Origin of the sequence: Chachezhania antarctica, assembly GCF_003646465.1 — a bacterium.
GTDB lineage: Bacteria > Pseudomonadota > Alphaproteobacteria > Rhodobacterales > Rhodobacteraceae > Chachezhania > Chachezhania antarctica.
The window spans coordinates 1-56542 of sequence record NZ_QZEX01000010.1 but is presented as its reverse complement, the minus strand read 5'-3'; the positions used below and the strand labels follow the sequence as shown (position 1 = coordinate 56542).

The 56542-nt window shown below is 60.2% G+C and carries 56 protein-coding genes (1 of these 56 cut by a window edge); 28 read left to right on the top strand and 28 right to left on the bottom strand.

The annotated features are described in order from the left end of the window. The 20 genes from D4754_RS18020 to D4754_RS17930 form a co-directional block, all read left to right on the top strand. Positions 1 to 31, top strand: partial view of a lytic transglycosylase domain-containing protein gene (locus D4754_RS18020; protein WP_375342699.1) — the end only. Its footprint begins 518 nt before the window's first position; only the last 31 of its 549 coding nucleotides appear in the window; its start codon lies off the left edge, out of view; it ends in the stop codon at positions 29 to 31. Further along, positions 28 to 312, top strand: coding sequence for a TrbC/VirB2 family protein (locus D4754_RS18015; protein ID WP_037239483.1), 285 nt, complete (start codon positions 28 to 30; stop codon positions 310 to 312). The genes D4754_RS18020 and D4754_RS18015 overlap by 4 nt, the downstream gene beginning before the upstream one ends. Positions 313 to 335: 23 nt before the next feature. Then, a complete protein-coding gene (locus tag D4754_RS18010) occupies positions 336 to 611 on the top strand; it encodes a VirB3 family type IV secretion system protein (RefSeq protein WP_114295076.1) in 276 nt (91 codons plus the stop codon). 55 nt (positions 612 to 666) lie between these two features. Continuing rightward, entirely contained in the window at positions 667 to 2970 is a 2304-nt protein-coding gene (locus tag D4754_RS18005; protein ID WP_163025969.1) for a VirB4 family type IV secretion/conjugal transfer ATPase, read from the top strand. A gap of 165 nt (positions 2971 to 3135) precedes the next feature. Next, complete coding sequence (locus D4754_RS18000; RefSeq protein WP_163025968.1) at positions 3136 to 4224, top strand: lytic transglycosylase domain-containing protein; 1089 nt, start codon at positions 3136 to 3138, stop codon at positions 4222 to 4224. Beyond that, the gene (locus D4754_RS17995) at positions 4214 to 5023 is read left to right on the top strand and encodes a type IV secretion system protein (RefSeq protein ID WP_114295073.1); all 810 of its coding nucleotides are present in this window, start codon (positions 4214 to 4216) and stop codon (positions 5021 to 5023) included. The genes D4754_RS18000 and D4754_RS17995 overlap by 11 nt, the downstream gene beginning before the upstream one ends. A 3-nt stretch (positions 5024 to 5026) precedes the next feature. Then, positions 5027 to 5515, top strand: coding sequence for a hypothetical protein (locus D4754_RS17990; protein ID WP_089852529.1), 489 nt, complete (start codon positions 5027 to 5029; stop codon positions 5513 to 5515). Positions 5516 to 5517: 2 nt separating this feature from the next. Continuing rightward, positions 5518 to 6519 carry a TrbL/VirB6 family protein gene (locus tag D4754_RS17985; protein ID WP_114295072.1) on the top strand — a complete coding sequence of 334 codons (1002 nt, stop codon included), beginning with the start codon at positions 5518 to 5520 and terminating at the stop codon, positions 6517 to 6519. Between the two features lie 2 nt (positions 6520 to 6521). Next, a complete protein-coding gene (locus D4754_RS17980) occupies positions 6522 to 7166 on the top strand; it encodes a VirB8 family type IV secretion system protein (protein WP_114295071.1) in 645 nt (214 codons plus the stop codon). Positions 7167 to 7226: 60 nt separating this feature from the next. Beyond that, entirely contained in the window at positions 7227 to 7901 is a 675-nt protein-coding gene (locus tag D4754_RS17975; protein WP_163025967.1) for a TrbG/VirB9 family P-type conjugative transfer protein, read from the top strand. Between the two features lie 2 nt (positions 7902 to 7903). Next, positions 7904 to 9361: a TraB/TrbI/VirB10 family type IV secretion system protein gene (locus D4754_RS17970; RefSeq protein ID WP_114295070.1), complete on the top strand. Its 1458-nt coding sequence runs from the start codon at positions 7904 to 7906 to the stop codon at positions 9359 to 9361. Continuing rightward, entirely contained in the window at positions 9361 to 10371 is a 1011-nt protein-coding gene (virB11, locus tag D4754_RS17965) for a P-type DNA transfer ATPase VirB11 (protein ID WP_114295069.1), read from the top strand. The genes D4754_RS17970 and virB11 overlap by 1 nt, the downstream gene beginning before the upstream one ends. 126 nt (positions 10372 to 10497) lie before the next feature. Further along, complete coding sequence (locus D4754_RS17960) at positions 10498 to 10740, top strand: FitA-like ribbon-helix-helix domain-containing protein (protein ID WP_114295068.1); 243 nt, start codon at positions 10498 to 10500, stop codon at positions 10738 to 10740. A gap of 9 nt (positions 10741 to 10749) precedes the next feature. Further along, positions 10750 to 11172 (top strand): type II toxin-antitoxin system VapC family toxin, encoded by a 423-nt coding sequence (locus tag D4754_RS17955; protein ID WP_114295067.1) that lies wholly within the window; start codon positions 10750 to 10752, stop codon positions 11170 to 11172. Then, a complete protein-coding gene (locus tag D4754_RS17950) occupies positions 11169 to 13919 on the top strand; it encodes a class I SAM-dependent DNA methyltransferase (RefSeq protein ID WP_114295066.1) in 2751 nt (916 codons plus the stop codon). The genes D4754_RS17955 and D4754_RS17950 overlap by 4 nt, the downstream gene beginning before the upstream one ends. Continuing rightward, on the top strand, positions 13916 to 14800 hold the full coding sequence (locus D4754_RS17945; protein WP_114295065.1) for a hypothetical protein: 885 nt from the start codon (positions 13916 to 13918) through the stop codon (positions 14798 to 14800). The genes D4754_RS17950 and D4754_RS17945 overlap by 4 nt, the downstream gene beginning before the upstream one ends. Beyond that, positions 14797 to 14946: a hypothetical protein gene (locus D4754_RS24095; protein ID WP_162792141.1), complete on the top strand. Its 150-nt coding sequence runs from the start codon at positions 14797 to 14799 to the stop codon at positions 14944 to 14946. The genes D4754_RS17945 and D4754_RS24095 overlap by 4 nt, the downstream gene beginning before the upstream one ends. Further along, on the top strand, positions 14943 to 16415 hold the full coding sequence (locus D4754_RS17940; RefSeq protein ID WP_114295064.1) for an ATP-binding protein: 1473 nt from the start codon (positions 14943 to 14945) through the stop codon (positions 16413 to 16415). The genes D4754_RS24095 and D4754_RS17940 overlap by 4 nt, the downstream gene beginning before the upstream one ends. Positions 16416 to 16590: 175 nt before the next feature. Further along, positions 16591 to 18639: a pseudomurein-binding repeat-containing protein gene (locus D4754_RS17935; RefSeq protein WP_114295063.1), complete on the top strand. Its 2049-nt coding sequence runs from the start codon at positions 16591 to 16593 to the stop codon at positions 18637 to 18639. Further along, positions 18632 to 19822 carry a GIY-YIG nuclease family protein gene (locus D4754_RS17930; RefSeq protein ID WP_114295062.1) on the top strand — a complete coding sequence of 397 codons (1191 nt, stop codon included), beginning with the start codon at positions 18632 to 18634 and terminating at the stop codon, positions 19820 to 19822. Before D4754_RS17935 ends, D4754_RS17930 begins: the two co-directional genes overlap by 8 nt. A gap of 42 nt (positions 19823 to 19864) precedes the next feature. Here D4754_RS17930 and D4754_RS17925 read toward each other — a convergent pair whose 3' ends face one another. The 3 genes from D4754_RS17925 to D4754_RS17915 are packed head-to-tail and all read right to left on the bottom strand — an operon-like array spanning position 19865 to position 24224. Beyond that, a complete protein-coding gene (locus D4754_RS17925) occupies positions 19865 to 21796 on the bottom strand; it encodes a type IV secretory system conjugative DNA transfer family protein (RefSeq protein WP_121066459.1) in 1932 nt (643 codons plus the stop codon). A 12-nt stretch (positions 21797 to 21808) separates the two neighbouring features. Next, positions 21809 to 23683 (bottom strand): relaxase/mobilization nuclease domain-containing protein, encoded by a 1875-nt coding sequence (locus D4754_RS17920; protein ID WP_163025966.1) that lies wholly within the window; start codon positions 23681 to 23683, stop codon positions 21809 to 21811. Further along, positions 23676 to 24224, bottom strand: a complete 549-nt coding sequence (locus D4754_RS17915; protein ID WP_121066454.1) for a plasmid mobilization protein — start codon at positions 24222 to 24224, stop codon at positions 23676 to 23678. The genes D4754_RS17920 and D4754_RS17915 overlap by 8 nt, the downstream gene beginning before the upstream one ends. Positions 24225 to 24901: 677 nt before the next feature. Here D4754_RS17915 and D4754_RS17910 point away from each other — a divergent pair. Together D4754_RS17910 and D4754_RS17905 are read left to right on the top strand one after the other, a co-directional pair. Next, positions 24902 to 25693, top strand: a complete 792-nt coding sequence (locus tag D4754_RS17910; protein WP_121066451.1) for a nucleotide-binding protein — start codon at positions 24902 to 24904, stop codon at positions 25691 to 25693. After that, positions 25686 to 26375, top strand: coding sequence for a hypothetical protein (locus D4754_RS17905; protein ID WP_114273191.1), 690 nt, complete (start codon positions 25686 to 25688; stop codon positions 26373 to 26375). Before D4754_RS17910 ends, D4754_RS17905 begins: the two co-directional genes overlap by 8 nt. Here the strand turns inward: D4754_RS17905 and D4754_RS24090 are convergent. After that, positions 26332 to 26811 (bottom strand): hypothetical protein, encoded by a 480-nt coding sequence (locus D4754_RS24090; RefSeq protein ID WP_162792792.1) that lies wholly within the window; start codon positions 26809 to 26811, stop codon positions 26332 to 26334. The two genes, D4754_RS17905 and D4754_RS24090, sit on opposite strands and share 44 nt — an antisense overlap. A gap of 43 nt (positions 26812 to 26854) precedes the next feature. Here D4754_RS24090 and D4754_RS17900 point away from each other — a divergent pair, with 43 nt between their 5' ends. The 3 genes from D4754_RS17900 to D4754_RS17890 all read left to right on the top strand — a co-directional run bounded on the left by D4754_RS17900 (position 26855) and on the right by D4754_RS17890 (position 29258). Next, on the top strand, positions 26855 to 27034 hold the full coding sequence (locus D4754_RS17900) for a hypothetical protein (protein WP_114273190.1): 180 nt from the start codon (positions 26855 to 26857) through the stop codon (positions 27032 to 27034). A gap of 159 nt (positions 27035 to 27193) precedes the next feature. Beyond that, positions 27194 to 27463 (top strand): hypothetical protein, encoded by a 270-nt coding sequence (locus D4754_RS17895; RefSeq protein WP_072506879.1) that lies wholly within the window; start codon positions 27194 to 27196, stop codon positions 27461 to 27463. Between the two features lie 565 nt (positions 27464 to 28028). Then, a complete protein-coding gene (locus D4754_RS17890; RefSeq protein ID WP_114273189.1) occupies positions 28029 to 29258 on the top strand; it encodes an MBL fold metallo-hydrolase in 1230 nt (409 codons plus the stop codon). A gap of 30 nt (positions 29259 to 29288) precedes the next feature. Here the strand turns inward: D4754_RS17890 and D4754_RS17885 are convergent, their stop codons facing one another. From D4754_RS17885 to D4754_RS17850, 8 genes are all read right to left on the bottom strand, one after another. Then, positions 29289 to 30464, bottom strand: coding sequence for a patatin-like phospholipase family protein (locus tag D4754_RS17885; protein ID WP_067296653.1), 1176 nt, complete (start codon positions 30462 to 30464; stop codon positions 29289 to 29291). After that, on the bottom strand, positions 30457 to 32739 hold the full coding sequence (locus tag D4754_RS17880) for a ThiF family adenylyltransferase (RefSeq protein WP_161489486.1): 2283 nt from the start codon (positions 32737 to 32739) through the stop codon (positions 30457 to 30459). The genes D4754_RS17885 and D4754_RS17880 overlap by 8 nt, the downstream gene beginning before the upstream one ends. After that, the gene (locus tag D4754_RS17875; RefSeq protein ID WP_067296640.1) at positions 32732 to 33865 is read right to left on the bottom strand and encodes a ComEC/Rec2 family competence protein; all 1134 of its coding nucleotides are present in this window, start codon (positions 33863 to 33865) and stop codon (positions 32732 to 32734) included. The genes D4754_RS17880 and D4754_RS17875 overlap by 8 nt, the downstream gene beginning before the upstream one ends. Before the next feature lie 387 nt (positions 33866 to 34252). Next, positions 34253 to 34483, bottom strand: a complete 231-nt coding sequence (locus D4754_RS17870) for a DUF6429 family protein (RefSeq protein ID WP_067296651.1) — start codon at positions 34481 to 34483, stop codon at positions 34253 to 34255. 50 nt (positions 34484 to 34533) lie between these two features. Beyond that, the gene (locus D4754_RS17865) at positions 34534 to 34791 is read right to left on the bottom strand and encodes a WGR domain-containing protein (RefSeq protein ID WP_067296648.1); all 258 of its coding nucleotides are present in this window, start codon (positions 34789 to 34791) and stop codon (positions 34534 to 34536) included. 85 nt (positions 34792 to 34876) lie between these two features. Next, the gene (locus tag D4754_RS17860; RefSeq protein WP_067296638.1) at positions 34877 to 35809 is read right to left on the bottom strand and encodes a DUF2493 domain-containing protein; all 933 of its coding nucleotides are present in this window, start codon (positions 35807 to 35809) and stop codon (positions 34877 to 34879) included. A 373-nt stretch (positions 35810 to 36182) separates the two neighbouring features. Next, positions 36183 to 37214, bottom strand: a complete 1032-nt coding sequence (locus D4754_RS17855; protein WP_067297302.1) for a DUF7146 domain-containing protein — start codon at positions 37212 to 37214, stop codon at positions 36183 to 36185. A 3-nt stretch (positions 37215 to 37217) separates the two neighbouring features. Then, a complete protein-coding gene (locus D4754_RS17850; protein ID WP_121066448.1) occupies positions 37218 to 41600 on the bottom strand; it encodes a strawberry notch family protein in 4383 nt (1460 codons plus the stop codon). A 176-nt stretch (positions 41601 to 41776) separates the two neighbouring features. On the opposite strand from D4754_RS17850, the gene D4754_RS17845 reads away from it, so the two are divergent. Then, positions 41777 to 42070 carry a hypothetical protein gene (locus D4754_RS17845; protein WP_067297285.1) on the top strand — a complete coding sequence of 98 codons (294 nt, stop codon included), beginning with the start codon at positions 41777 to 41779 and terminating at the stop codon, positions 42068 to 42070. 522 nt (positions 42071 to 42592) lie between these two features. Here the strand turns inward: D4754_RS17845 and D4754_RS17840 are convergent. From D4754_RS17840 to D4754_RS17790, 11 genes are all read right to left on the bottom strand, one after another. After that, positions 42593 to 43294: an RES family NAD+ phosphorylase gene (locus D4754_RS17840; protein WP_067297288.1), complete on the bottom strand. Its 702-nt coding sequence runs from the start codon at positions 43292 to 43294 to the stop codon at positions 42593 to 42595. After that, positions 43291 to 43692 carry an MbcA/ParS/Xre antitoxin family protein gene (locus tag D4754_RS17835; protein ID WP_067297291.1) on the bottom strand — a complete coding sequence of 134 codons (402 nt, stop codon included), beginning with the start codon at positions 43690 to 43692 and terminating at the stop codon, positions 43291 to 43293. The genes D4754_RS17840 and D4754_RS17835 overlap by 4 nt, the downstream gene beginning before the upstream one ends. 58 nt (positions 43693 to 43750) lie before the next feature. Further along, entirely contained in the window at positions 43751 to 44395 is a 645-nt protein-coding gene (locus D4754_RS17830) for an antitoxin of toxin-antitoxin stability system (RefSeq protein ID WP_121066445.1), read from the bottom strand. Beyond that, positions 44388 to 44807 (bottom strand): hypothetical protein, encoded by a 420-nt coding sequence (locus D4754_RS17825; protein ID WP_067297244.1) that lies wholly within the window; start codon positions 44805 to 44807, stop codon positions 44388 to 44390. The genes D4754_RS17830 and D4754_RS17825 overlap by 8 nt, the downstream gene beginning before the upstream one ends. 75 nt (positions 44808 to 44882) lie before the next feature. Next, positions 44883 to 45080, bottom strand: coding sequence for a hypothetical protein (locus D4754_RS17820; RefSeq protein WP_047998245.1), 198 nt, complete (start codon positions 45078 to 45080; stop codon positions 44883 to 44885). 1 nt (position 45081) lies between these two features. Further along, entirely contained in the window at positions 45082 to 45459 is a 378-nt protein-coding gene (locus tag D4754_RS17815) for a DUF6915 family protein (protein ID WP_114276348.1), read from the bottom strand. 10 nt (positions 45460 to 45469) lie between these two features. Next, the gene (locus tag D4754_RS17810) at positions 45470 to 45961 is read right to left on the bottom strand and encodes a DUF6878 family protein (protein WP_067297141.1); all 492 of its coding nucleotides are present in this window, start codon (positions 45959 to 45961) and stop codon (positions 45470 to 45472) included. A 103-nt stretch (positions 45962 to 46064) separates the two neighbouring features. After that, a complete protein-coding gene (locus tag D4754_RS17805) occupies positions 46065 to 46583 on the bottom strand; it encodes a DNA repair protein RadC (protein WP_114276373.1) in 519 nt (172 codons plus the stop codon). 109 nt (positions 46584 to 46692) lie between these two features. Further along, positions 46693 to 47133 carry a JAB domain-containing protein gene (locus D4754_RS17800; RefSeq protein ID WP_114276349.1) on the bottom strand — a complete coding sequence of 147 codons (441 nt, stop codon included), beginning with the start codon at positions 47131 to 47133 and terminating at the stop codon, positions 46693 to 46695. A 127-nt stretch (positions 47134 to 47260) separates the two neighbouring features. Then, on the bottom strand, positions 47261 to 48460 hold the full coding sequence (locus D4754_RS17795) for a DUF932 domain-containing protein (RefSeq protein ID WP_121066443.1): 1200 nt from the start codon (positions 48458 to 48460) through the stop codon (positions 47261 to 47263). A gap of 137 nt (positions 48461 to 48597) precedes the next feature. Then, positions 48598 to 49503 (bottom strand): hypothetical protein, encoded by a 906-nt coding sequence (locus D4754_RS17790; protein ID WP_114276002.1) that lies wholly within the window; start codon positions 49501 to 49503, stop codon positions 48598 to 48600. A 39-nt stretch (positions 49504 to 49542) separates the two neighbouring features. On the opposite strand from D4754_RS17790, the gene D4754_RS17785 reads away from it, so the two are divergent. Beyond that, entirely contained in the window at positions 49543 to 50139 is a 597-nt protein-coding gene (locus D4754_RS17785; protein WP_037954955.1) for a hypothetical protein, read from the top strand. Positions 50140 to 50193: 54 nt separating this feature from the next. Here D4754_RS17785 and D4754_RS17780 read toward each other — a convergent pair whose 3' ends face one another. After that, positions 50194 to 50598: a single-stranded DNA-binding protein gene (locus D4754_RS17780; protein WP_009827211.1), complete on the bottom strand. Its 405-nt coding sequence runs from the start codon at positions 50596 to 50598 to the stop codon at positions 50194 to 50196. Between the two features lie 419 nt (positions 50599 to 51017). Between D4754_RS17780 and D4754_RS17775 the strand changes: the two genes are divergently transcribed. Continuing rightward, entirely contained in the window at positions 51018 to 51305 is a 288-nt protein-coding gene (locus D4754_RS17775) for an H-NS histone family protein (protein ID WP_009827212.1), read from the top strand. Between the two features lie 9 nt (positions 51306 to 51314). On the opposite strand, the gene D4754_RS17770 is transcribed toward D4754_RS17775, so the two are convergent. The 4 genes from D4754_RS17770 to D4754_RS17760 all read right to left on the bottom strand — a co-directional run bounded on the left by D4754_RS17770 (position 51315) and on the right by D4754_RS17760 (position 56297). Next, the gene (locus tag D4754_RS17770) at positions 51315 to 52760 is read right to left on the bottom strand and encodes a hypothetical protein (protein ID WP_114276004.1); all 1446 of its coding nucleotides are present in this window, start codon (positions 52758 to 52760) and stop codon (positions 51315 to 51317) included. 238 nt (positions 52761 to 52998) lie between these two features. Beyond that, positions 52999 to 53163, bottom strand: coding sequence for a hypothetical protein (locus D4754_RS24085; protein ID WP_007803240.1), 165 nt, complete (start codon positions 53161 to 53163; stop codon positions 52999 to 53001). 383 nt (positions 53164 to 53546) lie between these two features. Next, positions 53547 to 54020, bottom strand: a complete 474-nt coding sequence (locus D4754_RS17765; protein WP_114276003.1) for a hypothetical protein — start codon at positions 54018 to 54020, stop codon at positions 53547 to 53549. A gap of 99 nt (positions 54021 to 54119) precedes the next feature. After that, entirely contained in the window at positions 54120 to 56297 is a 2178-nt protein-coding gene (locus D4754_RS17760) for a ParB/RepB/Spo0J family partition protein (protein WP_121066440.1), read from the bottom strand. Between the last annotated feature and the right edge of the window lie 245 nt (positions 56298 to 56542).

Here is a 56542-nt window from a genome sequence, read left to right as displayed (position 1 = left end):
CTATGCCCAATCCATCGGAGACCAGATATGAAACGCATCGACTATACCCGGGCGGCATTGGCCGCGTTGCTGATAGTGGCCGCAGCCCCGGCGCTTGCACAGGACCTCAGCCCGGTCTCTGACATGATCGACAACATCATCGACGCGGTGACGGGTCCGATCGGTCGTGGCCTCGGCGTGCTCGCTCTCGTGGGATCGGGTGTCATGATGTTTTTCGGGCGTCTCAACTGGCCGATCTTCGTCGCCGTGTTTGTCGGCGTGGTGCTGATCTTTTCGGCCGAGACCATCATCGATGGCTTTGCGGCTCCTTGATCTGACAGGCCGCAGAGACCTCCATGCGCGACACACCACTCTTTCTGGGGATGACCAAGCCGCCACGGATATTCGGTCTCCCGATCGGATATTTTGTGGCGCTGGTCTTCGCATCCGTGATCCCTTTCATTCTGGTTGACGACATGCGGTTCCTGCTGGTGTTCCTCGCGGGCTACCCACCGCTTTGGGTGGTCGCAGACCGCAATCCACATCTGTTCCAGATTTTGAACGTGGTGATGTCGCGCACACCGCGAACGAGTGTGCGATCCCGCGATGGGGGCGATTTCTATGTCGCGTGAGTTTCGGGGGTTGATTGCAAGCAACGCTGTTCGGGATGCACTTGGGGACAAGGTCTTGAAAGCCGAGCGTCTTGGGCGGCACCTACCTTACATTGCTGCGGTGCGAGACAATGTCATCCTGACGCGGCAGGGTGATCTGATGGCGTCGGTCACGCTTGGCGGGATCGACAGCTTCACCAGCGATGACACCCGGATCGATGAGATCAGTGAAGGCTTTGCCCGGATCGTCAGTCAGTTGGGCGAGCGTTTCGGTTTCCACATCAACAAGGTATCACGCCCGGATGTCGCGGACCTTGCTGCGCCTGACGGTATGCCTTTTGCAAATGCGGTAGACGCGGCGTGGCAGAGAAGCCTGCGCGCACGTGACCTGAAAGCCCGCACCTTGATGCTGACAGTATTGATGCGTCCGTCGATGCCGCAGGCATTCTCGAAGGTTCTGGGTGCCCTAGGCGGGGGCCGCGATTTCCAGAAAGACATCGATACGCGAATTGTTGCCCTGGAAGAGGCCATGACGCTGCTCATGGCGATGTATTCCGACGCAGGCGCAGCGCGCCTGACAGTCTCGAGCGGGGACTGGCTTGCAGTGTTGGCCGCGGTACACGGACAGAGCTACGGCAAGATCATCGCGGCCCCCGGGCAACTGTTGGCTGACACGATGAGCAATTTCGACGTCAGCTTTCAAGGCAAAACCATGCGGCTGGAAAGCGGCGACAGCGCACGATACGGCGCGATTTTCGGGATAAAATCCTATCCCAGTCGCACCTGGCCAACCATGCTTGACGCGTTGGAACTGCCCTATGACATCACGATCACCAACTCTTTCACGCCGCGGCGCGCCAATGAGATGGTTGAGCGCATTCAACGCACCTTTCGCCAGCGGGGTGCCTCCGAGGATGCTGGTGTCAGCCTGACAGAGCAATTGATCGAAGCCGCCGACGCCGTGGCATCCGGCCGGTCGACCTTTGGGACACACCATGCATCCGTGCAGGTCTTCTGTGACAGCGCCGAGGAACTGGAACAGGCAGCTTCCGAGATCTGGCGGGCGGGGCAAGAGACCGGTGCCGTTCTGGTAAGGGAATCCTGGGCCGCAAAGGCGCTCTATTTCGCACAAGCGCCCGGAAACTGGGCCTACCGGATCCGTGACGGGATCGTTTCGTCGCACAATTTCGCGGAACTGGCCGCGTTTCACAAGACAAGGCCGGGACGCGGACCCGAGGCCAGCCCATGGGGCAAGACGATCACGGCCTTCCCGACCGTGACCTCCAGCCTCTACCGGTTCAACTTTCACGAAGCGGGGCGCCGGACCGATGAGCCAAGCGTCGGGCACACGCTTGTTCTGGGCCGCACCGGGTCCGGCAAGACACTGGGCACGGCTTTTCTCATGGCGCAGGCCCGCAGAGTGGGTGCGCGGGTCATCGTTTTCGACAAGGATCAGGGGTTGGAGATGGCGATCCGCGCTTTGGGTGGCAGCTACAGCGAAATCAAGGTGGGCCAGCCCACCGGCTTTAACCCAATGACCACGGAGACCGATGCGCGGGGGGCCGCCTGGCTGACAGATTGGCTCGGCGACATTCTGGCCCGCCACCGTCCATTTGAGACGGTCCAGACCGCAGCACTGAACGAGGCGGTTCGTCAGATCGCCGCTGCGGAGCCGGGCCTTAGAACCTTTGACGGTTTGGCAAGCCTCGTGGCTTCTACCGATGATGACGGCGACCTGGTGTCCCGCGTGCGGGAATGGACAGAAGCCGGCCGGTACGGTTGGCTTTTCTCAAGGCCCAGTGCCCAGTCGATTGCCATTGGCGAGGATGTCCTTGGTCTCGACATGACCGAACTTCTGGACCAGGACGCAGAACGCTCCGCCCTCCTCGCCTATCTCTTCCGCCGTATCGAGCGCGTGATCGAGGATCGCAGACCAACGATTATTGTGATCGACGAGGCGTGGAAGATGTTGGCTGACGATATCTTCGTCAAGCGCCTCCATGACTGGCTGGTTACCATGCGCAAGCGCAACTGCGTGGTGATGATGTTGACCCAGACACCGGGTCATCTGGACCAAAGTTCGGTCGGCCAGATCATCGCGGAAAGTGTGGCAACCCAGATCCTGTTTCCCAATCCACGGGCAAATCCGGAGGATTATAGCATCCTGCGCCTGAATGCGCGCGAGGCGGATTTTCTTTCCAGCCCGACAGCCGGATTGCGGCTGGCATTGATCCGTTCCGGCACCGACAGCGTGTTCGTCAATACCGATCTCGCAGGCTTGGGCGGTCTGGTTACTGTTCTTGGTGGCGGCAAGACCGGCGAGGAAAAAGCGCCTGCCAATTGGCGCAAGAAAGAAGAATTCTGGAAGGACATGATGTGAAAGCACGATTTTTTCTGTTGGTCGCCATGACGGTCCTGAGCGCTTGCGAAGGTGCATCAACAGGCGTGCGATCGCCCTGTTTTGAGCGGCCCGCTATGGCGTTCTCGGCCCCTGCCCCCGGCCTTGTTTCACGGAATGCGCATTGTGATTTCCAGAGCTTCTAGAATGGCGATTCCGTTGGCTCTGGGTCTTGGCTCGCTTGCCTCTGCGCAGGGCGTACCAGTGATCGATGGCTCCAACCTTGCCCGCGCTGTGTCTCGCGTGGAAGAGCTCGCACGCGACGCCTTGCGGCAGGGCCAGAAGCGCGACGCCCGCCAGGAACAAGCGGATATCTATCAAGAGCAGCTTGAAGCCTATGAGCGTTTCCTTGCGGAGACCACCGGTGTCACCGACCTGAGTGGGTTCGAGGCTGGTGGGCCCGGCTGGGCGAGCGCTGCAGAGACTTACCCAGCCCAGGAAGATCATCCTGATGCCGATCGCCTCTTCGGTGAGCCAAGCGACGTGGAGCGCATGATCATCACGGTGGCGCGGCGCTATGAGGGTCATCCCGGTGTTGCGGCCGCCGGTCTGACGCCACTGACGTGGCGTATCCTGTTTCAGTCACTGATCAAGCAGGAAAGTCGTTTCAACAATGCAGCCGTCTCCCACGTGGGGGCGCGCGGTTTTTGCCAGCTGATGCCGGGCACAGCATCGGATCTCGGTGTGAACCCGTATGATCCTTGGGAAAACTTGGACGGTGGCGCACGCTACATTCTCACGCAACTGAACCGCTTCGGTCGGATTGACCACGCTCTGGCGGCCTATAATGCAGGCCCCGGCCGTGTTCTCGAATATGGTGGTGTGCCTCCTTTCGAGGAAACCCAGACCTACGTCCGGCGCATCAACGGCTATTACAACGACTATCTTGGCACCATCACCGGCGTCGAAATGACGGGGTCACTGGCGGGCTTCGATGGCGCCTCGGCCGCCTGGGGCAACTGGGCGGATGCCTCGGTCGGCTATGGCGCCTACATGGGCACACAGATCGATCAGGCCATGACGAGGATCGCGGCGCTTTTGCGTGAAGATCCGCCCCGTAACGCAAAAGAGGCGCTGGACCGCTCCACCTATATGCTTGCTGAACGGGCGCGGCTCATGGCGCTGACACTGCGTCTGCGCGCGGCCCACGTGAAAGTCGAAGCGGCACAAGGTTTGACCGAGGCCGCCGATCACCTGGAGCAATCCACTTTCTGGAGGTATTCCGATGAAGGCTGAGACCCGCCTTGCCGCTATCCTTGTCGCGGGCACGCTCATGGCGGCTCACCTGCCCCCTGCTTTCGCTCAGGGCGTGCCAGTGATCGATGGATCGAACCTCGCGCAGAATATCGAGCAGCTGCAGGCCGCGCTGCGCGATGCGGAAAACCAGCTTCAGCAAATCGAGGAATTGCGCACCCAGATCGAGCGCCTCACTGTTATTCAGGGCCTTCTTGATGACGTCCTGGGTTCAATTACCGGCCTGAATGAAATCGCAGCCCTTTACAACGATGTGGAGGACCTGCGTGCCCGCGCCCAGAAGATCACCGATCTATCGGGTTTCATGGACAGTCTGTCGCTCGGGGATTTTGACAGCCTGCTGGACGATCTGCTCGATGGCGACGTCACCATGGGAGAGCGCCGGGCCGCCGATGCCATGCGCGAGACGATGGCCAGTGCGGGGTTCACCTCGGAAAAACTCACCGAGCTGAACGACGCCGGGAACCCGCAAGGCGCTGCCATAGCCGATCTGGCGGCTGCCAATGCCATGATTATCGGGCAAGCCCAAATTTCCTACGAGGAAGCCGCCCAGAGCATCGAGCGTATCGATGGGCTGGTGGAAGCGATTGGCGATCAGGAAACGCTCAAGGAATCGATCGATCTCAACACGCGTATGGCCGCGGAGACGAATTACATGCTGGGCCAGATGTGGCGCCTGAATGCCGCCCAAGGCTTGGCGCAAGGTCAAAACGGCATTGATTTCGCGGCCGAGCAGGCGCGCACACGCTCCTTCTTTGATTTTTCCGGCGCCGAGGACTGACCCTTGAATACATCACTCAAAGCACTTGCAGTTTTCATCGCCCTGGCAGGCAGTGCCTGGGCGGAAGACTTGCAAGACCTGCCCGACGATACGTTGCTCGGGGAGGTCGTCACTGCCACCGAAAATGGGGAGGAAGAACGCCTCCTCGATCTCATGCGCGAGGTACAGGCAAGAGGGCTCTTGATGTTCCCGAAGCCGCAAACCTGCACCTTCAGCTATCCGGACACTGAGTTTTTCGGCAACGAGATTTTCCGTGGAGCGGTTCGATGGGGCTTCGGCACCGACCTGAGAGAGCTTGCAATGTCGCAGGGCTTCTGCGGCTGCATCTATGATCTCGGGTCGCTCGATGCGTTTACGCAGGAACGAATTGGCAAACCGGCGCAGGATGCAACTACCAGCGATTTCAGCGTCTTTCGCAAATACCGTCGCAGCGATTGGTCAGATGTAAACGAGCGCTATCAGAACTTCCAATTGGAGCGGTGTGGTAGTTAAGGATGGCCATAATCGCTGAGGTTCTGGCATTGGTAGATGCCACTGTCGCGGGCGTGGCAGCTGACACGTATGCTGATACGGTTGCCGCAGTACGCCCGGTTGTACAGACCGCATCTGTGTTGGTGGTCGTTCTTGTAGGCGCAAATGTGGGTCTGCAAGCCGTGCCGCTCTCGGTTTCCACAATCGTGTCGGTAGGGCTGCGCATTGTGCTGGTGAATGTGTTCCTGACCTTCGCGAACCTCTCTGTCCCCTATGACGCTTTGACAAACGCCCCGGCGGAGCTCGGCGCGGGGATACTGAACTCACTGTCAGGCGGCACAGTTGGGAACCTTTATGATGGAATCGACGATCTCTACTCCCAAGCCCTGAATGTCGGACAGGCGATCAGCCAGAATGGAGGCTGGCTGGCCGGTGCCATGACCAGCGTGGTCATGTTTCTTGTGGCCGCCGCCATGGCGACGATCACCATCATCGTTCTGTCGGCCGCCAAGATCATGTTGGCGGTATTGATCGCCATCGCACCTGTGGTCGTGGCTTGCACATTATTCAAACAATCGGCGCCACTGTTCGAGGCATGGGTCAAACTCGCCATCGGTTTTTCCTTTGTGCCGCTGTTCGTGGCTGCCATGGCTGGCTTCACCATAGCGACGGGTGAAGCTGTCGCGCCTGATAGCCTCGACAGCGTCGAAACACTCGGGGACGCGATTTCGTTCGTCGTGGTGATGATGATCGGCGCTGGCCTGATGTTGCTCGTGCCAACTTTCGCGCAAGGGCTTGCCGCCACGAACATCGGCCTCGCCTCGATCGGTGCAAATGCCGCGCGGATGCCCGGGAACGCGTGGCGCAATACCGGTGCCGCGATCCGGGGCGGAGATGACATGCGACGGGGCTTCAATGCAGGACTTCAGGGACAAGGCGTCTCCGACCGATCGTCCAGCGCGGCCCGTGCCGGGAGCTATGCGGGCGGTGCGGTCAAGCTCGCCGGAAAGATGAAGAAGGGATAGTCATGAGTGGTTTCGATATCGATTTGGTGATGGGTCCGCGCCGGGCAGCGCGCGCCGCATGGATCGTTGCGGGCTGTTCCTGCGCCGTATCCGTGCTGTTGGCCCTGACCATTACGGTTATGTTGCCCCTGCGCGAAACCGAAGTGTTTACCGTCCTCGTCGACAGCACGTCGGGTGCAGCAGAACGCATCTATCAGGTTCAGCCGACTGGTATCACCGATGAGGAAGCGATCAAGGAATCCCTGCTTGTCAGTTATATCAGCGACCGCGAAAGCTATTTCAGGAACGGCATTCAAGAACGGCTCGAAAGTGTCCAGCGGCGCTCCAGCGGGCCCGCCCGCGCCTCGCTGATAGAACTCTGGACCGCGGGGGCCGAGAATTATCCACCGCGCAGCTACGGCGCGAATGCGCAGGTCGATGTCCGCGTGCGGGCGATCACCTTCCTGCAGGACGAAGTGGCTCAGATCCGGTTCGACAAACGCCTCACCCGACCCAACCAGACCCCCGTCACGCAAACATTCATCGCCACCGTAGGGTTTGAATTTGCCCCCCGCCGCGAACGCTCCCTGACACGCGTTTGGGAAAATCCCCTTGGCTTCTCGGTGACCGCTTACCGGGTCGATGCCGAAACACTGACACGAGAATAGTTCATGAAAACCTTCATAATTGCCATCGCAACGGTCGGCGGGTTGCTCGGAACGCCCGCCTTGGCCGAGCGCGCACCGGTCACCATGGGCCAGGACGCCCGCGTTCGCCACGTGACCTTCAACCCTACGGATGTGATCCGGATCGACACCCACCTTCGGGTAAACACGTCAATCGAACTCGGTCCCGGCGAACGGATCAATCAAGTCCTGATCGGTGACTCCGCGTCCTATGAAGTGGAGGTTCTGTCAAACCGCAATACGATCTCGATCAAGCCTGTCGAGGCTCGGGCCGCGACAAACCTGACGATCTTTACCAACCGCCGCGCTGTCGCCTTCTATCTGACAGAGGGACGCTCGCGGACACAGTCTTTCCGGGTCGTCGTAAACTTTCCCGACGAGCGACCCGCCGGGCGCCAGCTTGCGGCTGGAGGCCGAGATACCGGCTATCAGTTCGCGGGCAGCGGTGCGATCCGCCCGGTGCGGGTCTGGAATGATGGGCGCTCGACCTTCTTTGAATTCCGGCCCGGCGTGCGGCCCTCGATCTTCGGCTTGAACGCCCAAGGCTACGAGATCACCCAGAACAGCCAGACGCAAGGTGCGGTCGTGCGGGTCACCGGCGTGCGGGACGCCTACACGATCCGAATGGGCGACGATCATATCTGCATTACCCGGGAAACTGGTGGGTTCACGACCGAGGCTGCTGCCGTGGCCGCCCTGCGTGGACGGGAGTTCTGATCATGAGCAACGAGAAAACCGGGGAAAAGGAATACAGCTTCGCACCCAAGCGGCGCGCATCTCTCGGGCTCAGGCTTGGTTTGGGTGCATTGCTTCTGGCTGGGACCGCCATCATTGCCTACCCGCTTGTGCAAGGCAGCGGCATCACTTCTGCCGTTGAAACATCGAAAGCCGACGACTTTCAGGATCAGGTCGACGGTGACGGGTTCGGCCGCATGACAACCGACGCGGAACCGACCGAACAAAGATCAGAGCCTAGGTTCGATCCCGGACCAATCGAGGATGAACTCGCGGCGCAGCGCCAAGCCCTCGAGGAACAGAACGCCAAGCTTGCGAGCGACGTGATCGCCCTACAAGCCCAGTTGGCAAGACTGGCCGAGGCCCCTGCCCCCGACAATTCCGCCGAGCTGGCCGAAGCGCTGCGCTCGGTCCAGGAACAGAACACGGCGCTCATCGCCCAGATGCAAAGCGAGATGGACACCCGGTTGGCAGAAGCCGATCTTGAAGCGCAAAAACGTCTCGCTGATGAGGTTGCCGCACGCGCGCGTGTTGCCGATGGCCGGATGGAGCAGTTGATGGAGCAAATGCTCGGACTGCAGCGCCAGAACGACGCCCTGCAACAGCAGATCGATGACGGTATGAGTGACGCTCTACGCGCGCAAACCGAGCGGGATCAGCTCGCTGCCGAGGAAGCCGCGCGACGGGCTGAACTGGACCGTCGGCGTGCCGAGGCGGCGGCGCTGCGCAACACACAAATCCGGTCCGAAGGGGTGATCTTTGATGCGGGCGGCCAGACGGGCAGTCCGGCATCTGACCCTGAGAGGGGACCTGCGGTCGGAGATGCGGCGGCGCGCGCCTTCGTGTTGGACGGTGCCCAGCCCGTTCAAGTCGCGACAGCGGAGGTTATCGCCAATCCTTCCAATACGGTTCTGCAGGGCACGCTCATTCAAGCGTCACTGGAAACCGCCATCGAATCCACATTGCCCGGACAGATTACCGCCATCGTGAACTACCCGGTCTGGAGTTTCGATCAGTCCCGCGTTCTCATTCCCGAAGGCTCCCGCCTCTTCGGGACCTACAATTCGAATGTCTCTTTGGGCCAGGCCCGCATTCTGGTTGGCTGGTCACGCATCGTCACACCCGAGGGGCAATCGGTTCAGCTCGCCGCATTTGGCGCGGACGATCAGGGCCGCTCGGGCGTGACGGGCTCCGTGAACTCCCGCTTTGGGCTGCGCTTTGGCACAGCCGCATTGCTCTCGATCATCGGCGCAGGACCGGCAATCGCCGCATCCGAGGCCAGCTCCGAGACCGGATCAGAAATTGCCGAGGATGTCGCGGGCAGTTTTTCGCAGGCAACCAATGCGGTGATCGGCGAATATGCCACCCTGCCTCCGGTTATCTCGGTCCAGCCAGGTGCTGCGATAAGTGTGATCGTCGACCGTGATCTCGAGTTCTATTGATGAACCCGGCGGCAGAAAAAGCCAGTTTTCTTTCGACCTATCTAAAACCTCTGGCTGCACCGATCGCCGATCCCTGCGTGGTCGAAATAGCGGTCAATCCCGATGGAAAGGTCTGGGTGGAAACCCGGGGGGCTGAGCATATGGTCGGCCTCGAAGGTGTGTTTTTCTCCCCTTCCCAAGCTCGGGACCTTGCAACATCCATTGCCAGCGCCACCCACGGACAGATCAGCGAGAAAAAGCCGCTCGTCTCCGGCAAGATCGAGATAAACGGCAAGCCGATCCGGGCACAGGTCGTCTATCCACCGGTCGTGGATGGCGGGCCGTCGATCACCTTGCGCCGCTACAGTGAAGACCAACTCACCTTGGGCGACATCGGTCTGTTGCACGGTGCACTGGTGGACCTGGACGCCGAACGACAGGAAAAAGCCGAACGGGTGATCGCGCTGACCCAAGCGGGGGATATTCGAGCCGCCATGAAACTCTGCATCGATGAGCGGTTGAACATCATGATCAGCGGCGGGACGTCCACGGGCAAAACGACTTTTGCTCGGGCGCTTCTCGCGCTGGTGACCGAGACGGAACGTATCTTGACCATCGAGGACGCATTTGAGCTCTTTCCTCCGCAGCCCAATCGCACGATGCTCAAGGCGGACCGTGTCCCCTCAAGTGAACGCACCGCGGCCAAATTGCTGGAGACCTCTTTGCGCATGCGTCCTGACCGGATCATTCTTGGCGAGTTGCGCGGCGATGAATGCAAGACCTTCCTCGACGCGATCAACACCGGCCATTCCGGCTCTTTCACCACAATTCACGCCGATACCGCGCAGAAGGCGCTCGACCGCCTTGCCCTCATGGTCATGTCCGTCGGCATCAATATGAGTTTTGAGGAGGTAAGGCGCTATGCCGCCTCCAGCATCGATGTCGTGGTGCAGCTTGGTCGGAAGGACGGGAGACGTGGGGTCGAACAGGTGTGGGTGCCTGGTATTGAAAAATCAGAAGTGACCAGCTGAGGGATGTTTGGAAGCGTGCGCATTGAGCACTTTCGGACGGTGATCTCTCCCGTCTTGTCCCAACATGAGCGCGTTTGCGCTTGATCGCATTGATTGCGATGATTACACTCCTCTCAGGAGGATATCATGGCAAGCATTACCATCCGAAACCTTGACGATGACGTGAAGCGGCGCCTTCGCATCCGCGCGGCCGAACATGGCCGTTCGATGGAAGAGGAGGCGCGCGAGATCCTGCGCCACGTCGTTGGCGAGGCGAAGCCCAGCCACGATCTTGCTGCGGCGATCCGTGCGCGGGTCGCGCCTCTGGGCGGCGTTGATCTCGACCTTCCGCAGCGTGAAGCCATGCGCGAACCGCCCATATTCGACTAGGCCTGACGCATGATCATCCTCGACACGAATGTCATCTCCGAGCTTTTGCGCCCGGCCCCGGAGCCCAGGGTCGAACACTGGTTGTCGGCTCAGGACGGGCTCAACGTCTACCTGACCTCGATATCGGAGGCGGAGCTGCGCTACGGCCTCGCGATCATGGGGAACGGCAAGCGCCGCGCTGCGCTGGTTGATGCGGTGGATCGCATCCTGCGCGAGGACCTGGCCGGGCGCATTCTGCCCTTCGACAGCAACGCCGCGCAGTCCTGCGCCACCATCGCCGCCGCACGACGGTCCGCCGGGCGACCGATCGCCCAGGCCGATTGCCAGATCGCATCCATTGCCCACGCTTGCGGCGCCACCGTTGCCACACGCAATACGCCTGACTTCGAGGGTTGCGAGATCGACCTGATCAACCCCTGGACTGCCGCATGAACGCCGTTGAAATCGAACAAGCCGTTACCGAACTCGCCGAGCAGTCTTTCGACGCGGCCGACTTTCCCTATGCCTTCCTGATCGCCTTCGGCAACAAAGAGACGACGATCAAGCGTCTGCGCACCGGCGCGTCGAACAAATCAGACATCGGCGGCGTCCTGCAGACCAACAACATCCATCTTGCGACCTGCGCGCCGGGCGACATCGCGGCGACCCTGACCGCCCTTCGCGACAGCCCCGCGACCACCCGCGCCAAGGCCAAGTTCATCCTCGCCACCGACGGCATAGACCTCGATGCCGAGGACATCACCACCGGCGAAACCATCGCCTGCCGCTACTCCGATTTCCCCGACCATTTCGGCTTTTTCCTGCCGCTCGCAGGTATCTCCACCGTCAAGCAGATCCGCGAAAGTGCGTTTGACATCCGCGCCACCAGCCGCCTCAACCGGCTCTATGTCGAACTGATCAAGGACAACCACGACTGGGGCAGCGCCGAAAAACGCCACGACATGAACCATTTCATGGCGCGGCTGATCTTCTGCTTTTTCGCCGAAGACACCGACATCTTCGTCAGCGACAACCTCTTCACCGCCACCATCGACCAGATGGCGAACCGTGACGGGTCGAACACGCACGAAGTCATCGGCGAGATCTTCCGTGCGATGAACACCGCCATCCCCAAACGGGCCGAGGCCAAGCTGCCCCGCTGGGCCGACACCTTTCCCTATGTGAACGGTGGCCTCTTCTCGGGCAGCACCGATGTGCCGCGCTTTTCCAAGATCGCGCAGCGCTACCTATCCCATATCGGCAGCCTCGACTGGACGCAGATCAACCCCGACATTTTTGGCTCGATGATCCAGGCCGTCGCGGATGAGGAGGAACGCTCGGTCCTCGGCATGCACTACACGTCCGTGCCGAACATCCTGAAGGTGCTGAACCCGCTCTTCCTCGATGATCTCCGGGCAGAGCTGGAGGCGGCGGGCGACAACGCGCGCAAGCTGGCCAATCTGCGCGCCCGCATGGCCAAGATCCGCGTCTTCGATCCCGCCTGCGGCTCGGGCAACTTCCTTGTCATCGCCTACAAGGAAATGCGCGCGCTGGAATACGAGATTAACAAGCGCCGGGGCGAGCCGCTGCGCCGCACCGACATTCCCCTGACCAACTATCGCGGAATCGAGCTGCGGGATTTCTCGGCCGAGATCGCGCGGTTGGCGCTGATCATCGCGGAATACCAATGCGACGTGACCTATCGCGGCCAGAAAGAGGCGCTGGCTGAATTCCTGCCGCTGGATGCGCAGAACTGGATCACCTGCGGCAACGCCCTGCGGCTGGACTGGCTGTCTGTCTGCCCGCCCACGGGGACGGGGGTGAAGTTTCAGGCCGATGACCTGTTCATGTCGCCGCTGGATCAGGCGCAGATCGACTTCGTGAACGAGGGGGGCGAGACCTATATCTGCGGCAACCCTCCATATCTGGGGTCCAAATGGCAGAGCACGGAGCAGAAAGAAGACCTTGGGCGCATTTTCGAGGGACGCACGAAAAGCTGGAAGTCACTCGACTATGTTGCAGGCTGGTTCATGAAGGCCGCCGATTACGGGCTGCATACGCCCACCGTATCGGCCTTCGTGTCCACCAATTCGATCTGTCAGGGGCAACAGGTGCCGATCCTCTGGCCGTTGATTTCCAAGACAGGGCACGAAATCGCCTTTGCCCATACCAGTTTCAAATGGGCAAACCTTGCCAGCCACAATGCAGGTGTGACTGTTGTGATAGTTGGTATTTCAAATCATTCGGGCGCGGTGCGCAAGCTGTTCACGCTTGCTGAGGATGGCGGAGCGGTCGTCAGAGAGGCCGACAACATCAATGCCTATCTGGTGACCGCTCCAAATGTGGCGATCACGATGCGCTCGAAACCCGTTGATGACCGCGCAATCATGCAATTTGGCAACCACCCCTACTACGGGGCGGCGTTAATCTTTTCGCGCCAAGAAGGGCGAGAATTGATTGAAACTTATCCGAGGGCCTCACACTTTGTTCGACCTCTGTATGGCTCAAAGGAGTTCATCTCGGCCGCGCCTCGCGCCTGTCTCTGGATAAAGGAAAAAGACCGTTCAGCGGCAGAGTCAGTTCCGCCGATCGCCCAAAAAATGGCGGAGGTTGCCAAGGCACGACAGGCCGCCAAGCAGGACAAAGCCGCCCAGAAACTCGCTGAAACACCATATAGGTTTCGAGATCAGGTTACGGCGGAAAAATCAGTTATGGTCGTTCCGCGTGTCAGCTCGGAGAACCGGCCATACCTTCCTGTTGGCGTCTTGGCCCCTGAGAGTATCATTCAAGAAAAGTCCTTCGCCCTCTACGACGCCCCGCTCTGGAACATGGCGCTGATCGCCTCGCGTCTGCATTGGGTCTGGATCGGCACGGTTTGCGTGCGGATGCGAACCGATTTCAGCTATTCCAACACCCTCGGCTGGAATACCTTCCCCGTCCCAAAGCTGACCGAAAAAAATCGCGCTGATCTGACAGCGGCGGCCGAAGGCATCCTACTGGCGCGCGAGGCGCATTTCCCCGCCACCATCGCCGACCTCTACGACCCCGAAAAAATGCCCGCCAACCTCCGCGCCGCGCATGACCACAACGACGAGGTGCTGGAACGCATCTACATCGGCCGCCGCTTCCGTAACGACACGGAACGGCTGGAAAAACTGTTCGAGATGTACACGAAGATGACGACGAAGGTGAGCGTATGAGTAACTTCAATAGCATGACGCTGATGGCAGCGGGCGAGATGATTGCTGAAATGTCAACGCAAGCCGCGTTCTCGTCTCTTGTTTTAGGGTGGGGTGTCGAGGAATTCTGTGGCTCTGGATCGGGCGCTTCGAAGGCCAATGATTTAGTTAGGTTCGCCAAAAGCAGTATGGGACGGCGTTCTGTTCCGACGGTAAATGGGAACAGCGACCTAAGCAGAGCCATGATTGAGCATGCAATTACGGCATCCGAGCAGAGCAAGCGCAACAAGCCAGATGTCTGGTTGCGTCTTGTTGCTGGTCTGAAAATGGATGGCTTCGAACTTGTGGAAGAGGAGGTGCCAGACCCAATGGGCAGATCTTCCATTTTCGATGACGCTCCAAGGGTCATTATACAGACTGTTCTCAGGCGGATGCTGCCTGAGGATGTCCCTGAGACAGATTTTCGAGAGGCGACCAGCGAAATTGAGGCCTTACTTGGTCGGCACGGGTTTGGCGTCGCCAAGGGGCATTTGGATCAAGCGGTTCAGAACTTTTCGCAAGGGAACTGGTCTTCCGCCAACGCGATGATCAGAGATTTCTATCAGGAACTGCTGGACAAAATTGCGGAGTATTTTGGATGTAATCCTAAGGTTAGTGATGACGCGAAGAGGCAATACCTTGCAGATACAAAATCGGGACCATTCCTACTTCACGAATACAATGAGTGGGAGAACGACAGAGGCAAACCCGCGTACGTATTGGGGTTGTGGGCAAGATTGCATCCGCACGGCAGCCATCCGGGTCTGTCAGATGAAGAAGATTGTGCTTTTCGGTTTCAAATAATCCTGATCACAGCCCGTATATTCTTAAGACGTTTTGATAAGCGGGTGAAAGGTCAATGATCAAAGGTTTTCCCTCCATTTCGATTATTTATGCCACCAACGATAGTCCGGCTAAGCCGAACGATCCGGGTCGGCGGGCAATACAGGAATGCGCCTACGAAAAACGCTGGTCGGGCGAGATGGGTCAGAAAGTGAAAACATCATGACCCTTGACCCTGTCATGAGTGCGGAACGCACTCGCAGGCTGGTGGACGATCTGCGCGCCAAACCAGCGGAAACCACATGGATCGAGTTCAAGGAAAACAATGCTGACGGACCGTTGATCGGCAAGCTGATCTCGGCCTTGTCCAATGCCGCACGTCTGGCCGATCAGCACTTTGCCTATGTGGTTTGGGGGGTGCGAGACGGTGATCATGCGGCTGTCGGCACGGTTTTTGAGCCGACAGTGAAGAAGGAGAAGGGGCAGCCGCTCGAACTGTGGATTGCGAACCACCTGTCGCCAAGCATCGAGTTTCGTTTCGAAGAAGTCGATCACGATGGGGGGCGCCTGATCCTGCTGACCATCCCCGCCGCCGCAACCGCCCCGGTAGAATTTGACCGCACAGCCTATTTGCGCATCGGCAGCGCCACGCCGCGCCTCTCCGACCATCCGGAACGCCTGCGTTCCCTCTGGGCCAAGTTGCAGCCCTACGCTTGGGAGACAGGGGTCGCGGCGCAGTTCCTAACCGGCGACGACGTTCTTGAGCGGCTGAATTACGCCAACTACTTCGATCTTACGGGCCAGCCCTTGCCGGATAACAGGCAGGGGATCTTCGACAGGCTATTGGCGGATCGCCTGATCCAGAAAGATGTAAGCGACCGTTGGAACATCACCAATCTGGGTGCAATCCTGTATGCCAAGAAACTTGCCGATTTCGGCCCCTCTGTAGAGCGCAAAGGCGTCCGTTTCGTGGCCTATGCCGGCACCGGACGTGCAGATGACGTGAGCCACCGCCAGGATGGCCAGCGCGGCTATGCAGCGGGTTTTCAGGGGCTGGTGGACTATATCGACGGCCTTCTGCCTCGCAACGAACTGATCGGAAAAGCATTCCGCGAAGAGCGACCACTTTATCCGTCGATCGCGATCCGCGAATTGATCGCCAACGCATTGATCCACCAAGACATGACAATCACCGGTGCAGGACCACTCATCGAGTTGTTCAGTGATCGCATGGAGATCACGAACCCGGGCGCCCCCTTGGTTAGCCCCGACCGGTTTTTGGACTCGCCGCCGCGTTCCCGAAATGAAGCCCTTGCGTCGTTGATGCGGCGGATGAAACTTTGCGAAGAACAAGGCACCGGCATCGACAAGGTGATCTCGGCGGTTGAGCTACACCAGTTGCCACCACCGGATTTCCGCATGGAGGGAGACGCCGTGCGCGTGGTTCTGTTTGCACCACGCCGCTTTGCGGACATGACACCGGAAGAAGCCGTGCGAGCGTGTTACCAACATGCCGCGCTCAAATACGTAGGCGGTCAAAAGATGACGAACGCGACACTTCGGGAGCGGCTTGGCATCGACGACCAGAACGCTGCGCAGGCATCGCGGGTTATTCGCGCAACGCTGGATGCTGATCTGATCCGTCCTGCGGATGCTGAACGCCCTCGGGCCGGATATGTCCCCTCATGGGCGTGACAGGGACAACATTTGATCGGGTTTTGATTGTGCGTATGTGGGCTAGAGGGCGTAAATTGGAAAATACATATAAATCATACTGTTACGATAGGCAGGGTGCGGTATCGCTACTTGATCGGGTTTTGATTGCCTGCCCCAAAGCGAATGATTCCGCGCCCCTCAGAAGGAAAACATCATGACACAGCAGGTTCCTTCCGTCTCTGTCAATTACGCGGCCAATGGAAGCTCGACCAAATCGAACGAGCTTGGCATGCGCGAAATGCAAGAGGGTGCCTATGAGAAGCGGGGCGAGCAATACCTGCTGATCAAGTCGCCCCCGGCCTCGGGCAAGAGCCGCGCGCTGATGTTCATCGCGCTCGACAAGCTGCACAATCAGGGCCTGCGCCAGGCCATCGTCGTGGTGCCGGAAAAGTCCATCGGGTCCAGCTTCAACGACGAGCCGCTGAGCAAGTACGGCTTCTGGGCAGACTGGACCGTGCAACCGCGATGGAACCTATGCAACGCTCCCGGCGGGGATGACGGCAAGGTCGGCGCTGTCGGCAAGTTTCTGGCGAGCGACGACAAGATTCTGGTCTGCACCCACGCGACCTTTCGGTTCGCCGTGGACAAGTTCGGGATTGAAGCGTTTGATGATCGGCTCATCGCGGTAGACGAGTTTCACCACGTCTCTGCCAACCCTGATAACAAGCTGGGCACGCATCTGGGCGCACTGGTCGCGCGCGACAAGGTGCATCTGGTTGCGATGACCGGGTCCTATTTCCGCGGCGATGCCGAAGCCGTTCTGTCGCCCGAAGATGAGGCAAAGTTCGATACCTTTACCTATACCTACTATCAGCAGTTGAATGGTTACAAATACCTCAAGACGCTCGACATCGGGTATTTCTTCTATTCCGGGTCCTATGCGGACGACATCCTCAAGGTTTTGGATCCGACCGAGAAGACAATCCTTCACATCCCGAACGTGAACTCGCGCGAAAGCACCAAGGACAAGCATCGCGAGGTCGAGCATATCATTGACGCCCTGGGCGATTGGCAGGGAGCGGATCCCATCACAGGCTTTCAGCTGGTCAAGACGCCCGACGAGCGAGTCTTACGCATCGCCGATCTGGTGGACGACGAGCCATCCAAGCGTGACAAGGTTTCCGCCGCGCTGAAAGACTCCACGCAGAAGAACAACCGCGATCATGTCGACATCATCATCGCCCTGGGTATGGCGAAAGAAGGGTTCGATTGGATCTGGTGCGAACACGCCCTGACGGTGGGTTATCGCGCCAGCCTGACGGAGATCGTGCAGATCATCGGCCGCGCCACCCGCGATGCCGAGGGCAAGACCCGAGCGCGGTTCACCAACCTTATCGCGGAGCCCGACGCCGCGGCCGAAGCCGTGACCGAGGCAGTCAACGATACACTGAAGGCGATCGCTGCAAGCCTGCTGATGGAGCAGGTGCTGGCCCCACGTTTCAACTTCACGCCCAAGACCGTGAAAAGTGGCCCTGTCGAAGGGTTCGATTACGGCGAGGGCGGCTATGACCCCAACAAAGAGAACGTTGGCTTCAGCGAGGCCAGCGGGCAGTTCCAGATCGAAATCAAAGGTCTGGTCGAACCCAAGAGCAAGGAAGCCAAGCGCATCTGCCAAGAGGACCTCAATGAGGTGATCACAGCTTTCGTTCAGGACAAGACTACGATCGAACGGGGTCTCTTCGACGAAGAGCTGGTGCCGGAGGAACTGACGCAGGTTCGCATGGGCAAGATTGTCGGTGCCAGGTTCCCAGAGCTAGATGCAGAGGATCAGGAAGCGGTGCGCCAACACGCAGTTGCTGCGCTGAACCTGACCCAAAAGGCGAAAGAGATCGCGCTGTCGAACCGCGATGACACAGAAACAACCGGCAATACCGCCTTGATCGACGGGGTGCGCAAATTCGCAATGGACGTGCGCGAACTCGACATCGATCTGATTGATCGCATCAACCCGTTCGGCGAAGCCTACTCGATTCTGGCAAAGACGATGAGCGAGGAAAGCCTTCGGCAGGTCCAGGCCGTCATCTCGGCGAAAAAGGTGCAACTGTCACCGGACGAGGCGCGAGATCTGGCGAAACGCGCCGTCAAGTTCAAGCAGGAGCGGGGCCGTCTGCCTTCCATCACATCGCCTGATCCGTGGGAGAAGAAAATGGCCGAAGGCGTGGCGTATCTCGCGCGCATGAAGCAGGAGGCTGCCAATGGCTAAGGGTTTCACGGACGAAGACGACGCCCTCCTTGCTGAGCTTGGCGTCGAGGTCGAGGTCAAGAAGCAGCTCAGCCGCACACCACGCGAAGAACGCATCATCGCAGGTTTTGAGGAAATCTTGCGATTTGCAGATGAGCATGGCCGGCCTCCCCAGCACGGGGAGGATCGTGATATCTTTGAACGCCTCTACGCCGTGCGTCTTGATCGGATCCGCGACTTGCAGGAATGCCGCGACCTCCTTGCCCCACTCGACGAGCAGGGTCTCCTAGCAAACACCCCTGCGCCCTCAGCATCAGACTCCGATGACCTCGATGACGATGCCCTCCTCGCCGAACTGGGCGTGGAAGTTGCTAAATCACCCCTCACGGAATTGAAGCATGTCCGGTCAACAGCCGAGAAAAAGGCCGCCGATGAAGTCGCAAACCGCGAGAAATGCAAGGATTTCGCGACGTTCAAACCCTTGTTCGAGCAGGTCCAGAAAGAACTGGATAGCGGCTTGCGCGAAACTCGCCCGTTCGAGATGAAAGCCGAGATCGAGAAGGGACGCTTCTTCATTGTCAGCGGTCAAAAGGCCTATGTCGCCGACAAGGGCGAGACCATCACCAACGAGCAAGGTCGCACGGATGCGCGTCTGCGGGTGATTTTCGACAACGGGACCGAGAGCAACATGCTGATGCGCTCGCTTCAGCGCGCGTTGAACAAGGACGACGCCGGACGGCGGATCACCGATCCATCGGCAGGGCCACTTTTTTCCGATCAGACACTCGACGGTGATGAGGCGAGCGGGATCATTTATGTGCTTCGCAGCAAATCCGATCATCCACTTGTGGCCGAAAATCGCGAACTCGTACACAAGATCGGCGTCACCAATATGAGCGTTGAAAAGCGGATCGCTGGCGCACATCTGCAACCAACGTTTCTGATGGCGAACGTCGAGGTGGTTGCGACTTATGAACTCTACAACATCAATCGGACAAAACTGGAGAACCTGATCCATCGCATCTTCGAGCCCGCGCGGCTCGAGATCGAGATCATGGATCGCTTTGGTAGGCCCGTGATTCCGAGAGAGTGGTTTCTCGTGCCAATATTCGCGATAAAGGATGCAGTTGAACGGATCAAGGACGGGACGATTTCGGGCTATGTCTATGACCCGAAACAGGCGCGATTGGTATCTGTCTCATAGCTGGCGCATGGCAGAACAGCACAGCCACATTCGATTTCCAGATCATCCCCTCGCCTTTGCGTCCGAAGAGCGCGCCCGACCACCAAAACGTGTTTTCTTTGGCTTTGCCCTCGCGGCTTCTGCGTATCCCTGTAGCGCGCCTGTGTAGGTCTGCACCGCAGTCTCGAATTCCTTGTCGCCCATGGAGATCGCCGCGGGTGCTGCAGGTTCTGAATGCTCGAGGGTGATTTTCTTCGGCCTGTTCGAGACTGGCGCTGCAGCAGGAGGATAGGGCAAGGAATGCCCCTGCCGTGCTTTGTCGATCTCCTCAAAATGCCGGTCCGCATAGTAGCGGATGTGATCCGCCTTGATGGGATATTGCCCCTCGGGCAGGACAAGGACCTTGTCGAGCGGGAAACGCAGCAATTCAGCGGGGGATACCAGCGCCCGTTCTTCCGAGCGACGGCTGATATTTGCACTTTCCGAGAGCTTGCGCACGGTTGCCTGTGATCTGGTCTTGCCCACGATCGTGCGCTTGCCGAGGGCTGCGGACAGCACGTCGGCGGTGCGATCATCCTGCGGGGTCATGTAGATCTGCACACCCGCACCGGCCTGCAGCGCGCGGCGGTCGGTTTCGCCATAGATGCCCTCAAGACCGGGGATCGACTGCGAGATGATAAAGAGCCGCCCGCCATAGGAGCGGATCGTCTTGATGCTCTGCAAGACCAGGGGTTGTTTGCCCAGTTGGTCGAATTCATCCATCAGGAACATGACGGGATGTGCCTCGTCCGGTCCGGGATGCGCGCGCTGCAGACATGCGATGGCATCGGCGAACAGGAGCCGGATCAGGGGGGCCAGTGTTTTCAGGTGCTCCGGCTGCACGACAATATAGAGCGACTGTGGCTCTCGTCGGAACGTCCCGAAGTCGAAATCGCTTGCCTGTGTCGCCCGGTCCACCGCCGGATCGAGCCAGAGCTCCAATCCGGCACCGCGGATCACACTGACATAGGAATCGAGAATCTTGTCCACTTCGTCGGCCATGCTCAGGAAAATCTCTGCCACCACCGGGTTTGCAGTCTGCATCGCGGCCCGTTTGTAGAATTCCTTTTTGTTGCCGCCGCCAGTCATGATCCGCAGCGCCTCACCGATCGTCGGCTTTCCGGTCTCGATGGCATAGAGGCAAGACGCCACGAACAGGCTGCGTCCGGCCTGGAAAAAGCTCTGCGCGTTCACGCTTTCGACGATGAGGAACAAGTCCGCCATGGTGTTGACGGCGGTGTATTGCTGCTCGGGGCTGGGCAGATCGGCAATGCGCTGGAGAGGATTGAACCGGTGCGTGCGGGTCAGGACGGGCCCGTTCTTGCCCTCGGGCTGAACGTAGTCATAGGGCGAAAAGTACCAGACCTGATTGTTCAGCGCCTTTTGGCGGTGGATGGATGTCTTCTCGAAATTCTCGCCCTTGACGTCAAGGATCACGGCACTGCCCTGGAAGTGCAAAAGGTTCGGCAAAACGAAGCCTACCCCTTTGCCCCGGCCCGTTGGCGCGATCATCATTGCGTGTGGGAAGCGATCTGGCGTGGCCGACACGAAAGGCGCGCGGGACGCAGGTGACCCGAGCTTGCCGAACAGAAAGCCGTTCTGGGAAAGAGACGCAGACATACGGTTGCGGCGGAGCTCGGGACGCGACTGGAAATGCGCATCATCATAATCGGTGAGCGACCCGCGATGAACGGATGTAGCTCCTGTCGCCGCCAGAAGCAGGGCAGGAAGTGCCGTGATGAGCCACGCAGTATGTTCCACCGCAGGGTTTGCCTTGACCCGTGGATCAGACAGATTGAGCAGCCAAAGTTCGAAAATATCGAACCCACCCAGGTCTTCGCCAAATCGAGCCATCAGATAGAGCGTGGCGATCGCGGCACCGATCCAGGTGCCAACACCGAGACCGAGCAGGATGGCGATTGGATACCGCCAACGGCTTTCCATTGCATGCAGCATGTTTTGAATCCTCTAGAGGCCGTAATCGCCACTGGTATCGTCCCGGTCGCGCCCCCGCTCCTCGGCGCGCTCGAAAGCCTCGATCCGGGTCCGGTAGGTGGCGGCTGGTTCGCTGTCGCGCCCGGTAATGTCATCACCCGCATCCACTGCGGCGATGGCCTTTAGCTCCGAGAACACGGCTTGTCGCAGACCGGGGTCTTCGATGCGGTCCATGAGCGGATCGATCCGGCCAGCGGCCAGCTGATCCATATCCCCGTCGCGCAGGTCTTGCCGCACGTCGGAGATCAGCTTGTCCAGCGTGGCGATGTCGGCAAGGCGACTGCCCTGCCCCGCGTCAAGAATATCCTGACGCGCCAGATCCGCCAAAAGATCACGATCCATGTGCAGCCCCGCAAAAACATCACGCGCGCGCGCCTGCAGGTCGCGTTCGAGCCCAAGCCAGTCCGAGCGCTCCTGGGCGTCCACTGGGCGTGAGGCTTCGAGTTGCGCCTCGCTGCGATGGGGTGCGGTGAAACGGGCAGCGACTTCTTCGATGCTGCTGCCCGCCTCCTCGAATCGTGCCTCCATCGGTGCCAGAACGCGCGCCAATTCCGCTCTGAAACGACCCAGTGCAGCATCCGCCTCAACGACGAGCGGATTGCCCTCCTCTGCTGCCCGTGCTGCCAGCCCCGCAATCCCCTGAACTCTGTAGGGATCGCGCTCGGGCGACACCGATGAAGAATGATCCGCAAGAAAGTCGCGGCCCAGAAGCCTGCCCATTTCGCGGGCCTTCCCCGCAAAGAGCTGTTCCAGTTCGACCTTTTCGGCACCGGGAGCCATGTCCTGAATGGCGCTCCACGCGGTGTCGGCTTCCGCTTGCAATGTCTCGCGGGCGGCGATCAGACGACCGATCACATCCGCTCCGGCAGCGGGGATATCAACCCCTTCGGCAAACCCTTCTTTCACCGGCATTCCTTTCATCAAGTTGGTGGCGGCAAGCTCCGCGCTCTCCGCGATGCGCCCCATCCATCCATTCGGAGGGGTGTCGGCCTCCAGGCCCATCCCCGCAAGTTGCGCCAGCTGCCGATACCCCTCGGCGTGCCTGCGCATCTCGGCCTCTCGCAGAACGCGGCTTGCAGGATCCAGCGGGGCAACCACTGGCTCCCGCCCCTCCTTGCGGGCCGCCTGCAAATCAGTGTCCCTCGGGGCGTTTTCCATGATGCCACGCGACAGACGGGAAGAGGCGTTCAGTACCAGCCCGTGCTCGCCCGCGATCTGCGCATGCAGCTCGCGCATCATGTCATAGCTGATCTCGGAATGGCGGCTGATCGAGAGGAACTTGCCGTCCTCCATCCCGACCTTGTCGACAAGAACATGGGCATGCACATGGTCTGTGTTGCAATGGAGGGCCGCCACATACCGATATCGATCCCGGTAATCCCCGCCGAACACCTCCTGCGCCCATTCGCGCGAGATGGCTTCCGCCAATTCCGCCTCGGTTCCCTTGGGAAAGGACAGGATGATGTGATCGGTGTGACCCCGTTTCGGCGCCCCGCACCAGGAAGCACTCCAATCGGCAATGATATTTTCCATGCCGCGCTCGCCAAAGGCACGATCGATGCCGATCTGGTTTGACCAGGCTGCGACCCGCGCCTCGTCGCGCAGAATGTATTTCATCTGTCGGCGTAACTCTTTTGGCGAATGACACCCGCCCGTGCCGACCCGCTTCACCACGCTTTGCGGCACCCGCAGCGCGTTCCAGGACATTACCGCAACTGCCCCGCCGGACGTGCCACGCCGACGGCCCGACGATACGCGCGCTTCGCCTGCCATGGCTGCAGACCGCCGCCCCACATGAGGCAGAATCTCGCCCAATACCGCCTGCTGGAGGGTGCGTGTTTCAGCCATCGCGCTGCCCCTCCCCAACGTCCCGAAAATCGGACACCCGGACGAAGGACCCGCGCAGCGAGGCCGCGCGCAAAGCCTGCACGGCCCGGGCAACCTCTTCGGCCCGATCCGCAAGCCGACCGACCATTGCCGCGTCGCGCGCGTTCCACCGCAGCTTGCCCGCATGGGCAAGCTTCAGCATCTGGACAAGATTGCGCGCCAAGGCATTGAGCTGATTGGCCGACGCCTTGAGCGCCGTGACCTCGTCCCGGCGAAACGCGACAATGCCGGATGAGAGACGGATCATGTGCCGGAGCAAACCCGACGTGGTCATGCCAGTCTCAGCCACAAGCGCCTCGAATGCTTCGGCCTCACGGGCGGACACCCGAACCTGCAGCACGCGGCCCTTTGTGGTTCGATCCGTCACCACACCGCGCGCCCGCACGCGGGCGACAGTGGGTCGGGAGCAGCCAACACGCACGGCGATCTCCCCATCGCCAAGCCCTTGAGCGGCAAGCCGGAGAACCTCCTGTCGGGCTATGGTGGAGAGGCGTTTCGACATGGGCGGCAAGATTTATCATTAGATAGTTTTTGTAAACACGAAAACTCTAATGAGTCGCCGCACAAGTTTTGTCATACACAATACCGTTCCTGTCAACGTCCCTTCGGTCCGTTGTCGCACCTTCGGTGATCAGCAGGCAGGGCCTTGGCCATGCCTGCTGTAAACCCCACGCGACAACGAACAGACCGAAGGGACACCGCCTCCCCCGCGCCGCGATCCGGGACCCCGGCCCGGATCCTGAACAGGCGCGGGAATGACGTCGGCGCAGCCGACACGATATCCCTTCATTGGCGTTGAATGCTCAAAGGGGTTCTCCCGGAAGGAGAAGAAGACCTTGTGGGATTGGAACGCCTGCGCAGCACCGTGCGTATTACGTCGGCGCTGATACGGATAGTCGATGGTCAGGTGACCCGACACCTCGAAGGCTGATGGCAGCATTGGGAAATTGCCACAGCGACGCGATGGCGAAAAGGATGGACGCTGCAATCACGGTCGGCGTGAGTGACCTGCTGACCAATTGACCGAACGCGTACGCAGATGATCGCCAAAACAGCACATCGCCTCAGCAGATACACATCTGTCTGACCCAAAGGTTGAACGTCTGTATCGCGCAAGGTCTGGACGCCATCCCGAGGCATCGCCATAACGGCGCAAAATATACGTTATGGAGACATTGAATGCTTGTTGTGACGGCCATCTCCGCGAAGGGCGGTTCGGGAAAGACAACTCTCATACAGATGCTTGCGTCCGCCATGCTGGCACGCGGCCGCCGTGTGCATGTCATGGATGCGGATGCTGACAAGCAGATCCTCGAATGGGAATCAAAAAGCGCGCGCGCCGACTTCGGTGATCTGCCACGCCTTCCATGGCCCACGGGCTTGACCGTGGCCGATGCCCCCGAGACCGTTGAAGGCCTTTACCACGCGCTGGACAGCTTTGAGGCTGAAGGTGTTGATCTGGTTCTGATCGACACCCGCCCCGGCGAGCACCCCGACACCGAAACACTGGCGCTGGCCTGCGACATGATCCTGGTGCCGGCCGTGCCGGTACAATCGGATTTCGTCGCGGCCCTGAAAACCCTTACATGGGTTATACGCATGATCGAGACCCTCGGGCCGGATGACCCCGCCCCGCTGTTTTCAGCGGTATTGATGAACGCGGACAAACGCGCGATCGATTTCGTGACCGCAGGAGATGACTTTGAGCGTGATGCGGCAAGACGCAGGGTTCACCGGCAGGACCTTGAGGTTTTCGAGGTGATTTCAACCCTGCCACTTCTGCCCACGCCGGTGCCCCATCTCACTGCGATCCAGCGCATGCCGCTGACCGGACCGCTGGGATATGTGCGGGACATTTATGAACAAGATCGTCGTCATCGGTTGCAAGCGGGGCATCTTTCCTCAGCCCTGACACTGTGCAGCGATGTCCTTTGCGACATCGAGGCCATGGTGGACGCTGCCAATGGTTAGGAAGATTCCAAACCGGTCCGGGACCGCTGTCTCGAACGAAGACAGGCTGGCGCGATCGCGGCAGTTCGCCACGAGCGCCACGAAATATGCCGCATTCAATCAGAGTACGGCGGCAGCGGTCGCGACAGAAGGCCCAGCGGCAAATTCAGTGGACAAGAAAGAACCCCGGAAAGGGGAAAAGGCAGCCTCGGCTGAAACGGCGCGCATCAACCCAGGGGTATCCACCCAGCCGTTGGCGGACGATGCTTGCAGCAATAGCACCGAAGCGCAGTCTCGAACCTATTACGTGCGCATCGGGGCTGAGGATCAGGCACGGATTGATGCGCTGGCAGAACGATCTGGCCTTGACCCGGACTACGTTCGGCGTGCCTTGATCAAAGCGGTTCGCGCCCGCATGCAAAACCTGCGCGACACCGCAACCTGGCATGAGATTGCCTCCGCTGCACGACCACGCCTGGCCGAGCCCAAAGGCACTGGTGCCCCCTTTATGAAATCGATGATCAGGCTCGACGCCACCCTTGTGGCGGCGTTGCAGACAAGCATTGATGACCCTCTCAACGTCTATGGGGTGACGCAGCTGTTATCCGCCTTCGGTAAGGCGCTGCTGCACTCCGAGATCGAAGAGCTCACTCAAAAGATCAGCGGCATCGAAGCCCGGGCAGCGCGTCCTGATCCAGCGTAAAGGCATCGCGTGCGGTCACGACAGCGATCTGACCGCCCGCCTCGATCATATCGATGAGCTGTGCCCATTCGGAAGGATCAGCATCCCGTTGCGTTGCGATCCCGTCCTGCACAGAAAAGGCAGCCTGCTCTCCGGTCGCCGCGAGAAAGACAATGCGTTGTGGCGCTTTGCCATCGCTTTGACGCGACAAAAAGTACGCATGGCTCACGTTTGGGTTGTAGACACGGTCTGGGTCGCAAACTAAGAGCAAAGTCCCGTCGTTTGCAGTCGCAGCATAGGTGTCCAGACCTCGCGACAAGCCGATCTCCCACTCGGCCGCGACGGAGGATGAAGCCGCGCCCAGAAAGAGCGCAATATGTAGAGGCCTGTAAAGCAAGTTACTAAACTCCGTTTTGTGGTGGCCAAGCATATATAGGTACAGGCAGATACCTGCCACCTGATTACTGCGGCTCCGACCAAATGGAGGTCAGGAGAAGAGCATGAAGAATTATGCGGGTTACCCCGTCGAAGTCATTTGGGCGTCGGTAAACGGTGAAGACGTCGAGGTCGGCGTCGTATTCCAATGGAGCTGCGGCATGCGCCGTACCAGATGGTCCGATGACTTTGATCAGGCGGACGGCGCGAACCTGAGGTACGAGCCCTATGAGGACGCGGGATAGACCGCCTCCAGCCCTAAAATGCTCGCGAGCGACCGGAGCAGGACACGATTGTGATCCGGGGCAATGACACCGAGAGAGGGAACACGCGGGGCAGAGATCGTTGCAAAGGCGACGACGGTTTGTAACGCTACCAAAGAAGACCGATAGGAGACCCATGAGATGAAAGAGATTTTCAACGTTGGCGAGACAATCTTGCTTGACGGCGCGCCGCTTGCACTGGTGACCCCCGATGGCGTCAAGGCCTGGATCGAAGACGGCGTTCAGCACAGCTTTCGCTATGACCAAGTGCGCGATCCGCTCAGCGGCCAGATGAAATACCGCCGTCTCTACGAGAAGAACGGGTCGGATATGCCGTTCGTGCTGGTAGGCAACCCTGACAGTGAAGAAGGCGCGCACGTTATTCTGTTCGACCAGAAGCCAGACGCATAGCCCTTCTGAATCTTATGCCAGGTGGCGAAGACTAAAGCCCCTCGGCTTCGCCCGGCGGCAGCGTCCGCCTTGCAAGAGGGATGCAGACCCGTCAGGGCTGAAAGCGGATCGTGAAGGCGACCATGTGGCAAACGTCTTGGGATGGCTCAGGATGAGACAGGCCAAGACGTATTGGCACAGGAATACAGCAAGGTCAGAATTCAGGGCGGAGCCTCAGCAGCCCGGCCCCGCTTACGGGGCTTGCCCATGTCGAAACCTTCACCATTACAGTCACGCACATCGCAGCATGGAAGCCTATTTCGCAGGTGCAGCATCGTGTTCGGCCCAAACCTGTCCTTCAACCATGCCATCAATCTCGCAAACGCAGCGAACCAAAGCGGTCATCGGTGCAAGGCTCAACATCCATCCAACCACGTTCCGCCGGAGCGCGCCACTTCCGGTCATTGGTGAGCTTCACAGCAACTTGCAGAGTCATGCAATCGGTCACGATTGGCCTATTGGGTTGGCTGGAAAAGTTGCTAGTCTGGAGTCACAGAAAATAGTTGCAAGTTTTTGAAGGTTATTGATGAAAATACATGTCCAGTATCGTTTCCACCCAGTAGGCCAAGGCTTATTTTCCGCAGGGCGGCTTACCCTTGGTTCATCTTTTAACCATCATTCGAGACCGGATTTTCAATGGGTTTATGATTGCGGCACATCCTCGTCACAACGGCTGGTGAGGAACGCTCTTGGTAAGTTCCAGAGCCGCGTAGATGGACGCAGGCTAGATCTTGTTGTGATTTCTCATTTTGACGCTGACCATATCAGCGGGATGGTGAAGTTGCTCAACGATGTGGGTACGCGCACCCTCATGCTGCCTTGGGCCCCGCTTTGGCACCGGCTCGCCATCGGATATGCGCAGGGGCTCGAACCTGACGATCCCGAATTTGCGTTCTATACCGACCCAGCGCAATACTTAGTCGATCAAGCCGGTGACGGGTTCAATCAAATCGTCTTTGTGCCGTTTTCTGATGGTGACGGACCAGCTGATCCGGACGGGGGCGGCGAGCCTGACTTTGACCCTGATGGCGATCTGCCGTTGAAGATTGAAGCCGAAGCAGAGATCCGCCAGGAGAAAGGCGACCAAGACTGGATGGCCGAATGGATGTCATATCTGTCAGGCGCAAGGCATCATTACCAAATGCTGATGATGCATCCGCGTGGCACGGCGTTCATCCCTAGCCTCTGGGAATTCGTGCCCTACAACGATCCAACGACTAGGCCACAGAACGTAGCGAGGTTTGTCGAGCGAGTGAATGATTTGCGCGATGCCCTCCTAAACAGCTCCGACAATGATCGCAAGGATGCGCTACGGGAACTGAAGGATCATTACGTGCGGACATTCCCGAAGTCTCAGCTCAACGATCTTAGCCTATTCTTATATGGAGGTCCCATCGGCCATTGGCGGACCAACTGGCCGTGGTTCGAGGAAAAATTTGACGGCTCAGTTATCTATACGGGTGATGGTAATCTAAGTACGGACCATCAATGGCAGTCTTTGGTCGGATATTTGGGACACAAACGATCTTTCCAGCCGACAGTGTTTCAAGTGCCCCATCATGGCTCAAAGAACAATTGGTTTACCGGCCTTGCATCCATGATCGAACCCGGGCTCAGTATCTTTAGCTCGGATCCTGGGCATCGCAGTTTTGGACATCCGCATGCAGATGTCTTGCGTGATCTCTGGCCATTTCGACCTGTCCAAGTCGATAAAGTGAATCACTACTGGGCCCATTTTGAACTTCACCGAGACTAGGACGGCGCTGGCTATGCGCCAATCAATCTTTCAAAGATCAGGATGATATGTCTCGATTAGGTTTTTGGTGAGCTGTTCACCACGCTTTGCGATCAACTCCAAGTCTTCCTGACACATCGGATCGAAGTTCGTTGGGTAATCAAACGTCTTGTCACGCGCTACGAGGTCAGGGGGCGGACACGGCAGGGCAGCATCGTTCTGCCCAAGATACGGCAAAAGAAAACCCTTAATCTCACCGCTTTCCTTGAGACGGTGCAAGAGATCGAATGTTATTGAATGAGTCCGACGATGAATTGTGTTAATCGTCTCGATCATTCGGGACGGCCAAAAATATGGTAGCGAGGAACCATCGGGAATGCCCTGGCCTGCGACGCAGGCAATAATGAAATCAGTCTCATTCACATTCGTGCTAAAACTGCTATCGCGCTTAGGGATGAGGCAACTCGTCCCAAGGTTATCATAGACGCCGCCGTCACTGACGATTGTTCGATGCGTGGCCGTTTCACCGCGCTTTATGTAGCGCTGCTGTTCATCCAAAGCTGGAAGGATGGCTGGAAACGAGGCACTGGCCGCAACAGCTTTTGCGACTAACGTGTCTTCGGTTAGCGTTCCAAATCTCCAACATCCAGATTCCATTGAGCCATAGCGAAATGCCGATTGGGTTCTGAGCTCTGACGCGTTGATAATGATTTTCAGGTTCTGGCGTTTGACCCCCTTGAGGAGGGTTCCCTTGAAATACTCATCGTCAAGAAATCGTGCAAAGGCTGTTGTTCTGCTCGCAAATCTGGGAAGCGGTGCTTGAAGACGTAGCTTCAATGAATCCAGGCTCGCATGTTTGATGCCGACAAGCCCAAGCGCAGAAATCAGAAGCCTTGCCGACGAGCATAGCGCCGCGAGAACGCCTGATGTGAAGATCGTCCCAACGATCTTCGGCGCTTCGCCAGAAAAGAGGGTGTATCGGATGATCCCCTTTTTCAGCCCTTTGCGCAGAATAATTTGCATGCGTTGATCAAATTCTTCGAAACTATCGTCCGAGTATGCCCAAAGCGCGCCAATCACACTTCCGCCGGATACAGTGGAAAGCGTTAGGACCTGATCGAGAATGCCGCGATCATTCAAAGCCCTCATACATCCAAGATGAAACGCTGCCGCTCGCGAGCCACCGCCTGATAGCGCAAGTCCGAATTTGAAAGACTTGCTACTCATCGACACTCTCCCCAGCGGCAAGGGTAACGACTTGAAATTCATTGCGCCTGAACAGATGAAAGCGCCAGGTCGGACGCGTGGCTGCATGACCAACGATCAGCATCACAACATGACGCGGCGTCTTTTCCTGTAGATGGAGTATCTGCGCCATGGCGCCAAGATCTACCATGCTTGGCTTTGGTATGGAAACAGGATGCGTATGCCAGACTCCAACGAACTTCGTTGAGTTGCCGCTTTCTTTTGCGTGGAATTCACAAAGCGCGTGCGTCCCTTCAATGCCGCACTCAAAAAGCTCGGGAGACTTTTTGCTGTCTGGCGGCGGTCCTGTGGCCACATCAATCGAAATTATTCCCAGCGCATCATCAATTTCGCCAAGGAGGATACCCCCAGTTTCGTCCTTAGCGCTGCCCGTACGGGCGTTTGACTTGATCTCACTGTCTATCGCTGATTGCGCGCGATGAGAGAGATGGACGCGGTATCCATGATGAGCCTCGACGTGGATACTGGGTTGGCAAAGCGGGACAAGATGCGAGGACATTGAGCCGTCATCATGTGACACACGAACGAAACATGCTGTTGCCTTTGAGTCACCGCCCTCCCTCAAGGCCGAAGCTGCAAAGTTGAAGAATGAGGATGCGAAAAAGGCGATATCTGCAGCTGATCCCACGAAGGTAGGCTCGGAGCAACCTGGTTCGGGTTGAAACCCTCGCTCGTGCTGATCGAATGGCCAAAACGCTTCGGCGAAATCTGTCAAACCGCTATCAGACATTGCGGCGACTTTGGTGCGACGCAATAGGTCGGCAGGGCCAAAAGCTGAACCAGGCATGTTCAAAGTGGCGATACCTTTTGATGCATTTGCGCTGATCGCGCATCGTAGCATCGGCGGCACATCATTGTGCTTTGTCAGATCAAGCTGCAAGGCGGTGGCAACCCGTCTTGACGCCGTCGCATCGATGACAAGATCGAAATCACTGATATTAAGTGCCTCTGGCCAACCTTTTGTTAGGTTGGCGAATTCATGATCGATGTCTGCCTTTGGGTTGATCGCACGCAGCTGTACAGACAAGGCGCTTTGTTTTGAGTAACCGACTTGATAGTTTCGGAATTGCTGCCGAACAAGGATGCCAGCATTGACGGCTGAATAATCGACCAGGCGAATTTTTTCGGCTCCAGCGCGAGCGAGGTATTCACCGATATGAGAGCCGAGCGCGCCACAACCCAACAGCGCAATCTTCTTGCCAAGAAACCAGCTGGCTTTGGTGCCTTGGTCCCGACGAAAGGTAACCTCGGGACGGTTATCGTAGACGCGGCACCATTCGGTCTTGGCTTCGGTTGCCCACTCAAGAACGACCTTCCAGGCTTCCAGCGTTGCCTCGGTATTCTCTTCCAGAATTATGCCCTGGAGAGCTTTGACATACTCCGCATCCATCTTCCAGGCGCTGAGGTGCTGTCGTAATGGCTCATCCGCCGCTCTTCGCCTCATGGGCGCGCCAAGAATGAAGTAGAGCGGTTCGTTATCAGGTTGGCACAGGGCAAATATTTTCAGGATTGAGAACAGCAGATCGAAGGGAACTCCGCGAGCTTCCAGCGTCGTGATGAGTTTGCTGATCGTGTCAGGGTACTCCATCGGCATGGCCTGATTGAGCAGCACGACTGCGGCAAACTTTTCATCCTTCGGCAGCGAGCTCGGCGTCTCGGACCATTCTGAAATATCAAAGCAATGGTCATTCCGTCTGGTTAGTTTTCCTGTTCCAAGCCAGAAGGATTTCCCATCTTCAATCTCTGGCGCATCGATCTCGACCGCAAGTTTGATGTCGGAGGAAGTGTATTCAACTGGCGGGTGAAGAGGTGCATCCTCCGGGTCAAGCTGATTGCGGGCAGCATCACGCAGCCAATCGTCCAGACGTTTGATCAGGCCAAACATTCCATCCTGCGATGCCCATTCGACATCCGTTGCCTGGTACAAACAGAGGTAGTCACCCCACTGCACATGGGCGCGCCCGAGAAAGCGCTTGTGTGCGAAGTAGACCCTTGGCGGTTCCACTGGAAAATGCGGCGACACGAAAATGTTCAGCGGCTCGCGCCTTCTATAGTCGAAGCCGCCATCTTCATAAGCGTATCCGCTCGTATCAATAGACACGCGAATAACAAGAGAAAGGCCTTGGCCAGCAGGTGGCTTTACGTCAACGATATCAATCGTATCATCGCTGGCTGCCGCGATATCTTGGAGTTGGTCGAGTGCAAGTTGTTGCCCTCTCGTCGTGAAATCAGCCATACCCGACCTGTTCCGAGGGCGGGCTGTCTGATCCGCGCGCATCATCAACCGCATCGGCAAGTTTCCTTGCAGCGGCCGCTTGCGCAACTTCTGGAGCGTCTAGCGCGCCGTCGGAAACATCAAAGACCAGGGGCTCTCCGTCTTCTCCATCCTCGTGAGTGCAGAGGAAACCTCCATCAGCGATTTCTTCGTAGCGTTTCTTCGCTTTTGCGTGCGGTGGATTTTCGCCAGATGCATTCTGCAAGGGAATTTTTTCGCTGCTGGCGACAATCACGCCGCCATCAACCTGATACTCCGCCAGATCATCAAGAATATCCTGCTTGAGAACTTCTTTGTCGCCTTCCTTTTGGTACATGGCCGACTTGCTGCAATGATGCGGTGCAAGGAACACTTTCCAGGCGAGGTACTCCTCGTTGCCAGCCTCCTTGGTCTTGTCGATGATCTTGCGCAGACGCGGGTAGGCAATGTCGCCGAACAGGAGAACGCCCCCTTTGGAAGGGTTATCACCCAGAACAACCTGCATGCAAAGGCTTGTGTTGTTGCGGTCACCATCAGTTTCTTCCGCGAATGGTGCATGGATGAACGCGTTGAAGTCTCCCTCGTAATCGACACCGTCAATTTCTGTTATCGAGTTGCCAGGAACAGTCAGGCGATCTTCCGGGAAGCCGACGAAGTGATCTTCTTTGAGAAGGGCATCGTATCCGATGAGTCTGACCCGATCACCTGCGCCAACGTCACCACCTGAGTTGATCGTTTCTTGAACACGGCGCTCGGCTTCTTCTTTGAAGGCTACTGCATCATCGCACAAATCCTGATCGTTCTCGATGAAGACGCGCGGGGTAAACCAGATTTCGCCAATCGTGACGCGATCAAGCAAATCGTGGAAGCCCTGAATGTGATCTTTATCAGGGTGGGTCAAAGCAAAGGTTGAAAGATATGGTTTGCCGTTCACTGTGGGGAGGTTTTCTACGAGTTTGTCGACCAAGGCAGCATGATCATCGTCTGCATCGCCAGCGCTATGAAGATCTCGCAAGTCAACCTGCAAAACAATGCCATTCTGGACGACAACAGTTGTGCTATCCCCTGTGCCGACTGGCCAGAACATCACCTTAGGTTCATCAAACATTGTTTGCCTCAGTATTGGTCAATAATACGCACCATCGCTGACGCAACAGCTCACCAAAAGCATACTACGGATATTGCGGTTGAGGCAACATGATACAAGATGTAGGGTTAGAGAGAACGGGGATTTTCGGCTATTCCCTCTGGCTTTCCAACAGCTTCAAGGTTGATTCTGCTGGAGGCGCCTCGGTGTAGTGCGGCGGATCATCCGATCGGCCGACTGGTTTCTACGCCCAAATGAATGACTGCTTTCAGAAGGACAGGTGATTTTCGACGGGAGCGCAGCGAACGCCCGCTTGCCGCCCTGCGCGTTGCTGATGCTGCAAATGCGGATGCGAGCAAATTGCGCGCAGATGCAGCGAACGACTGTAAGGTCCCGCAAAGCCGCCCGTCACTCGGCCTTGCTGAACTCCCGCGCGAGAATTTCCCGCGCATGCGCGACCCCTTCTGGGGTCAGGCTCAACGATTTCGCCTTGTTTTTGGGATCAAAAATCAGGCCTTTCTCGAAAAGCCGGTTGGTGATGGCCCAATCGATTCCCTTCCAGACCTGATCGCCGTAATGCAGCGTCAGGCTAAGGATCGCGAGAGCCGCATCATCGATCTTGTCAGTGTCGAGTGCCATCTCCCCCTCGTTTTCCTGTGTCTGCCCGCTTTTCGAACCGCGGCCGCGCATCATGCATAACCCCGCCGCTTCTTTATCGCCGCAAGTTTCATCAGCGCGGTTACGGCGCGCCCTTCATCTGGATGCTGCTCAATCATCATCTGCCCGCGCGCGCCAATGCTGCCCCATTCGCGCACCAAGCTGGCGCCCCCAAAGAGATCGGGCTGAATGCTCATGCGGTAAAACCGCCGCATGTTGCAGGCTGGATCGATCCGCCGCATCTGCAGGTCGGTCGGGAACACCTCAAGTTGAGCGACAGAGTGAGACATATCGTGATCCAGCAGGCTTTCTTCCAAAATATCAGGTGGAAGCCTGCTCTTCCACCTCGATTTCCCCGCGAGAGGAAAAGGGGGCTCATGCCCCCTTCTCGAACTTCATGACCGGGATGCCGAGCTTTTTGGCCTTGTCGGCTAGGTTCTCCTGGATGCCGGTGCCCGGGAAGACGAGGACGCCCACGGGTAGCACGTCCAGCATAGCGTCGTTGCGCTTGAAGGGCGCCGCCTTGGCGTGCTTGGTCCAGTCGGGCTTGAAGGCCACCTGCGTCACGCCGCGGGCCTCGGCCCATTTGGCGGCGATGAGTTCCGCGCCTTTGGGGCTTCCACCGTGGAGAAGGACCATGTCGGGATACTTGGTCCGGACCTGGTCGAGCTTTCCCCAGATCAGCCGGTGATCGTTGAAGTCGGTCCCGCCGGTGAGGGCAACCTTGGGGCCTGCGGGCAACATCACCTCGGTTTCTGCGCGGCGCTTGGCGGCGAGGAAGTCGCGGCTGTCAATGAGCGCGGCGGTCATGTGCTGACGGTTCACCATCGAGCCCGTGCGGGGGCGCCAGGACGATCCCGTGTGATGGACGAACTCGGTGGCGGCGTGATCGCGCATCATGTCCATGCAGTTGCGCCGTTCGATCAGCGTCAGGCCTTCGGCCGTCAGGCGCTCGAGTTCGGTGGATTTCACCTCGGAGCCGTCCTGCTCGCGCTGAAGGCGGCGCTGCGCCTGTTCGTTTTCATCGAGCGACCGCTCGATCCGGGCCGTCGCGCGGTGGAAGAGGTTGACCTGGCCCCAGAGCACCTCTTCGAGGTCGGGTTCCATGCGGGTGTCTTCAAGGCTCGCGACGAGGGCATCGAAGATGTCGGCGACGGCGACCGCAAGGCGCTGCCCATCGGGCATCGGGCGCGGATCGGGCTCATCAAAAGGACGGAAGCCATAAAGCTGCAACTCGTCGAGCGCATGGGCGGTCTGGGATGCGGTGTGGGCGGGTTCATACGCGTCGTCGTGGGTGTGGATCGTCATCGGTTTCTTGCCTCCGGGCCTGTCTCAACCGCGCGACACCCGCGCGGCCTTCATGGGCTGCGAAAGCCGTCATGGGGGACGCCCCTTCACCCCGCCTTTCGGGGCCGGAACGCATGTGGAGGAGGGCGGCAGGCAAGCTATTTGTTTCGCGATGCAAAGCGGGGGCTCGTCCCCAGCGGCGGAAATAGCTTGCCTGCCGCCCTTGATGGGGCGTCCCCTTTGACGGCCGCCTGCCCATCTCTTGAAGGCCGCGCGGGTGTCGGGTGGATGAGATTTACCCGGCAAGAGGCAAAGGTGATGATCCACACCCGCGACAGGACTGCAGGACCCCTACCCCCCCCTCTGCCCCTGACCGCCCCCTGCGCGATGCTGCTCAGCCTGACAGGCGCTGCCGATCCTCAAGCCCGATCTGCCCTGCCAGATGCTGGCGCAGCGCCTCTTTGCCGGTCGCCCGGAGATCATCGTTGAAATCCCCGAGTTGTGGCTCGAGCACATGGCACCCAATCCCGACATCTGTGGCTTTGGCGCTCAACCTCTCTGCCGCGCGTTGCCCGGCCGGATCGCGGTCGATCGCGATGTAGAGGCGCTGCAATCCCTCTGGCAGCAGGACGGCCCCGAGGTGACCCGACGAGAGCGCCGCCCAGACGGGAAGGCCGGGGGCCGCCTCGGACAGGGACAGCATGGTCTCGATGCCCTCGCCGACCACGAGGATGTTTTGCTGCGGGGTCAGCCTGACGGCATTGCCCAGGAGGTGACCCATGGCACGTCGCTGCGTTTTGACCTCCGCCTTGCCCTGTCCGTCGTGCGCAAGCCAGGTGCGATGCACACCCTGCAAGGCCCCTGCCCCATCGGTGACCGCAGCTATCAGCGCCGGTCTGGGGATGCTCCGGGTCTGGCCCTCATCCCGATGCCAGCACTTCGGGTGGAAGCGCAGCGCGCTCATCGTGCCGCCTTGGGTGATGCCTCGGGAGCGGAGGTAGGTATCAGCAAGCGTGCCTGCGACTGGCATAGAGGCTGCAAAGAGCCGCGCCGCCGCGGCTCGTGTGCCACCGGGGGCTTTGGCCTTCTTCGGCACTGGCGTATTCGGGAGGACCGGCTGGGGGCGGCCCAAATGCGCTCGGGCCTCAGTGAGAAGATCGGGAAAGCGGGAAATCCCCGTTCGCTCACGGATGATGTCGAGAAGATCACCATGCAATCCGACAGCAGCGTCCTGCCATTTGCCACGGGCTCCCGGTCCTGATGTGGGTCCAGTCAGCCGCACGAAGAGCGACCGGCCGGGATTGTTCTGCAAATCGCCGACGATCCAGTAGGACCCTTCCCGCCGTCCGGCGGGAAGGTAGGCGCGACACACGCTCTCTGCGTTCTCCGCCAGAGCGCGGATCACATCTTCAGTCTCGGAATACATGGCTCAGCACCCTCCACGCGCATGTAGTCCTGTCACGGGACAACGTGCAAGCAGACGATCAAGCACTGCGATGCCGCTGGAGTCTGCTGGGCAGAAGAGCCGCAGCTTCCAGGCGATGATCTCCGAGAAGAACCCATCTGCCTTGAGCCGGTCCTTGGCGGCACCCAAAAAGCCCGACAGTTCTATCCGGTTCACCCCCATGACGCGGGACCTGTGCAACTCCATCCCCTCGGCCAAGCGCACGACCGTCTTGCCCTCCAGAACAAGGGCATGGACCTGCGCCGCCGTGAGCTTCGGCGCATCGGCGGCCAGCGTGGTCGCGACCCAAGACGGCGAGACGCGGCGACCGATGATGCGCTGCCCATCGTCGGTTTGTAGCCGGTAGACGCGGGTCTCGTCCTGCGGCAGTTGCTTCCAGATCGGCAGCAGCAGCCCCGCCACGATGTGCAGCGTGGTTTCCGTGAATTCCGGCACCTCGGCCAGTTCCGCGGTCCAGGCGGCGGCGAAGACTGCGCGGTCGGCTTCGAGCCAGTGGGTGTCCTCCATCATCCGGGCCGGAACCGTGCTGGCCTCCGTTGGCCGGATCAGCCTCAGCCGCGGTTCGATGGTGCCGTCGTCCAGCATCAAGCTGGTCGCGGGCACCTGCACGGCAGCCCTGTTTGAGCGGCTGTTAACTAGCAAACGCGCCTTCGGATCGTCCAGCCAGTCGAGCGCATCAGCGAGCGCGGTCGGCGTGTTGCGCTGCTTTTGCGCGATGGTCAGGAGCTGGGTTTCTGCGCCGGAGCCGGGATGGGTGTAGATCACCCGTGCGTCCGTCACCTGAAAGCTCTCGGCGCGCAGCGTCTCGAGCCCGAGGTCGTAGACCCCGGCAGCGATAGCGCCCTCGATTCGCTGGTCGAGGAGTTCCTCGAAGACCGAGAACAGCACGGCCTGCATGTCGATCGTCAGCGCCAGCAGGCGATTGAGGAAAGTCGTGATCGGGGGCAGATCGTCTTTGAGGCCGTTGTCATCGGTCAGGCTGAGACCGGTGGCATCCTCGAATTCCCCAAGCGAGCAGCCCGCAACATCGCCGCGATAGATGCGGCGGTAAAGCTGGCGCAAGGCATCGCGGGCATAGGGAGACTCCAGATTGTCCTCGGGCCGGAACAGCCCCTGCCCGCCGGTTTGACGCTGGCCGCGCGTGATCGCCCCGAGCGTGTCGAGGCGACGCGCGATGGTGCTGAGGAAGCGTTTCTCTGCTTTCACATCGGTAGCAACGGGCCGGAACAGCGGTGGTTGCGCCTGGTTGGTGCGGTTGGTGCGGCCCAGTCCCTGAATGGCCGCATCGGCCTTCCAGCCCGGTTCCAGGAGGTAGTGGACCCGCAGGCGCTGGTTCTTCGCCCCGAGATCGGCGTGATAGCTGCGCCCCGTGCCGCCGGCATCCGAGAAGATCAGGATGCGCTTCTGGTCATCCATGAAGGCGGCGGTTTCCGCGAGGTTGGCAGACCCCGCCCGGCTTTCGACGACGAGCCGCGCCAAATGACCCTCGCCCTTGCGCACGATGCGGCGCGAGCGGCCCGTCACTTCCGCCACCAGATCGGTGCCGAAGCGCTGGACGATCTGGTCCAGCGCGCCGGGCACAGGCGGCAGGCTTGCCAGATGCTCGATCAGCGCATCGCGGCGGCGCACCGCCTCGCGGCATTCCACCGGCTGGCTATCGCGCGTGACCGGGCGCGAGGACAGATTGCCCTCGCTGTCAGTGAAGGGCTCGTAGAGCTGCACCGGAAAGGAATGGGCGAGGTAGTCAAGGCAGGCCTCTCTTGGCGTAATGTCAACGCGCACATCGTTCCATTCATCCGTGGGGATGTCCGACAGGCGGCGCTCCATCAGCGCCTCACCGGTTGAGACGATCTGGATGACGGCAGCATGGCCTGCTGCCAGATCAGCCTCGATGCTGGAAATGAGGCTGGGGGTCTTCATGGAGGTCAGGAGATGACCGAAGAAGCGCTGCTTGGCGGACTCGAAGGCCGAGCGTGCCGCGGATTTGGCCTGACGGTTTAGCGTGCCGCCGGATTCGCCAGTAATGTTGGCCGCTTCCAGCGCCGCGGACAGGTTCCGATGTATGACTCCGAAGGCGAGCGCATATGCATCATAGATGCCGCGCTGCTCCGGCGTCAGCGCATGTTCCAGCATCTCGTATTCGACGCCGTCATAGGACAGCGAGCGCGCCGTGTAGAGGCCAAGCGACCGCAGATCGCGGGCCAGGACCTCCATCGCGGCAACGCCGCCAGCTTCGATAGCTTGCACAAATTCCGCCCGCGTCGAAAACGGAAAGTCTTCCCCGCCCCACAGACCGAGGCGCTGCGCATAGGCAAGGTTGTGCACCGAGGTTGCCCCCGTGGCCGAAACATAGACCACGCGGGCATTCGGCAGCTTGTGCTGCAGCCGCAGACCCGCCCTGCCCTGCTGCGAGGCCGTAACATCGCCGCGCTCGCCCTTGCTTCCTGCGGCGTTGGCCATGGCATGGCTTTCATCGAACAGGATCACCCCGTCGAAATCAGCCCCGAGCCAGTCGACGATCTGGTCAACGCGGGACTTTTTTGCAGCCCGCTCCTCGGAGCGCAGCGTGGCATAGGTTGTGAACAGAATGCCCTCGGAGAGCGGGATGTCGCGGCCTTGTGCAAAACGCGACAGCGGCGTGACCAGCAAGCGTTCCTGGCCAAGGGCAGACCAGTCGCGCTGAGCGTCCTCGAGAAGCTTGTCACTCTTCGAGATCCAGAGCGCCTTGCGCCGACCCTGAGCCCAGTTGTCGAGCACAATCCCGGCCGACTGGCGGCCCTTGCCCGCCCCGGTGCCGTCGCCAAGGAAGAAGCCGCGGCGGAAACGGACGGCGTCAGCGCCATCGTCCGGCGCGGCCGAGACCATGTCGCCGGTCTCATCGACGGTCCAAGACCCCGCGAGATAAGCGCCATGCGCCTCGCCCGCGTAGATCACAGTCTCAAGCTGCGCGTCGGACAGAAGGCCATCGCGCAGAATGGCGGCTGGAAGCTTGGGCCGGTAGCTGGGTTTTGGGGGCGCGACCGAAGCCAAGGCCGCAGATTGCACAAGCTTGGTCGGGTGCGGTTCCGCTCCGGGAATGTCGATCGCCTGCAGACGGAAGGTCTCATAAATAGCATCCGACAGGCGCGCGCTGGCCCCGTCCTCGGTTGCATCGCGCAGGGTATAGGCGAGGTCTGCGGCCTCGATCTGCACCGCGGTGTTGGTGGGGGCTGTTGCAGGCGTGGCGCGCGACGAGCTGATGCCTGTGCGCGTGGTGCGGGCAGGATTTCCCGGGAAGGGGGAAGTGGGGCCCTGCCCGGCTGGTGCGACCTGCGCCAGTTCGAGGCGCGGGGGGACATGGGTAGTGATCAGCGACAGCAGGCTGGCGACATCAGGCGATATCGGGCGCGCCAGATCGGCTGTGATGCCGCCCGCCTCGCCACCGCGGCATTTGTCGAAGACCGAAATCCGCGTCTCAAAGCTGGTGCCGTGCTTGGCGAAGGCGGCACCGGACACCGCACCCGTAAAGACCAGATGCGCGGTCTCGGTCAGGCGCCCGAAGGTCTCAGCCCAGGCGGGCGCATCGGGCGCGAAGCCCGCACCGGTGATGGCGACCAACCGTCCGCCGGGGGCCAGACGCGCGAGCGCCGAGCGCAGATGCCGGGCTGTCGCCTCAGTGCTGCGGGCGTCGACATTCGCCACCGCCGAGAATGGCGGGTTCATCAGGATGGCGCTCGGGCGCAGATCCGCGTCGAGATGATCGTCGATCTGTGCAGCGTCGAAGCAAGTGACAGGCCGACCCGGAAACAGTCGACGCAGGAGATCAGCGCGGGTGTCGGCCAGCTCGTTCAGCGCGAGGCTGCCGCCCGCGATTTCTACGAGGACCGCCAGAAGGCCTGTTCCGGCCGATGGCTCCAGCACCAGATCGCGCGCGGTGATCTGTGCTGCAGCCAGTGCCGCCAGCCCCATGGGCAGCGGCGTCGAGAACTGCTGGAACCGCTCCATCTCTTCAGACCGCCGCGTGTGGGTCGGCAAAAGGCCGGACACCTTGGCAAGGATCGGCAGCAGTGCTGCGGGCGAGCCCGCCCGCGCCAACAGCGCGCGGCCGAATTTCCGCAGGAACAGGACAAGCGCTGCCTCGCCTGCTTCATAGGCCAGCTTCCAGTCCCAGGCGCCGGTCGCGTCAGAGCCGCCAAAGGCGCACTCCATCTCAAGGCGCAGGCGCAGCGCGTCGATCTGGAAACCTTGCGCCAGATCAGTCTGCAGCGCTTTGGCCACGCTCAAGATCGCAGCGGCCGTATCGGGGGACGGGATGGGGACAACAGGCGCAAGTGCGCGCTCGGTCGCAAAATGGGCGAGATGGGTCATCGGGAAACTCCGGAATGAGGGACAGGATCAGCCCCGGACACCCTCTTTCGGGCACCCTCAGGCCTGACCTTCCCCGGCCCTCCTCTTCCTCTCAAACCCCATGATTTCCGCAGGCGGCTTGATTTTGTTCCCGTTATGTTCTATGCTGAAAGCGACGCTAAGAAGGGAGATCCCCGATGGAAAGCACCACTTACGCCCTGCCCGCGACGCCAAAGCAGATCGCCTATGCCCGCGCGCTGGCCCTGCGCAACCAGACGCTTCTGCCGTGGGAGGTTCAGCAAGATCGGCGATCCCTGAGTGCCTGGATCGACGAACAAGCCAAGATGAACCCGGGCGCGCAGGAAAGCCGCCCGACATCAAGGCAGGTCGCCTTTGCAGAACGCCTCGCCCGGATCAAGCGCCGCGCCGTGCCGGACGAATGTTTCCGCGACAAGGGGCTGATGTCGAAGTGGATCGACGGGAACAAGTGAGCACGGCACCGGCTGGCTCCGGCCTTCCGGAGCTTCTGCCATACCGTGGCTTGGCAAACCGAGCGTAGTTGCCAACCTATAGGTTGGCAGATTAGCCCTTCGGGACATCAGCCTCGGTCAAACTCCTGTCCGAAGGACCAAGACCTGGGCCCGGCGGGACGCCGGGAGATGCCTACATCGGCCTTCGGCAACCACCGCAAGTCGTAGTCGTCTCTCGACCCAGCGTCTTCAGATCTTCCTCCACTTGGGGCTAGCCCCTCAGTTCTTTGGAAATGGTGATGTTGGAGCGTCCATAACGCTGGAAAAGCAACCTCATCGAAGAAAACTATAGTGGTCTCTTGGGGCCGAGACGTCGCCTTCCTCAGCGCGTCTATACGAAGCCCAGAAGACCGGCGGACTCAGTCCAAAGCCTCAAAGAACAACTGATGGTCACACGGCTTCAAATGCGTGACGTCCGGCCTGTTGCCGTTTGCCGGTTTCATGTCTTCGCCCCCCCCAAAAAAGCGCATGCGCCATTACTCGTCAGCCGACGGCAGTAAGCGAGTAGTGCGGTGTCCCATCCCAAACAAGATCCCAAGACGCGCCCGGCCGGACGTTCTGGATGGCGTGGGGCTCGAAGCAGACGAGGCAATTCCCGCCCGGCGCGGGAGCCCGAACTGAGGGGTAGATCAGGCCCCGCGATCCAGCCCGGCGAAGATGTTGGGCCAGGCTTTGGCCCTCGGGATATCCGACAGCCGGATCGGGATGCAGCGCTGGGTGTTCCGGCTCATCGGTCAGATCATCGAAGATCCCGATGAAATCCGCCAACAATTCCACATAGCGAGCGCTGTCATGGAAGCTGCCGGTAAAGCCGAGTTCACGGGTGCGGTGCCAGGCCACTTCGCTGACAGAAACCATCACCTCCCACGCGCAGTACCAGGCGCCACGATCTTCGGTGTTGAAGCGGTTCCCGCCGGCGCGGGTATAGGTGAAGGCAGCGTTGACATGACTGTCGCCGTAAATGCGCAGATCGCGGCTGCGCCGCTGCCAGGCAAGCTCGCGCGGGTCCAGATGGGGATTGCGGCCACGTTCGGCCAGAAGGCGGCCGCTGGTCAGGCCCTCGATCTCTGCGAGGATCTCCATCTCGTCATCGGTATCGACGAGACCGCGCAGGGATGGCGGCTTGTGGTAAGTGGCGGGCAGGAGACGAACGAGACCACGATCAGAAATCTCGGTCTGCTTCATGCCCCACCGCGCAATGCATCAAGATAGGTCCGAACCGCGAGAATTTGCGGCAAGCCCCCGTCGATGGCGGTATCAACCGGACGGCTACCCCCGAACAGCGGCCCTGTGTTCGGTCGGGTGAACCAGCTTCGCGCGAGCGGCTCGGAGAAGTAGAGTTCGAGCGACTTGTAGATGCCGATCACCGCACTGAGTCGCAGGAGTTGATCCTTGGTCAGTTCTCCCGCAAAGTCCGGCTTCTTGGCGCGCTTCCACGTGCTCACCGTCATATCGGCAAGGCCAGCCGCTTCGTTCAGGTTAAGGCCCCAAGCATCGACCACGCGCGCGTAAGCCTTCAACGCGACGGCGTTGATCTGTGCGGGTTCCCGGATTTTCTCTGCGACGTACATGGCGTCCTCCATTGGGCTGAATATAGATCATATGGCCTGATTGTAAAGATCAAATGAACTGCCTGCGCTCTCACCCGAACCGGCGCCCTTCTTCGGTGAAGGTGTACTCGTTGACGATGATCCCCTCCTCTATGGCCTCGTCCGAGGTCAGGTGGTCGTATTCAGCCTGAAGCTGGCGGTAGAGCCAGCGGGCCAGATCACGCAGCGCCTCGGTCACGATCTCCTCGGCGTCTTCGGTCGGCGGCTGCCAGGTCGGGCTGTCCCGCGTGACGTCCACGGACATGGTGTATTCGTGGTAGTAGCGGCCGCGGTGGCTGACCTCGGCAGCGAGCTGGTAGAAATTCCGCCGCTGGATGGCCTGCAGCCAGTCGGCGATGCCATGCAGCGTCGCGTCCGTCGGGGCGTAGTCCCGGATGCGCGCGGCCGCGCCCTTGGAGTGGGACCAGTAACCTTCGAAGCAAGCCCCGTCGCCCTGGCTCCAGAAGCCTGAGAACCAGATGCAGGGCTTGGCCCGCGTGCCGCCGCCCATCAGGCGCACGGGCGTGGTTTTGAGACGAATGCCGAGGATATCGCAGATACGCTCGAAATCCTCGTAGACCGCGTCCCACCAGTCGTCATGGGGGCCAAGCTCGCGATACCAGCTGCGCGCCTTTTCCTTGGCGGCATCCGAGAGTTCGGGGAACTGGTAGACTGTTGTGCAGATGACCTCAGGCATCGACCTCCTCCCCGTTTAGCGCGGCGGCCAGCCATTCCTGGCTGCTCGTCCAGCCGACGGATTTCTGCGCGCCGAGGTCGATGACATGCGCGCCGCCGCCGAAGGCGTCGAGGCGCGGGCGGGAACAGGTCAGACCGTACTGAAACCCCCAGAGGCCGGTGAGCTCGAAGTCTTCTGCAAGGCGCAGCACGAAACGGATAACCGCCTCGACATCGCCGTGCTCGTCGTCATGGATCCAGAGCGTGCTGCCCTCGGGCGCGTCCTGGCGCTCAAGAGTGAAGCCCGAGACCTCCGGGTCATCGGCGTCCTGATCCGCGGCGCGCAAGCGCTGGAACAGGGCAAGGGCCCGGGCGGCCTTGTCGGGGCTGCCGACGTCGATCAGGCATGAGAAATGGGTGAAGTAATCCGCCATGGGGACCTCCTGAATGGGGAAAACCCGGCCGGGCGGCCGGGCGTTGTGTTGGAATGAAGGGGTGGTTGGGGGTAATCAGCCGTTTGGCTGGTCGCCCGCCGCCTGTCGCGCGGCATGGGCGCAGAGCATCTGCTGGTAGAAGCGCTTGCGCGAGGTCCGGAAGCCGCGCACGGCGCGCGTGTCGGGATGAAGCGCCCGGACCGCTGCGCGCAGGACGGCGTAAGGCGAAGCGGTCACCGGCAGGCCGAGGCGATGATAGGCCGGGTCGGTCATGTCAACTGACCTCGACCAAGGGCGAGGCGAGATGCGGATCGACCAGCGCCTCGATCCGCTCGGACCGGCCCATCCAGGGTTCGGGTCGGATGGCCTTCACCCAGTCGGCGAAGCTCGGGATGAAGCCGAGGTCTTCCTTCACGTGCTGTTCGCCGACCCAGCGGGTCGGGATGATGCGCCCGGTCGAAAGCGTGAGGGTCGGACCGAAAATCGTCTCGGCCATGAAGATACCCTCGGCATGGTGCCGCAGGGCCCGGTGCCGAAAATCGGCGGTGATCTCCTTGCTTTGGTCGAACCATGCATGCACCGCGATGAAATCATCGACCGTGCCGCCCCATTTCTTCACTGAGGACAGGGCGTGGTGGTAGGGATGTGCCATCGTCGCCCCCTCAGAAATCGTGCGTGTAAAGTTCGGACGAGGTGAAGCGCTCGTTGAACTCGAGATGGATGCAGCGGGCGGCGGCGTCGAAGCAGAACTCGCCGTAGGCGCCGTCGTTGTTTTCCCAACCGTCATGGGTATCGGAGAGGAAGTCGTAGGTGAGCTGCTCGACAACATCCTCCAGTGACAGGCTGCGCATCTCGACCTCGGGATCATCCCACGTCAGCGCGGCATAGGGGATTTCAGTCGCGGGGAAGTCGACAGCCGTCTCGCCCGCCCAGGCGCCGATGCTTTCGATCTGGCCGCTGTCACCGGCCCCGTCGAAGGTCACGGTGACATGGGTGATGCCGGCGGCCATGAGGCCATCGAACAGGCGGTCTTTGTTGCATGGGCGCAGGGCGAGGGTCCGGGCGGTGCGTTCGGCATGCGCGGCAAGGATCGCCCCGAAATCGACGGTGGAAGGCCGCAGCGGGGCGGCCAGAGTGGGTTCAGTCTGGGTCATGAATATCTCCGTTCGGTGAGGACAGGTCAGACCCCCCGGGTGGCGCACTCCTCTGCCCCCCGAAGGCTCAAACCCTTCCCAGCCCTCCTCTGTCTCTCGGGCGTCACGCCGCGATCTGCAGCGCCCGGGCGGCAAAAGCGCGCCAGAGCGGGTCGACAAGGCGGGCATCCAGCAGATCAGCACGGTGACGAAGCCGCTGCGCCAATTCAGGCTCGTGCCAGTCAGTGGCGCGGCCAGCCTGGGCGCGCAGATGAACCGCCTCGGTCACAATGGCCCGCGCCTCAAGAGCATTGGCGACAGGGTGGCACCAAGCCACAGCGCCATGACTGGTGGCCCCGGCAAGAACCAGGCGCTGGTCGCAATCAAGGATCGCCAGAAGCTGCGGCGCTGCTTCAAGGCCGTTATCCTTTGCATACTCAAACGCCCCCTGCATGGCGTCGACCAACGTCGGGAAACGCTCAACGACCACGGGGGCAGCAGTGCCCGACATCAGGCCTGCCGGCGTCTGGTGCATCCGCGTCAGCGCGAAAGGCAGGCTGGGATCAGGAGCGACAGTCGGGCCATTTAGAACGGGGCCCATCGGACGCGGGCTCGGCTGGATCGGCAGGGGAAGGTCAAACATGGCAATGTCTCCAACGGCGCGGGAAGCCACTCTCCCCGCATCATCCGTCACAGACCAAACCGCCACCCTCTTCCTCGAAAGGGCGACGGTGATGGATCTGGCCACAGCGTCAGAGTTTGCCGAGGGCCCGCAGGCTCAGCTCCGTCCCGGCGCCGACGATGATGTGGTCATGCAGCGTCAGGCCGAGATACTTGCAGCCCTTCTGGATTTCCTTGGTCATGCTGAGATCAGCCTCGGACGGCGTCGGATCACCCGACGGGTGGTTGTGGATCAGGATCAGGGCGCTGGCGTTCAGCATCAGGGCGCGCTTGATCACCTCGCGCGGATAGACCGGGACATGATCAACTGTGCCGGTCGACAAGAGCTCATCGGCGATGATGCGATTCTTGCGGTCGAGATAGAGGACGTGGAACCGCTCGATCGGCCCACGCACGGTCAGCGCGCAATAATCCATCAGCGCCTGCCAGCTGCCGATAACCGGGTTCTGGCTGAGATAGCGGCCAAGGATGTCGCGGGCCTCAAGGATGACGGTTTCTTCCTGGGGAGTCATGGGTGTCTCGCTGAAATCCGCACACCGAAGCCCCCTGCCCTTTCGGGGCATGGCCAGCGGCGTGCATGTTGAGAAAAAGGCTACAGCGACCGCCCCGGTGTCGGGCGATCGCTGCTTGGGCGCTCTATCAGCCCACCCGGTCGAGGAGCTTCTTGGCGCGCCCTTCCATGTCGAGGCGGGCATCCTGCTGGGTCTTGTCGCGCGCAAGCCGCGTGATGCCCTGCACGAAGTCGAAGATGCTCTCGGGCGGGCGGCCTTCTTCCATCAGCACTTTCTCGATGATCTTGCCGGACTCCGCCTTCGAGAAGCCCCGCTTGCGCAGAAAATCCGCGCGATCCTCGTCGCTGCGCGCCACGATCTGCTGCCGCGCGGCCTTGATGCCGTTCACGAAGCCCTGCGGCGAGGAATTGGCGAACCGCGTCAGCGCCGGGGCCGCCTCATGGGCAAAGCGGGAGGCGGCGTATTTCGAATGCCGGATCCGGATCTCCTGAAAATCCTCGACGCCCCAGAGATTGCGGTTCTGGCACACCGCCCGCAAGTAGAAGCTCGCCATGCCAAGGGTTTTCGCGCCCACCTCGGAATTCCAGCAGTAGAAGCCCCGGAAGTAGAGATCAGGAGAGCCGTCGGGCAGTCGACCCGCCTCGATCGGGTTGCGATCATCGACCAGGAACAGGAAGACATCGCGGTCCGAGGCATAAAGCGTGGTCGTGTCGCGGCTGATTTCGACATCGGGGTTGTAGACCCCTGTCGACCAGTCCAGCACGCCCGGCACCTTCCAGCGCGTGTCGCCAGTGCCATTGCCCGCAATGCGCTGCACCGCCTCGACCAGCTCGAAATCGTGGATGCGGCCATAGTCGGGGCCCGTCACGGCGCGCAGTTCGGTGCGGCCGTCTTCGGTCTCGAAGGTTTTGACCTGTTCGGCGCGGTGGTTGGTCAGGCCGTATTGCAGGTTGATCCCCGCCAGCGGCGCAGGCAGCTGCCGCAGGTAGGAGGCCGGTGCGCCAACGATGCTGGCAAGCTGGCCAAACGCCCAATGCGTGGGCGCGACCGGTTCTTGCGCCTTCGGCAGCATCAGGTGCAACCGCTCGGGGTTGTCGCGCGCGGCCTCGACCCGGATGTTCGCCGTCTGCACCACACGGCTGCGGCTGCGTTCCGACCGGCCTTTCACATTGGCCCAGAGATCGTCGAGCGACAGATACCGCTCGTCATCGGGCCGGTTGAACCATTCGGACGACACCCGCCCGTTCCGCTCACCCCGGCTTACATCCACTTTCCAGCCACCAGCCCCCATCGGCTGCACCGGATCCAGAACTTCTACAACGCCCATCGGCTATCTCCCGCGACGAGCGCCGGGAGCCACTCTCCCAGCCTTCAACCCGTCACCGGGAAACCGGCCCTCCTCTCGCTCTTGGGTTCACAATGGCGAATTAGAGCAAAGCGGCAGTGTGCGAGGCTTGCGGGTAGTCATCGGTTTTGGCTGTACTGGACGTCGCCCAAGACCCGCACGACGAGCAGGCTGGCCTTGTGGGCAGCGTAGGCCTGCTGGCGTGTGGAAGGCATCTTCGGGTCGTTGTACCGAACCGAAGCGTCACACTGGATGTCTGCAATTAGGTGGCGAAGGTCGAGGCCTCGGATTGATTTGGCAAGGACGGCATGCGGCTCTTTCAGCTTGTGCCCCCATGGAACCTCGTAATCCCCGATGATGGCAATCAAGCCCTTCATGAACTTCTCGGTCATCTGTAGCGAGGACCACCGGGCTTGCCCCCAGTTCGGGGATTGGTTGGTCATATGCGCGACTGCTGCGAACCAATCCTGTTCGGCGGCGGCGAACATCGGGTCGGACTTGCGGAACCGCTTGAATGCATCACGAACATCTAGCCCGACCACGAACAGCCCGTAGACCTCGTTCAGGTCGTCGTCGGAAAAGTGCTTCAGGCGGGCCTCAGTGATGCCCGTCAGCGAGACGCATGCGTTGACGTTGAGAACCTGTGTCCCAACTCTGTTCCAGGTGTGGCTGGGCAGATCGCGTTTGGCCTCGATGACCACTGTCCCGTAGATCAGTGGAATCCGCATCTCCCAGATGTCCCCATCCGCGAGGACCGCGACCTTGGCCTTCTCAGAGAAATCGGTCTTGATCAGGTCGCCATAGACCTCTTCGTACCAGCGGTGAATGCGGTCGGTGTATACGCTGGTCGCGACCAGTTCTGCCGGTGCACCGGGCGGGAGCTTCGCAATCGGAAGACTGATGCGGAACCTATTTCCGAACTCGAGCACCGCCATTATGGGGCGTGAGTGCGGCGGTATTGCCTTTTCCTTGAGCGACTGGTCGATCTCGCGCAGGATGGGTGTGATGTCGTCAGGTATTTGCATAGTGCGATGCTACCCACGGTGGCGGGAAAGGGATACAGGATGCTGCCATTTTTCCGTCGAAAGGCCGAATCGCAACCGACCGGTGACTGGTGGACGGAAGCGTTCACGCCGGAGGAACACGCGACCATCGAAGGGGTCTTCGCGCCACTCGGCGGAGGCACGGCGGAAAGCCTTGCGCGGTCGACCAATCCGAACAGCCTCGGCGCACTGGCTGAATACCTGAAGAAGGAGCACCTGCGCCATCTGGGGTACAAGCTGCTAGATCGGGCGGACACGCTGGTGAACGAGAACGTCCCGGTTCTTAACCTGCACTTCTACTTTGCGGTCAGGGGTGGGTTCTATTACCGGTGGCGCGATCACGATCCGTTCGCCTTGGACGAGGCAGTGAAGAGTTTCGAGCGCCAGATCGGGCTCGGGGCTAATGTCGCCCGGTTCTTCCGCGAGGACAAGAACTGGGGCTTCATCCCTGCCCACGCGGGCTACCGGCAGCTTCGCATCATCGAAGAGAAGCGCGGCAACTGGACCTTGGCGAGGGCGCTCTGCGAGCAAGCGAAAGCCGAGGGCTGGGCAGATGACTGGGACCACCACATCGGTAGGATCGACAAGAAGCTGGCGGCGATGAAGACGCAAGACTGAAGTTTAACAGACCCGGCGGGTTGTCCCGCCGGGCCCGAGGGGGAGACCCCGTTCTTAGAACGGGATCTCATCGTCGCGATCGACCAGCTCGGGGTTTTCGTTCTCGGCCGACTTTGGGCGGCTCAGAAAGTCGACCTTCTCGGCGATGATCTCGCAGCCGTAGCGGTCGTTGCCCATGCTGTCGATCCACTTGCTGTAGTGGATGCGGCCATGGACGAGGACCTTCATGCCCTTTTCGCAGTGCTCGGCGACCGTCTTGCCGAGACCGTTGAAGCAGGTGATGCGGTGCCATTCCGTGTCCATGATCCGGTAGCCGTTCTCGTCGCGCAGGACGCGACCTTCCGAGAGGCGGGGGCGTGAGGTGGCAAGGCTGAAGTTGGTGATGTTGGTGCCGCCCTGGGTGGTGCGGGTTTCGGGTTTTTGACCGATGTTGCCGGCGAGGATGACGATGTTTTGCATGATTAGCTCCTGTGTTTCCTGTCTTCGGGACCGTCCCTTCGACAAGACCCGGAAAAAGCCCGTCGGGTGATGCGTGCACGGTGGACAGCATGGACACCGGAAACCCCCAAAGGACCGGGGTGGAGCGGGTAGGACGCCATAGGCGGCCAACACGGCCCGGGCTGACGCGGGGTTGCGCGCAGGCAAGCGAACGGGATTAGGGGATTGTCAGTCGAAGGGATGGCCCAGAAGACAGAGATGCGCGGGGAGCCCATGCCAGACCCTGTCATCCTGCCAATCGGGACTGCCTGAACCCAAGCCCAGCACCCCACTAGCGGCCAAGATTATGCTCGTCACCTGCCTCCCCGCCTTCCGGGAGTTGCGGCACCCTGCCGCGACAGGCTATCGATACCGGATCATTCAGGACACGGAGCGCACCAATGGCTGATTACGATCTCGAGGCACTGTCGCTCGGCGAGCTGAAGAAAATGCGGAAGGACGTCGCCAAGGCGATCTCCACCTATGAGGATCGACAGAAGGCGGAAGCCCGCTCCAAGGTGGAAGCTCTCGCCCAGGATCTGGGTTACTCCCTGGCCGAACTTGTCGGCACCGAGACGAAAACCGCCCGTGCGCCTGCGCAGCCGAAATACCGGCACCCTAACCTGTCGCTCGCCTGGTGCAGCCGGGGTCGCCAAGGAAGTAGTATGGCGAACGCACCGTCAAGATAGGGCCCACCACTAAGGTTTTTTCCAGAACCGTATCGCCGAACCTTCGAAATTCGCGAGCGCTTTAGCGACATTCACGCCGCCTAGGATTTCAGTACTTGATGCCAGAGGATGGAAGCGGGGGGCGGTTGTTGTCCAGTTGCCCTCCGCGTCGCAATGGTGATGCGCGGCACCAGGTACGAGGTGTTCCTCAAGCGGAATGATGGCGCGCGGGTTATGATAGACGTTGAGTCCTTCCACCCAGCTCTCATGGTATCCTTTGGCGTTCACGATCGCCTTAAAGAGCAGCGGGTCCCTCGCTACGGGATCGGGGTCGACGACAGTGCCAGTACGCGTCATCAAAACATTGCCCGCGTCGAACCCGGCCAGAATCCCCATTCGATTGAATTTTGAGATCGTACCAGCGGTTGTGGAGATAACGGCGCTGACATGTTCTGAGTCCGGAATGTCAAAGAAGCCGGAGGGTATCACCTTGTCCCCCCAACGGTGCTCAATGATCTTTATGGGCTGAGCTACGGCTCTTCCTTGCTCGTCGCGTGCGGCGTCAAAGGAGTACCCGTAGAGATACCGCTCGAGTGCGGATCGGGTGTGGATCATGGAGCCGGGCGATGAGAAGTCCGCGATTGCAAACACCAGCGGCACACCAGCGATCTGCTCCTTTTCCCAGTATTTTTTCCTTAGCTTGCTGAACAATGGGCTGCCGAACTTTATCGGCATATAGTCCCACAGATACGCTTCCATCTGTTCCTGGGTCTCAACGGGCGGTGGCGGAACAATTTCAGCGCCTCGCCGAGTCGGTCCAACCGTCACCGCTTCGACGGCGATGGGCCCAAACAAGCTTGTGCCGATGAAGTCGGGCACAGCATGCGTCACATCCAGGGAAAACCCAAGTTCGATTAGCGTCGCGAAAAGGTAAAGTTCCCAAATCCGCTGGTCGAAAGCGGTGGACTGGAACTGCTCCACGAAGTTTCCATCTAGATCCTCGTGCCACCGCATCATTGGTTCGATTATGCCCCGGGCAGGAAAGAACCCAATTTCGGATGCGACCTGCTGGAAGTCCGGGTGCAAGACATCCAGTGGGTGCATAAGAGTGAAGAAATTGACCGGCTCCCCCCTTTCATCACCTTGGTGATGAAATTCGTCCGGCTCATCGAGCAAATTGGTCATCAGTTCCGCCAATGCGTCGTGCGCCAGTTCCGGGCTCTCGAGGAAATTGGTCATGGAAGTCCACCGGAACCGCAATTTCGCGTCCCGGCCAAAGGCCATTCCCGCGAAGTCACCGTCTGTTCGGTCCCTGATGAGCAGGCCGAGAATGCTCCCATCCTCTGCCTCGTAGTAAGCCAGTTCCTCACCAGTCAAAACTGCCCTCGGGTGCCGGGCATAGCCAGCGATTGCATTGAAGCGGAGTTCGGAAATTTCCTTCAAAGCAAGTCCTTTAACACTGCTGTCGATGTTCACGTACGGTGTCAGATTGAACGAGTGTTGCAAAGGTCGGCTTTGGCAAGGCCTGCTGATAGTCCTTGAGGGCTTCGACGCAACTGCGCATGTCCGCTGCCCGGCCAACCCTGCGCACCACGATCTGCTCAGGGCCGCAGACCGGCGTTCCTCAGATCGGCATCGCCGATCACTTGGTCGCCGATAGGCCCGGAGGCGCACCTGCGCGGTGCCCGGGCCCTCGGGAAGTGAGGCCAAAGCCTCACCCGAAGGGATCGTACTCCGAGACGATCACGACCTCGTCGCCGTCGATTTCATCGGCGGGGACGGCGCCGAAGGTTCCATCCCCTGCCTGGAAGACGACGATCGAGACCATGAGCGTGGCGGCGAGGGAGGCGGCGAAGGCGTGTGCATCTTTGCGGGACATCTGTTTGGCTCCTGTCTTGGAGGCGGGGGACCATCCCCCGCGCGACAGGACCTCGAAGGCCCGAATACTGGCTGACATCACCGGGTGCGTTCGGCTCGTCCGAATCCGCCCGGCGGCACGGGCTCGCCCGTAGTCCGACCCCTCGCGGGTTGATCTCGAAGACAGAATTTGGGCCAAGGAAGGGAATGGCGAGCGGGGGATGGTGCCCTGACGACTGGAGCCGGTTGTCCCGCTGATGCTTTTGCCGCCAGCCTCCCGGCCAAACTCTTGGTTGAAGACGTCCTTCCTTGGGGATGGTTCCTTTGGCGCCCCGCGAACTCAAAGGACGAGGTTGTGATGGTTGAGAGGCCCGCGCTTGGGCGGGCCCCTCGGTTTCAGTGGGCTCAGGCGGCCAGGTCCGCGCCCCCTGCCCTTTCGCCATCTTCATCGCCAACGATTTCAAGTCGCGCATTGCGGTATCCTTCCTTGGCGATCCAAAGCTCGGCCGCAGTGACAGATTCCGCCAAATGCAGCAGCTCCGTGTTGCCGCCGAAGTCGAGAAGCACGCGGACCTGCCCGGGCTTCGGTTCCTCGGCCACCTCGAAGACGAGGGTGCTGTCAGCAGAATGGCTGCGCATGATGGTCACGAGGATCACCCCGTCCGAGGAGAAGTTGCCCTCATGCAGCGTGAACGACGCGGGTGCCGTCCAGGTCGCGTAAAGCCGGGGTGGTTCCTTTTTCACAAGGCGGCCGACGCCGTTCGAGCGCTCCCAGGCCGCCAGCTTCTTGGTGAAGCGTGCCGGTGGCTTGGGGCTGCCGTCAGTGTAGCGAATGAGCGCCCCGAGGGGGGCGGTGTCGATGATGGTTGTTGCAGACATGATTCCTCATTCTGAATGCGAGTAATCGCATTCATCTTATTGATATTGTTACGTTATAGGGTGATTGGAGGCGGAATCTCCGCCCCCCACTGGATCACGTTATTCCGCGGCCAGCATCGATGCGCCTTGAGCAGGCAGGTCATCCGTCAGGAATGCAGGAAGGTCAGCTTCACTGACGCTGTCAGCCACTTCGGCATCCGCCCCCTGGCCTTCGGCACGGTCCTCACCGTCCAGCGCCACGAGATCGTTCCGGCGCAGGACCTCGGGCAACCAGCCGCTGCCCTTCAGCAAGCGCTCGGCTTCACTGGCCATCTCGCTTTTCTTCAGGTGATCGAGGAGCTGGGCAGTCCCCTCCCCTTTCGCTTCGCGCACGGCCTCGAGGATGCGGGCCTTGGGCACGCGGTTGAGATAGGTGTCGACCGTCGGCTCCCAGCCCGCCTCGACCATGTCGAGATCTGTGGCACGCGCCACGAGATCGGAATGCGCCATCCGCCGGGTCAGACCGCCTGCGGAGATGCCTGCACCGTATGGGTTCACCTTCTCATGCAGCGCGTTGACGCCGAAGCTGAGGCAATGCGCCAGCAAGGCCAACCGACTGCCCTGATCGAGGACCGTCAGATAGTCCCAGAGCGCTGCATCATCGCCAAGCGGCAGATCGGCTTCCCATTCCGCATGACGCTCGTCGACCAGCTTCGCCACCACGCTGTCTTTCAGATCGGGCGCTTGCGCTGACATATAGACCTGACGCACGGATGCCTCGAGACAGCTGCCCGAAGCAGATGAGGTGCGGAAGGTGTCCGTCACCAGCTTCAGGAGCAGGAGTGTCAGCGCGACATCCGGCGAGCGCCCGATCGCTTCACGCAGCGCCAGCGTCCGGTGGGCCGTCAACTCCATGACCAGCCGCTCGGGCAGCGGCTTCAACGCCCCGTCGTCCTCATCCTCCGGCAAGTCAGCTCCGATCGGCTGACCACCCGACATGATGACGGTTCCGCCAGGAGCGGCACTGACATGGCTATCGGTGAGATTACGATCATCCCCCCGCCCCGCCACCGCAGGATCAGTACCATCCTGGACCGCGGTCTCGTCAACGGGCTCATCCTCTGGACGCACATAGCCGCGATAGACGGCCAGCGCGCCGTAGCGGTCGAGCGTGACGAACGCCCCTGCCCGCCCGATCTCCTCCGCGTCGAAGATCAACGGCCGGGTCTCGATCTTTTCCATCTCCGTTTCCAATACGCCAAGCCGCGTGTCGATCTCGTCGGGGATGTCATCCTGATCCGCGTATTCCTCCTCGAGCGCTCGGTACTCGGCGAGCAGCTTGGCATGAGCTGCACCTTCGTCATCCGTCATCGGTGCCGGATCACCAGACAGAGACCGCAGCCCGTGACTGTAGCCGTAGGGCAGGTCAAGCGCGACCTCGATCCACTTCCAGCCCTCAACCGCAACCGTCTCAGCCTCGGCCTGGAGTTTTTCCGTCACCAGCCGATCGAGCAGGGCAGGGTCCTCGAGCCAGCCACCGTCATCGCCCTGAAAGAGGTCATGCAGCATCGTGCCGCCCGCTGCTTCGTAGGCCTCAACACCCACAAAGACCGCGCGCCGGTCAGACGCCCGGACCGACGTCTCTGTCAGCATGCGCCGGATCTGGAATGGCTCCTTGTTCCAGGATGAATGGATCACATCCCAGACCTGAACCTGACGCGCATGATCGGGGTTCACGGTGAAGGCCATGAGCTGCTCCAGCGTCATGCCATCCTCGGCATAGACCTCAAGCAGTGCAGGGGCGACGGAGGCGAGTTTCAGGCGTTGCTTCACGATCTGTGGCGTCACGAAGAAGGCCGCAGCAATCTCTGCATCGCTCTGACCCTTGTCGCGGAGGGACACAAACGCGCGGAACTGGTCGAGCGGGTGCAGGGCGACGCGCTGCATGTTCTCGGCCAAGGAATCGTCCTCGGCGAGGATGTCGGACGCTGCATCCCGCACGATGCAGGGAATGGGTGTCGTCTTTGCCAAACGCTTCTGCTTCACCAGCAGGGACAACGCTTGGAACCGCCGTCCACCGGCCGGGATCTCGAACTTGCCGGTCTCGGTCCCATCGTCAGCCAAGACGTGCCGCACGCTCAGGCTCTGCAAGAGGCCGCGGCGGCCAATGTCTTCGGCCAGTTCCTCGACGGATACGCCAGCCTTGATGCGCCGCACGTTGGACTGGCTGAGCACCAGCTTGTCGAAAGGGATATCCCGTGAAGGGGACAGGGTGATTTTCTGGACAGGTTTCGCCATCAGTTTTTCTCCACGACGGGCGTCGGAAGCCACTCTCCCGATCTCACTTCCCGTCAAACCCTTCACAACCACTCTCTCCCTCTAAGCTGGGTTAGAAAGTTGGCCATGGCCAACTAAGGGGCACCTCGATTTTTGACTGTTTTCTCGACTATGGAGCAGTTGGCGCAGCCTGAAGGGCTTGGAAGGCCGTCAGTTGACGGGTTGTTGCGTCGGGTCTGATGATGCGCAGCCCATTTCAGGGTCGT

Bases quoted from the DNA above. Each gene is read 5' to 3' on its own strand.
- D4754_RS18015 (WP_037239483.1), top strand. From the start codon at position 28: ATGAAACGCATCGACTATACCCGGGCGGCATTGGCCGCGTTGCTGATA.
- D4754_RS18010 (WP_114295076.1), top strand. From the start codon at position 336: ATGCGCGACACACCACTCTTTCTGGGGATGACCAAGCCGCCACGGATA.
- D4754_RS18000 (WP_163025968.1), top strand. From the start codon at position 3,136: ATGGCGATTCCGTTGGCTCTGGGTCTTGGCTCGCTTGCCTCTGCGCAG.
- D4754_RS17995 (WP_114295073.1), top strand. From the start codon at position 4,214: ATGAAGGCTGAGACCCGCCTTGCCGCTATCCTTGTCGCGGGCACGCTC.
- D4754_RS17985 (WP_114295072.1), top strand. From the start codon at position 5,518: ATGGCCATAATCGCTGAGGTTCTGGCATTGGTAGATGCCACTGTCGCG.
- D4754_RS17980 (WP_114295071.1), top strand. From the start codon at position 6,522: ATGAGTGGTTTCGATATCGATTTGGTGATGGGTCCGCGCCGGGCAGCG.
- D4754_RS17970 (WP_114295070.1), top strand. From the start codon at position 7,904: ATGAGCAACGAGAAAACCGGGGAAAAGGAATACAGCTTCGCACCCAAG.
- virB11 (WP_114295069.1), top strand. From the start codon at position 9,361: ATGAACCCGGCGGCAGAAAAAGCCAGTTTTCTTTCGACCTATCTAAAA.
- D4754_RS17960 (WP_114295068.1), top strand. From the start codon at position 10,498: ATGGCAAGCATTACCATCCGAAACCTTGACGATGACGTGAAGCGGCGC.
- D4754_RS17955 (WP_114295067.1), top strand. From the start codon at position 10,750: ATGATCATCCTCGACACGAATGTCATCTCCGAGCTTTTGCGCCCGGCC.
- D4754_RS17950 (WP_114295066.1), top strand. From the start codon at position 11,169: ATGAACGCCGTTGAAATCGAACAAGCCGTTACCGAACTCGCCGAGCAG.
- D4754_RS17945 (WP_114295065.1), top strand. From the start codon at position 13,916: ATGAGTAACTTCAATAGCATGACGCTGATGGCAGCGGGCGAGATGATT.
- D4754_RS24095 (WP_162792141.1), top strand. From the start codon at position 14,797: ATGATCAAAGGTTTTCCCTCCATTTCGATTATTTATGCCACCAACGAT.
- D4754_RS17940 (WP_114295064.1), top strand. From the start codon at position 14,943: ATGACCCTTGACCCTGTCATGAGTGCGGAACGCACTCGCAGGCTGGTG.
- D4754_RS17935 (WP_114295063.1), top strand. From the start codon at position 16,591: ATGACACAGCAGGTTCCTTCCGTCTCTGTCAATTACGCGGCCAATGGA.
- D4754_RS17930 (WP_114295062.1), top strand. From the start codon at position 18,632: ATGGCTAAGGGTTTCACGGACGAAGACGACGCCCTCCTTGCTGAGCTT.
- D4754_RS17925 (WP_121066459.1), bottom strand. From the start codon at position 21,796: ATGCTGCATGCAATGGAAAGCCGTTGGCGGTATCCAATCGCCATCCTG.
- D4754_RS17920 (WP_163025966.1), bottom strand. From the start codon at position 23,683: ATGGCTGAAACACGCACCCTCCAGCAGGCGGTATTGGGCGAGATTCTG.
- D4754_RS17915 (WP_121066454.1), bottom strand. From the start codon at position 24,224: ATGTCGAAACGCCTCTCCACCATAGCCCGACAGGAGGTTCTCCGGCTT.
- D4754_RS17910 (WP_121066451.1), top strand. From the start codon at position 24,902: ATGCTTGTTGTGACGGCCATCTCCGCGAAGGGCGGTTCGGGAAAGACA.
- D4754_RS17905 (WP_114273191.1), top strand. From the start codon at position 25,686: ATGGTTAGGAAGATTCCAAACCGGTCCGGGACCGCTGTCTCGAACGAA.
- D4754_RS17900 (WP_114273190.1), top strand. From the start codon at position 26,855: ATGAAGAATTATGCGGGTTACCCCGTCGAAGTCATTTGGGCGTCGGTA.
- D4754_RS17895 (WP_072506879.1), top strand. From the start codon at position 27,194: ATGAAAGAGATTTTCAACGTTGGCGAGACAATCTTGCTTGACGGCGCG.
- D4754_RS17890 (WP_114273189.1), top strand. From the start codon at position 28,029: ATGAAAATACATGTCCAGTATCGTTTCCACCCAGTAGGCCAAGGCTTA.
- D4754_RS17885 (WP_067296653.1), bottom strand. From the start codon at position 30,464: ATGAGTAGCAAGTCTTTCAAATTCGGACTTGCGCTATCAGGCGGTGGC.
- D4754_RS17880 (WP_161489486.1), bottom strand. From the start codon at position 32,739: ATGGCTGATTTCACGACGAGAGGGCAACAACTTGCACTCGACCAACTC.
- D4754_RS17875 (WP_067296640.1), bottom strand. From the start codon at position 33,865: ATGTTTGATGAACCTAAGGTGATGTTCTGGCCAGTCGGCACAGGGGAT.
- D4754_RS17870 (WP_067296651.1), bottom strand. From the start codon at position 34,483: ATGGCACTCGACACTGACAAGATCGATGATGCGGCTCTCGCGATCCTT.
- D4754_RS17865 (WP_067296648.1), bottom strand. From the start codon at position 34,791: ATGTCTCACTCTGTCGCTCAACTTGAGGTGTTCCCGACCGACCTGCAG.
- D4754_RS17860 (WP_067296638.1), bottom strand. From the start codon at position 35,809: ATGACGATCCACACCCACGACGACGCGTATGAACCCGCCCACACCGCA.
- D4754_RS17855 (WP_067297302.1), bottom strand. From the start codon at position 37,214: ATGTATTCCGAGACTGAAGATGTGATCCGCGCTCTGGCGGAGAACGCA.
- D4754_RS17850 (WP_121066448.1), bottom strand. From the start codon at position 41,600: ATGACCCATCTCGCCCATTTTGCGACCGAGCGCGCACTTGCGCCTGTT.
- D4754_RS17845 (WP_067297285.1), top strand. From the start codon at position 41,777: ATGGAAAGCACCACTTACGCCCTGCCCGCGACGCCAAAGCAGATCGCC.
- D4754_RS17840 (WP_067297288.1), bottom strand. From the start codon at position 43,294: ATGAAGCAGACCGAGATTTCTGATCGTGGTCTCGTTCGTCTCCTGCCC.
- D4754_RS17835 (WP_067297291.1), bottom strand. From the start codon at position 43,692: ATGGAGGACGCCATGTACGTCGCAGAGAAAATCCGGGAACCCGCACAG.
- D4754_RS17830 (WP_121066445.1), bottom strand. From the start codon at position 44,395: ATGCCTGAGGTCATCTGCACAACAGTCTACCAGTTCCCCGAACTCTCG.
- D4754_RS17825 (WP_067297244.1), bottom strand. From the start codon at position 44,807: ATGGCGGATTACTTCACCCATTTCTCATGCCTGATCGACGTCGGCAGC.
- D4754_RS17820 (WP_047998245.1), bottom strand. From the start codon at position 45,080: ATGACCGACCCGGCCTATCATCGCCTCGGCCTGCCGGTGACCGCTTCG.
- D4754_RS17815 (WP_114276348.1), bottom strand. From the start codon at position 45,459: ATGGCACATCCCTACCACCACGCCCTGTCCTCAGTGAAGAAATGGGGC.
- D4754_RS17810 (WP_067297141.1), bottom strand. From the start codon at position 45,961: ATGACCCAGACTGAACCCACTCTGGCCGCCCCGCTGCGGCCTTCCACC.
- D4754_RS17805 (WP_114276373.1), bottom strand. From the start codon at position 46,583: ATGTTTGACCTTCCCCTGCCGATCCAGCCGAGCCCGCGTCCGATGGGC.
- D4754_RS17800 (WP_114276349.1), bottom strand. From the start codon at position 47,133: ATGACTCCCCAGGAAGAAACCGTCATCCTTGAGGCCCGCGACATCCTT.
- D4754_RS17795 (WP_121066443.1), bottom strand. From the start codon at position 48,460: ATGGGCGTTGTAGAAGTTCTGGATCCGGTGCAGCCGATGGGGGCTGGT.
- D4754_RS17790 (WP_114276002.1), bottom strand. From the start codon at position 49,503: ATGCAAATACCTGACGACATCACACCCATCCTGCGCGAGATCGACCAG.
- D4754_RS17785 (WP_037954955.1), top strand. From the start codon at position 49,543: ATGCTGCCATTTTTCCGTCGAAAGGCCGAATCGCAACCGACCGGTGAC.
- D4754_RS17780 (WP_009827211.1), bottom strand. From the start codon at position 50,598: ATGCAAAACATCGTCATCCTCGCCGGCAACATCGGTCAAAAACCCGAA.
- D4754_RS17775 (WP_009827212.1), top strand. From the start codon at position 51,018: ATGGCTGATTACGATCTCGAGGCACTGTCGCTCGGCGAGCTGAAGAAA.
- D4754_RS24085 (WP_007803240.1), bottom strand. From the start codon at position 53,163: ATGTCCCGCAAAGATGCACACGCCTTCGCCGCCTCCCTCGCCGCCACG.
- D4754_RS17765 (WP_114276003.1), bottom strand. From the start codon at position 54,020: ATGTCTGCAACAACCATCATCGACACCGCCCCCCTCGGGGCGCTCATT.
- D4754_RS17760 (WP_121066440.1), bottom strand. From the start codon at position 56,297: ATGGCGAAACCTGTCCAGAAAATCACCCTGTCCCCTTCACGGGATATC.